Source organism: Phaeobacter sp. HS011 (assembly GCF_018101215.1).
GTDB lineage: Bacteria > Pseudomonadota > Alphaproteobacteria > Rhodobacterales > Rhodobacteraceae > Phaeobacter > Phaeobacter inhibens.
This window is the reverse complement of record NZ_JAGEUF010000004.1, coordinates 1-57,314: the sequence shown is the minus strand read 5'-3', so window position 1 is coordinate 57,314 and position 57,314 is coordinate 1. Positions and strand designations below refer to the sequence as shown.

Here is a 57,314-nt window from a genome sequence, read left to right as displayed (position 1 = left end):
CATCCAGCGCTGCGCCCACCACCTGCGGCTGGCAGCGGATGCAATAGGGATCCTGCACCCGGGTATCATCCTCGCGGTGGCTTTCGCGGATTTCAGACCCGTCCATGATGCCGCGCATCTCGCGCGCCACGTCAATCTGGCCGGCATGGCCGCGCAAGGCATGGATATCGGCAATCAACGGCGCGGTGGAGCCCATGATGGCATCCGTGGAAAGCGAAGCAATGGTCATCGAGGCCTCGGCCATGCGCCAGGCGTCAAACAGCCCGGCCAAGGCGCAGGCGGTGGAGAATTGCGTGCCGTTGATCAGCCCCAGGCCTTCCTTGGGACCCAGAACAATAGGCTCTAACCCGGCCTTTTTCAGCGCTTCTGCACTGGACATGCGGGTGCCGTCATACGTGGCCTCCCCTGCCCCGATCATCGCCGCCGCCATATGCGCCAGCGGTGCTAGGTCGCCCGAAGCGCCCACGGACCCCTGCGACGGGATCACCGGTACCACGCCATGCGCCAGCATCTGTTCGATCTGATCAATCACCAGCCAGCGCACACCCGACGCACCACGCCCCATCGACAGGAGCTTCAGCGTCATCATCAGCCGGGTCTTATCCTCCGGCAGCGCCTCCCCTACTCCGCAGCAATGGCTGAGGATCAGGTTGCGCTGCAGGGTGGCGGTGTCTTCCGGTGCGATCTTGGTCGAGGCCAGCTTGCCGAAGCCGGTGTTGATGCCATAGACCGCCTCTTGTCCGGCTGCCGCCTCTGCCACCATCTGCGCCGCAGCTTCCACCGGTTCACGGGCCGAAGACGCCAGCTTGGCCGGGGTCAGGTTGCGGTAGATATCTTCCAGCGTGGACAGGGTCACTGTGCCGGGGATCATCTCAATCATCGTTTGCCCTCATAGATACGGGAGTGAAGGGGGTTGAAGCCGATGCGGTAGGCCAGTTCGCCGGGCGTTTCCACGTCCCAAACCGCCAGATCGGCACGCATGCCGACGGCAATCTGGCCGCGGTCACTCAGCCCCAGCGCGCGGGCTGCGTGCCGTGTGACGCCTGCCAGCGCTTCCTCCGGCGTCATGCGGAACAGGGTGCAGCCCATGTTCATGGTCAGCAGCAAAGACGTCAGCGGCGAGGAGCCGGGGTTGCAGTCGGTCGCCAGCGCCATCGGCACGCCGTGGGCGCGGAAGTGTTCAATCGGCGGCGCCTGGGTTTCGCGGATAGTGTAAAACGCACCGGGCAGGATCACCGCGACAGAACCGGATGCGGCCATCGCCTTGGCGTCGTCTTCGGTGGCGTATTCCACGTGATCGACTGACAATGCGCCATACTGCGCCGCCAGCGCCGTGCCGCCCTGATGGCTCAGCTGTTCGGCGTGCAGTTTCACTGGCAGGGCCAGCTCCCGTGCCGCCTTGAACACCCGTTCGATCTGCGCGGGCGCAAAGGCGATGTTCTCGCAGAAGCCATCAACCGCATCGACCAGCCCTTCGGCATGGGCCGCACGTAAGGCAGGGATGCAGACCTGATCGATGTAGTCATCGTCACGGCCTTTGTATTCGCCGGGCGTGGCATGCGCACCAAGGAAGGTGGTTTTCGCCGTCACCGGACGCAGCTCTGACAGTCGCCGGGCGGCGCGCAGCATGTTCAGCTCGGTTTCGCGGTCCAGCCCATAGCCGGATTTCACCTCAACCACTGTCGCGCCCTCGGCGATCAGCGCATCGAGCCGCGGCAGCGCGCCCTGCACCAGATCCTCCAGCGATGCGGTGCGGGTTGCGGATACGGTCGAGACGATGCCGCCCCCTGCACGTGCGACGTCTTCGTATGATGCACCATTCAGGCGCATCTCGAACTCCATCGCCCGGTTGCCGCCAAAGACGATATGGGTGTGGCAGTCGATCAGGCCGGGTGTGACCAGACGCCCCGCCATCGAGATGCGCGGCCAATCGGAATAGTCCTTGGGCAGCTGCGCCTCAGACCCGCACCAACGGATCCAGCCGTCATGTACAACAATCAAACCGTCAGGAACCAACCCGTAGGCAGGATCACTTCCGGTCATCGTTGCCAGTGTCGCATCACAGATCAGATAGGAATCGGTGTCGCCCATGGCATCCTCGCAAAAACGCTTGATAGAGGGAATGTATGGATCTAATGTTGTTATGTCTATACATATGGGGATCTGATGCAGACAATTTTTGCCCAACACGCGCGGATGCCTCAGGGCTGGGTTACCGATATGCGGCTCACGATTGAGGCAGGGAAGATCGCAACGCTTGAGCCTGGTGCGGCTGTGCAGCCACAGGATCATCGGGTCGGGGCGTTGGTGCCGGCACTGGCCAACCTGCATTCTCATAGCTTTCAGCGGGCGATGGCAGGAATGACCGAAACCCGCGTGTCCGGGCGGGACAGCTTCTGGTCCTGGCGCAAGCTGATGTATCAATTCGTCGATCACCTGACGCCTGAGCAGTATGAGGCGATTGCCGCGCTTGTTTTCATGGAAATGCTGGAAGCAGGGTATGCGTCGGTGGGGGAATTCCACTATGTGCATCATCAGCCGGGCGGTCAGCCCTATGAGGTGCTGGGTGAGTTGAGCCATCGCGTGTTTGCCGCTGCGGATTTGACCGGAATCGGACTGACTCATCTGCCGGTGCTGTATACTTACGGCGGCGCGGGGCAGGCACCTTTGGGCGGTGGGCAGCAACGGTTCGGCAATGATGTGACGCGCTATGCAAACCTTCTGTCCGACTGTCGCACCACTGCGCGTGAGCTTTTGCCGATGGATGCGCGGGTTGGCATAGCGCCCCATTCACTGCGTGCGACCGCGCCGGATGAACTGGCCGAGGTGCTCACCTTGCGTGCAGAAAGCCCGGTTCACATCCATATCGCTGAACAGCCGCAGGAGGTCGCAGATATCGGCGGATGGCTGGGAGAGCGACCGGTGCAGTGGTTGCTGAACAACTGCGCGGTCGACAAGGATTGGTGCCTCATCCACGCGACTCATATGACGGAGCAGGAAACCCATGACCTGGCGCGCAGCGGGGCGGTGGCTGGGCTCTGTCCGATAACCGAGGCAAATCTGGGTGACGGGCCGTTTAATGGCGCATTGTTCCAGAACAACGGCGGTCGCTTTGGTGTGGGGTCGGATTCAAATATCAGAATTTCCCTCAGCGAAGAACTGCGGCTGCTGGAATACTCGCAACGGCTGCGTGATCTCGCCCGCAATGTAATGGTGCCGGAGGAAGGATCTGTCGGCGCGGCCCTCTATCTTGGTGCGGCTTGCGGGGGCGCTCAGGCTCTGGGGCGTGACGCCGGCCGACTTGAAGTTGGGGCACTGGCGGATCTGATGGCCTTTGACACCACCGATGTCACACTCTGCGCATTGCGCCCGGATCAGTTTCTGGATGGGCTGTGTTTTGCTGCCGACGATTCTGTGATCCGCGATGTCTGGTCGGCGGGGCGCCACGTAGTGACGGGCGGACGCCATGCGAACCGCGAACAGATTATCGCCCGCTATACCTCTGCAGTGGCTGCGCTTCTTAGCGCGCTTTGATGGCGCATGGGGTTGCGGCACAGGATGGCCTGTGGCAGCGGTTAAGCAGGATACCAGCGGGGGCAGACGCATGACAGAACGGACAAAGACCGGCTTTCAGGATGTCCGTGATGAGGTGCTGAAACGCATTCAGGACCGGGTCTGGGGGCAGGGTGATCTTCTGCCAACCGAACAGGATCTTGCAGAAGAATTTGGTTGCGCCCGCGCCACAGTAAATCGCGCGCTGCGGGAGTTGGCTGACCGCGGTATCATCGACCGCAAACGCAAAAGCGGCACACGGGTGGCAGTGTTACCCGTGAAACAAGCCAAGCTCGAGATCACCCTGACCCGCCAGCTGGTTGAGGATCGCAACGCCATCTACCGCTATGCGCTGGTGCATCGGGAGGAGATACCGGCTCCGGGATGGTTGGCCTCGCAGCTTCAGCTGGCTGCGGACACTCCTGTGCTACATATCCGTGCGATGCACTATGGAGACAATCAACCATTTCAGTTCGAAGATCGCTGGATCAACATTGCAGCAGTACCCAGCGTTGCAGAGGCCGATTTCAGTGTGGTCGGGCCCAATGAATGGCTATTGGCCGAGGTGCCGTTTTCGACGGCGGAACTCAGCTTCGGGGCGATCGCTGCTGATGCGGCGCTTGCCGAATACCTTGCTTGCCCGATTGCTGCGCCGTTGTTTCAGATGGAACGCACGACGTGGTTTCAGGCGCAGCCGGTGACCTTTGTCAGGATGAGTTTTCATCCGGGCTATCAGATGCGCAGCCGCTACTGAACGGGCGCGTTGCTGCGCTTAGCCGGTTGGCTTGTATTGACCAAGCCCCCGTCACGGGGATATGGCGAGCGCATGGAAAAAAAGAAAATCTCCCGTCAGCAGGTCTACACGCTTGTGGTGCAGATCGGGCGCAAGGAAGGCGATGGCCTTCCCGAAGGGGCAACTGGTGCGGCCCTTATGATCTACGCTTCTGGCGTTGATGAGGCTGAGGCCGTGCGTGAAACCGTTGCAATCCTGAAGCAGGCCGACACCGCGCCACTGGATGTCACCGGCTATGGGACTTTGGCTGAGCGTGAGGCCGAGGACCAAGACATCTCGGACGAGGAGCGCGAGCTTATGCAGCGGGCGCTGGACGAGAATTCGGTGATCGTCGCGCAGATGACGCCGTTTTTCGAGGATGGACCTGCAACCCTGCACTGACGGCGGGCGTGTCTCTGGCGTCAGTGGCTATAGTGGGATCGTGGACCAGACCACCTTGGTCAGATTTGGTCAGGGCGCCTTGCCGAACCACTTGCGATAAATGTCGCCATATTCCCCGTTTTCGCGCAGGGCCAGCAGGGCGCGGTTGATCTCTTCCAGATGCGGTGAGCTGTCCGGCAACAACAGGCCATAGTCCTCGCGCAGAAACACCTGGCCGACCGCACGTCCATGCAGGCGACCGTTGTCTTCCATATAGTGATCCAGCACGGGTGCATCGAACACCACGACCCGTGTGTTGCCGGTTTCGAAATCGTGCAGCAGTGAGGCCAGATCCGAGAACCCGCGATAGCTGATGTCGCGCCGCTCAAGGAAGCGCGCGGCTGTGGACTCCGCGAGGGTGCCGACGTCCTTGTCGTAGAGATCGTTGACAGAATTGATAGACCCGCTGATCGCCTCAACCGTCATGACGGCGGTGATCTTAGCCACGAAGAGGGACACCACGAATAGTGAGGAAACAACGAGAATCACGCCAAAGATCCGCCCAATCGGCGTGCGTGGTACCCGCTCCTCAAACCCGCCGTTGACGACCAGGTTCAGGGCCCACCAGAATGACGGGAACCAGGCCTCTTTTAGGGGCCGGTCGAAATAGGGCTGTGCGCGCCGCTCCAGCCCCCACATCAGCATGCCACCGCCCATCAGCAAGACGACCGCAATGGCGATGGCAATCATCAGATCGGCGGAGAACAGCACCCGGATCAGTGACGGGGCACGTACGTCAGCCGCCGCCACCATGATCCGCAGACCGCTTTCGAAAATTGGGTGACTGAAATCCATATCGGTTTCGCGCGCTGCGGTGATGGAGATATTGGCTGCCGCCATATCCACCTCGCCAGTGCGCACCATTTCCAGCATTTCGCCAAAGGTATCGGTGCGGACGAGCTGATAATCCCAACCCAACCGGTCGGTCAGGCTACGCACCAGATCAATAGAGAACCCGGTTTCACGGTCCCCTTCCATCATCGAAAATGGAGGTCGCGTTACGGTGCTGACGGTCAGGGTTTCGGCAGTCGCCGCGAGCCCCCACAACAGGTAGATCAGAACAAAAGGAGCAAAAAAACGGCGCAACGGAACGATAGAACCCCATGAGACATCATTCGTTTTGTCCTTAGAATGTCCCAAAGCCTCAGGCAAGTGTCGCGGTCAGGCGATGCGCCGTTCTGCCAGAACTGCGGCATCAAAGCTGCGCAGCAGGGGGGCCGGGTCCACAGCATGTTCGGGGATCATATTGCGATCCAGATGGGCCAGCGCGCTGGCCTCATAGGCGCCGCGCTTGCGGCGCAGGCGACCCAGATACAGGCTTTCGACGGCCGTGCCCGCCGCAATGAAGCGCTGATGACGTGGCAATATTAGCTGAGTCAGTTCAATCAGCGGACAAGGTCCGCTAGGTCTGCTGTACAGCTCACCCTTCGCTGGTGCGGCTACCGCAGTCCCCTGAAGCATCTCTGCCGTCAGGCGAACATCCGGGCGACCAAAGAGGTAATCCACATCCGTGCCGGAGATTACCAGCCGCTGTTGTGGCGCCAGCAGGAGATCCCCTGTCAGCCCAAAAAATGGCGCCCGCAGACGCATGGGAGCATCGTGACCAATGGCTGGGGCACGGCGGTCGAGACGATACAGAACAGGCACGGCATCGCCCTCTGGCGTCAGCACCAGATCTCCGCGCCGCAGCAGTCCCAGCGATTTCTCTCCATCTGGTGTGGCAATCTTTGTCTGCGGTATCAGCCCGGCAAGCGGCGTTAACGGTACAATGTCGGAGTTCAGCGAAACTGCCCGCAGCCCGCAGGCCTCCGCTGTGGTTGGCAGCACCGACAGAAGTGTTTTTGCATCCTGCGCCCGCAATGGTGGGGGCGATGAAATATCCACGGTCGCGATGTTTCCGCCCGAGCCGGTCATCAGGGCCAACCGCCCCCACCGCAACAGGCTGTCCCAGGAATAGATCAGCCGCGCCGCATCGCTTTCGGTGCTTTGGGTGGTATCGGCAACAATACGGTGCTCCAGTTCACAGCCCGACTGGCAAAGCGTCAGCGTGATGCCGCGGCCCAGATGTCGCCGAAGGCGCAGTAAAAGCGGCCAGCCCTCCGAATCCTCTATTGTCCGCTCCAGCAGGAGCAAATCACCGCTTGGGCGGGCCTCATCCAGGGACAAATCCAGACATAGGCTGCCCCTTGTCATCAGGGCGTTGTCTGGGCGGGCGGGGCCGCAGATGTTCTGGGGCACCGCCAGTGCGGTATCATTCCGATCGATGCTACGTGCCGCCATCCAGCCCATCAGATCAGCGTGTCAAGCGTGGCTGAGAGTAGGCGGGCTTCATAGCTGCGCAGGCTGGGGCGGACTGCCGGGCCGTAACCCTCGCCGGTGCAGGGGTCGAGGTCCGGGAACAGCGCTTGCAGTTCGTTCAGGACGTCATGGTCGAACTGCCGACTGGTTTGCGGACCGGGCAGGAAGCTCTCGGTCACCAATCCCTCGCTGGTGACAAGCTGGTGATCATCGAACAGCACATGGACATAGGTGACCTCACCGCCAGGCTTGCGTGTGATCGAATGATCATTGATCAGATCTTTGGCCGCGACCAGCACCTCATGCGCGCCAAACAGCATTTCCGCCATCCCGTTGCTCAGCAATACGCGGTGCTGTGGCGACACCCAGAGGTCGTTATGATTGCCAAGCGCGCCAGCCCTGATTCGAATCGGCGCAAAACGGCCCTGCGCCTGGACACGCCGCGAGCCGATCCAGCGCAGGGGTTGCAAGCCATCGTCACGGGTCATGACAAGATCACCGGGTTGCAGAGTTTCGACAGAGACCAGCCCCCTGTCGGTCAGCAGGCGGCTGCCGGCCACGAAACAGGGGATGCTTGTTGCCTCCACATAGCCGACATCGCTGTTGGTGCCATTGCTGGCCGTATAGGTGAAGGCGAAGTCTTCCACATCGCCGTCACCGATCAGGGTCAAGGTGCCATTTGCGTTGAGCTGGACCTGCTGGCCGGTGCCCAGTGTAATCACATCCCCTGCAACAACGGCGGTGCCGTTGATATGCGTGATGGTCAGTGCTGTTGCCGAGTTGTTGGTATCATTGGCCAGTACATTGACCACCCGCGATCCGTTGGCGTCAACGCGGACGGTATCGGTTTCTGCGATCACATCGGTCTGCGCGGAGTCTGCGGCGATCAGCAAGTTGCTGTCATAGCTGCCGTCCGACACATCGGCGATGCCGATCCGGATGGTGTTTTCCACACCGGGATCGACCTGCATGGTCAACGTCATGGTGACGGTCAGACCGTCCATCTCAGTATTGTAGTCGTCGTTGGCGTTGTCGAGGTAGATGTTGGAATTATTGCCGGAGTTCACATTGCCCGGATCCGCGTCGCCATTGCCGATCTCCAGGTTCACCATCTGGCCATTTACCCAAACGCCGACGAAATCCTGAAATACTGAGTCCTGGTATTCAGGGTACTCCTCAGAGGCAAAGACGAACTGCATCGTCATGACCGATCCATCGGGCACAAACGTGACATCCAGATAAGAGGCGTCGAACGTCCGTGTGCCCGCGGCCGCGTTGAAGGCGGGATCATCGTTGGGACCGTCGCTGGCGGTGGTCTGATTGTTGGACTGATTGGCCTCACCGGTCGAGTTGGTATAGGCGCTGGCCTGGCCTGTGGAGAGGATGATGCCGGTATCGGAGGGCGTCGCGCCGGGTGCGATTGTATCGCCGTCGGAATAAATCGCCGAGGCACGGGTATCGCCGGTGTAGCTGGCGTCTACCACCTGCACACTATCGCCAAAGATGGTCTCGGCCATCTGCTCCGCAGTCGCGTTGATGTTGTATGTCAGCTCGGATGCTGCAACCATGGCTCTGTCTCACCTTTGCACGATGAGGCACCGCATGGTTCCGGTACGTGGCTCCGCTGCGGCGGTTGCCGATTGCGTCCCGCTCCCCTCCAATAAAGATGAGATAACGCGCTGTCCGGTCTGCTCTGTGGCCCCGTTGTTACGGTGGTTTCACAGCATCTGATGCTCTGCCTCGAGTCGTAATTAAGGTTTCATTAACATTTTCACCGGCGGTTTGTCCGGCCCGCTCGGACGGTACGGCGGAATAACGCAGGTCTGCGCGGCATTTACGCCACAAACCGGTTGCCGGGGCTGAGGTAGTCGCGCGGTGGGCTTGTGGCATCGGCTTTCGTAGGGCGTGGAGGTTTGCACCATGGCCTGAACCGGGGTAGCCAGAGGTCGCAGACCAGGGCCAGAGACTCGCGGCCCATATCCGGAGGATCCAAATGACGCATTCGCCACTCGACCCGCAACAGTTGACCGCCGATCTGATCCGCTGTGCCTCTGTCACACCGGAGGAGGGCGGTGCGCTGGTCCTTCTGGACAAGGTGCTGAGTGCGGCTGGCTTTACCTGTACCCGTGTGGATCGTGGCGAGGTCAGCAATCTGATTGCCCGCTGGGGTGACAAGGGGCACCCGCGCACCATGGGCTTCAATGGTCATACCGATGTGGTGCCGGTAGGTGACACGAATGCCTGGACCGTTGACCCTTTTGGTGCCGAGGAGAAAGACGGTTTTCTCTATGGACGTGGGGCGACTGACATGAAATCGGGCGTCGCCGCCTTTGTGGCTGCGGCTATTGATCTGGTGCAGACCACACCGCCCGATGGGGCCATTCTCCTGACCATCACCGGAGACGAAGAAGGTGATGCCATCGATGGCACGACCGCGTTGCTGGACCACATGGACCGCGAGGGCGAACAAATGGCTGTCTGTCTGGTGGGAGAGCCGACCTGCCCCGATGAGATGGGTGAGATGATCAAGATCGGGCGTCGCGGGTCGCTGTCCGCCTGGTTCACGGTCACCGGCGTGCAAGGTCATTCGGCCTATCCTCACCGCGCCAAGAACCCGCTGAATGCTATGGTGCGCCTGATGGACCGCCTTGCCAGCCACGAGTTGGATCAGGGCACGGAGCATTTTGATGCCTCCACCCTTGCGGTGGTGACTATCGATACCGGCAACCCGGCTACCAATGTCATTCCCGCGCAGACGCGCTCCACGGTCAATATCCGTTTTAACGATGCCCATACCGGCGCGGAGCTCAGCGATTGGCTGCGCGCAGAAGCGGCGCGTGCGGCAAAGGATTTTGGTGTTGATATCGCGGTGGAAATCAAAGTCTCCGGCGAGAGTTTCATCACGCCGCCAGGGCCGCTGTCGGATCTTGTCAGCGCCGCAGTCGAGACCGAGACCGGTCGCAAACCTCAGCTGTCCACCACTGGCGGGACCTCGGATGCGCGGTTTGTCAAAAACCACTGCCCGGTGGTTGAAGTAGGTTTGGTCGGAAAAACGATGCATCAGGTCGATGAACGGGTGGAAATTGCCCAGATCCACCAGCTCAAATCGATTTATGGCCGCATCCTGCGCGATTATTTCGACCAAAACTGACCGAATATCAAAAGTGGTACCTGAACAGCGCGCGCCCGGGCAATGACGTCTGCGGCGCGCTTTTCACGATGACCTTGGGGGCTGGGCGTGGTAGCTCAGAAATATGACCCGTATTCCTTCCAAGGCCGAGATCCTCGACTGGATCGCAGCCCATCCGACCCATACCTCAAAACGTGACATTGCCAAAGCATTCGGCATCAAAGGCTCAGACAGAATCGATCTGAAACGGATCCTCAAAGAGCTTGAGGCCGAAGGCCATCTGGAAAAGCGTAAGAAAACCTATCGCGACCCTGAACGCTTGCCCCCGGTCAGCGTGCTGCAGATCAAAGCACCGGATGGAGATGGTGATCTCTTTGCGCGGCCACTGGAATGGCACGGGGAAGGCGTCGAGCCAATTGTACTGGTGATGCCGCGCGCATCAGACCCCGCGCTGGGTGAGGGGGACCGCATACTGGCCCGCCTGACCGTGGTTCAGGATGCCGATTATCACTACGAGGCGCGGTTGATCCGCCGCATCGGCACCAATCCGCGCCGGGTGATCGGCATCTTCCGCAAAGGTGATGAGGGCGGGCGTATCGTGCCCATCGACAAATCAGCCTCCACGGAGTGGGCCGTTGCGGAAAACGCCACGCATGGCGCGCGCGACGGCGAACTGGTGGAGGCGGAACAGGCCGGACCGAAATCGCGTCTCGGACTGCCGCGCGCCCGCGTTGTCGACCGTCTTGGTGATCCGTCAGCGCCCAAGGCCGTGTCGCTGATTGCGATTCATCAGCATGGTATCCCCGATCACTTCCCGGACGATGTCATCGCCGAGGCGGATGCCGCTAAACCCATGGGCCTGAAGGGACGCGAGGATCTGCGGGATCTGCCGTTGATCACCATCGACCCTGCGGATGCGCGGGATCATGACGACGCCTGCTATGCCCATGCCGATGATGATCCCAAGAACCCCGGCGGCCATGTCATCTGGGTCGCGATTGCCGATGTTGCTGCCTATGTGCAGCCGGGCTCGGTGCTGGACCGCGAGGCGCGCAAACGTGGCAATTCCAGTTATTTCCCGGATCGGGTTGTGCCCATGCTGCCGGACAGGTTGTCAGGCGATCTTTGCAGCCTGCACGAAGGGGTGCCGCGGGCCTGCGTTGCAGTGCGGATGCAGATTGATGCAGACGGCAACAAAATCGCCCATCGCTTTGTGCGGGGCTTGATGCGGTCGGCGGCATCCCTGCATTACGCTGAAGTGCAAGAGGCGATGGATGGCGCGCCAACTGATCGCACAGGTCCTTTCCTGGAGCCTGTTATCAAGCCGCTTTACGCCGCCTACGCTGCGCTGGTCAAAGCCCGGGCAGAGCGCCAGCCTCTGGATCTGGACCTGCCGGAACGCAAAATCGTTTTGGATGAGAAAGGTACTGTCGCATCGGTGAATTTCCGCGACCGTCTGGACGCTCATAAGCTGATTGAAGAATTCATGGTGCTGGCCAATGTGGCAGCGGCGGAAACCCTGATCAAGAAACGCACGCCGCTGTTGTTCCGCGTGCATGAGGAACCATCCCCAGAGAAGCTGGAAGCGCTGCGTGAGACCGCCCGTGCGGCGGGGCTTGCGTTGGCCAAGGGGCAGGTCTTGCAGACTCGCCACCTGAATGCGCTGCTGCACGGGGCAGCCGGGACCGATGATGCGGAACTGATCAATATCTCGACTCTGCGATCCATGCAGCAGGCTTATTATGGTCCGGAGAACTTCGGCCATTTCGGTCTGGCCTTGCGCAATTATGCACATTTCACGTCGCCCATCCGCCGTTATGCCGATCTGATCGTCCACCGCGCCCTGATCACCGCTCATGGTTGGGGCGATGACGGGCTGGACACCGCCGAGATCGAACGGCTGGAACAGACCGCGACCCATATCTCGGAGACCGAGCGCCGGTCTATGATGGCAGAACGGGACACCACAGATCGCTATCTTGCCGCCTATCTGGCGGAACGGGTCGGCAATGAATTCGAGGGTCGTATCAGCGGCATTGCCCGCTTTGGCGCCTTTGTGAAACTGGATGAAACCGGGGCCGATGGTCTGGTGCCTGTGCGTTCTATCGGGCGGGAGTTTTTCCATTTTGACGCCGAGGCTGGGACCCTGATGGGCGCCGATACCGGTCTGATCATCGCCATCGGTCAGCGGGTGAAGGTGCGGTTGGCACAGGCCACTCCGGTGACCGGAGGACTGGAGCTGGAGCTTCTGTCGATCGATGACAAACCGATGCCAGCGGGCGGCGGTGGCGGGCGACGCAGCCCGGCGGGTCGATCCGTGAAACGCAAATCCGCCAAGGCGAAGGCGAAGCGCAGCAAGATCAAGCGCAAGGTGGAACGCAAGCGCCGCAGCTGACCTGGCTGCGCTTCGCGGTCCTAGTTGAATCGGTCCGGGTCCCTGCGGGCCCGGTCCGTGGCAGCCTTGGATTTGTGATAGGTCAATGCGTGACGGATCAGCCAGCCGTGGCGAAGGGGCTCCACCTCCTCGACACGGTTGAACAGGACGCCACGGGTCCCGTCGAATCTGTCCCAGGCTGGAAAACGATTGGCAAAATTGTCGATCACTCGGCTCTGGCAGTGAACCAGCAACGCAAATCGCGCCTGATTGGACCGGCCCAGACGCAGCGGGGTGCCCAGCCCGGCGCGCGCGGCCACATAAGACGGCTGTCCCCATTTCAGGGTCTCCGTGACCGGCCCGACATCAGGATCGCTTTCAGCCACATCAAAGATCAGCTCGCGCAATCGCAACAGGCCTTCCTGTGTGCCCGGCGGCGCCTGATCAAAAACGGCGGATATTTCAGCACTGGCAAAGGGGCGGGTCATGTCAGTCTGGCTCCTTGGAAGATGAGTTACCCTGTTCTAGTGGTTACTAATGACAGAAACTGTCATCAGAGGTAGAGATGATGAACCATGTCCCGATCTCATCGTCTTTTTCAGGTTATGCAGCTGCTGCGTCAGGGGGCCGGTCCCGACACCGCCGCTAGATTGGCGCAGGATCTTGGTATTTCTGCCCGAAGTGTTCACCGTGATATCGCTACCCTGCGCGAGATGGGCGCGATTATCGACGGCGAGGCAGGCTATGGTTTCACCTTGATCGAAGACAATGCGCTGCCACCCATGGGCTTTCGCGACACTGAGCTGGAGGCGCTGGTTCTTGGCCTGCGCGAGGTGCAGCAGATTGGCGATCCCGAACTGGCCGATGCTGCCGCCGAGGCCTTGCGCAAGCTGCAGGCGCGCCTGCCGAATCGTCAGGCTCATCGGTTGCGACATGCGGTGTTGTCTGCCTATCGGCTTCAGCGTCCACAGCCGCCGGGGATTGCCTTGGCAGACCTGCGTCGCGCGACATGGGATGAGGTCGAGGTACGGCTGGATTATTGCGATGCAAAAGGCGCCGTCACCCAACGCCAGGTCAAGCCGCTCGGCCTGGTCTATTTTGATCGCTCCACAGTGCTGATTGCCTGGTGCGGGCTGCGAGACGACGTGCGGGTATTTCGCGTTGACCGGATTGCAGGGTTTGAGGCCACAGATGTCAGCTTTCGTCCCCACCGGGTGCGGATGCTGCGGGATGCCCTGGCACAGATGCGCGCCGACCTTGCAGGTTGTGCGCCGCAGGCCGACGCGGGGTCAGACGCTCCAGAGAGGTAGCGCCGCCTTCTGATAAGTCGGCAAGCCTCCGCACACCGGCACGCCGCTGCTTTGAGTGAGGCAGGGATGCGGATAGACTGAGACAGAGCAGAAAAAAATGAGGTGTAAGATGCAGTACGATCTTGGCGCCCGGAGGCACATAGCCCTGACAGCAGCGATGCTTGCGGCCCTGGCTATGACCGATGCCCGCGTTGCGGCCAGCCCCATGCCCACAGCCGATGGACCGCTTGTGGAGATTGCGGCATCCCAACCGCCGCAGGTGTCCTTGCGCCCAACGGCCCGCCCGGTGGCGCCATCGGGCGTGGCAGCTACCCCGTTGCGGCCGCGGATACGCCCGGAGCAACAGGCTCCTGCACCTGCGGAGCCCAGCGTCTCCCCAGCCAAGCAACGCGCCTTTGAGGGCTGGATCGCAGCGTTCCGCCCGCGCGCACGGGCCGAAGGTCTGTCGCAGGCCACTCTGGACCGGGCGCTCTCTGGTGTGGAATTCGATCCGAAGATCGTGCAGCGTGATGGCAATCAATCGGAGTTCGTAACCCCGATCTGGACTTATCTTGAGCGTGCGGTGTCCGACGCGCGCATTCAGAACGGGAAGGCTGCCCTGCGCGACCACGCGCAAACATTGGCCCGCATCGAAGCCAAATATGGCGTCGACAGAGAGGTTGTTGCTGCCGTCTGGGGCATGGAGAGCAACTACGGTACCTTCCGGGGGGAGCGCGATATCATTCGATCGCTGGCGACACTGGCCTTTGACGGGCGGCGCGGTGCGTTTTTCGAAAGCCAGCTGATTGCCGCCTTGCAGATCCTTCAGGCGGGTGATGTGACGCCGGAGGCCATGACCGGCAGCTGGGCCGGGGCAATGGGGCACACGCAATTCATGCCGACTTCCTACTTGGCCTATGCGGTGGACTTCACCGGGGATGGCAAACGCGATATCTGGTCCGATGATCCTGCTGATGCGCTCGCGTCAACCGCCGCCTATCTGAAACGTTTCGGCTGGGTGAAAGACCAACCCTGGGGGCTGGAGGTGCGCCTGCCAACAGGGTTCGACTATGCGCTGGCGGATCGCAAAATCATCAAATCTGCACAGGCCTGGCGGCAGCTGGGGGTGACCAGCGCCGATGGCGGATCCCTGCCAGATCACGGAAAGGGCGCACTGCTGCTGCCTGCCGGTGCGCAGGGGGTTGCCTTCATCGTCTATAGAAACTTCGCCGTGATTGAGCGGTATAATGCGGCGGATGCCTATGTGATTGGTGTGGGGCATCTGAGCGACCGGTTGCGTGGCACGGGACCGATCCGCGCCAGCTGGCCGCGGGACAGCCGTCCCCTGACGTATAAGGAACGGCGCGAGCTGCAGCAGCGGCTGACCGGAGCGGGCTATGGTACCGGCGGAGCGGACGGGCGGATTGGACCGAAGACCCGTGCCGCCCTGCGCGCTTATCAGCTGGCCATGGGGCTGACCCCGGACGGCTACCCGTCACTCTCGGTGCTCAACCGCCTGCGCTGATGGGGCTAGCTAAAGGCGGCTGCGGCAAAAGCAATGGCCAGACCCAACCCCAAACCGCAGAGAGCGGGCAGCACCCAGCCCGTCTTGCCGGACCGGCGGCTGCGGTCACCGGTTTCATGAGTCTGGGCGATCAACGCCTGTTCCACAAGCGCGGGCAGGCGGGGACCAAATCGGGCCATCACCTTGGCCGTGCTCATCAAATCATTGACGACCGCCCGAGGACCGATGGATTTCTTGATGTAATCTTCCACCACTGGGTGAGCTGAGTTCCAGATGTTGATATGCGGATCCAGTGACCGGGCCACGCCTTCGACAACAACCATGGTGCGTTGCAGCAGGATCAGTTCGGTCCGGGTTTCCATGCCAAAACGCTCGGTCACTTCAAACAGGTAGTTCAGCAGTCGCCCCATAGAGATATGGGTGGCATCCATGCCAAAGATCGGTTCCCCAACAGCGCGCAATGCACGGGCAAATTCATCGACATCGCGGTCGGCAGGCACATAGCCTGCCTCGAAATGCACCTCGGCGACGCGCTTGTAATCTCGTTTGATAAAGCCAAAGAGAATCTCGGCGTAGACCCGGCGAGTGTATTCGTCGATATGCCCCATGATGCCGAAATCATAGGCGATGATATCACCGTTGGCCGCGACCTTCAGGTTGCCCTGATGCATATCGGCATGGAAATAGCCATCACGCAGGGCATGGCGCAAAAACAGCGACAGTACCCGTTCAGCCAAAACGGTGCGGTCATGGCCGGCCGCATCCAATGCAGCATTGTCGCCGAGTGGCAGCCCGTCGGCCCAGCCGAGTGTCATCACGCGACGGGCGGAGTGATTCCACAGGATTTGGGGCAGCTGAAAACCCTCGTCATCCTTGGTATTGGCGGCAAATTCGGATGCAGCGGCGCTTTCCAATCGCAGGTCCAGTTCGCCCTGCACAACGCCGTCGAAATGCTTGATCACATCCATCGGCTTAAGCCGCCGCGCGCCAGGGGCAAAGAGATCGGCAATCCGTGCTGCGAAATAGAAGGCATCCACATCCTTGCGGAAGGCGCGTTCAATGCCGGGGCGCAGCACTTTTACGGCAACCTCTTGGTCGGTGTCCCTCAGCCGTGCGCGATGCACCTGCGCAATAGACGCGGCGGCAATGGGTTCGCTGAACTCAGAATAGATCTGATCAACCGACTGTCCGAGTTCCTGTTCGACCTGTGCCATCGCCTCGGCGCGGGAAAATGGGGGCAGTTTGTCCTGTAGCACCCGCAACTGCACCGCGAGATCATCGCCAACCACATCGGGCCGGGTGGACAGAACCTGCCCAAATTTGATGTAGGCAGGCCCCAGCGCGGTCAGCGCGCGGGTGGCCGGTGGCATTGTCGGATCGCCCTTGTACCCCAGCCATTTGAATGGCCAGCCAAGAGTGCGGGCCAGAATGCGCAGGGGTTTGGGCGCCTCAAAGGCATCCAGCACCACGTTCATGGCGCCCGTGCGCTCGAATGTGGCGCCTGTGCGGATCAGGCGGATAATATTGTGGGGGCCACGCATGGTTCAGATCTTCCAGCCAGAGTGCAGCGCGGCAATGCCCAGCGACAGGTTGCGGTATTTGGCATTGGCAAAACCGGCCTCTCGCACCATTGACAGGAATGTGTCCTGATCCGGAAAATTACGTATTGATTCAACTAGATACTGATAGCTGTCATAATCATTCGCAATCATCTGCCCCATGCGGGGAATCACGTTGAAGGAATAGAGGTCATATGCTTTCTGCATGGCCGCGTTAGGCAGCTGGCTGAATTCCAAAACCATCAGGCGCCCTCCGGGTTTCAGAACACGGTAGGCCTCGTTCAGGGCTTCCTGAGGGCGGGTAACATTCCGAATGCCAAAGGAGATGGTGTAGACATCAAAGGTGTTGTCTTTGAACGGCAGCGCCATCGCGTCACCAGTGACCCAGTCCAGACTGTCGGCCATCTGTGCGGCCTCAGCCCGCTTGCGGCCCTCTTCCAGCATCGGGGCTGTCAAATCCAATACGGTGGAATGGCCATAGCCAGCACGCTTCAGGAACCGGAACGAGATATCGCCGGTACCACCGGCCACATCCAGAAGGCATTGACCGGGCCGCGGCGACAGCCAGTCCATCATCGCGTCTTTCCAGATCCGGTGGATGCCCATGCTCATGACGTCATTCATCACGTCGTATTTTGACGCAACTGAGTTGAATACGCCCTGCACGCGCCCTGCCTTTTCCGACTCGGGCACGGTTTCAAACCCGAAATGGGTGGTATCTTGAGATCTCTGGGTCATGCGGCTTGCCGTTTGTTATGAGTCGCCCCAGTTATAGGGCGCTGAGAGGGCGGTACAATGCGGCCCTTCGGCCCCATGTAGATGCAACGTGTCAGGAGGGATGTAATGCCAGAATTGCCCGAGGTCGAGACGGTGCGCCGCGGATTATCCCCCGCGATGGAGGGAGCGGTAATCAAAAAGGCTGCCGTTAACCGGCCCGATCTGCGCTGGCCCTTTCCCGAACGTATGGCCGAACGGCTGACCGGGCGTTGTGTCACCGCGCTCCGGCGGCGCTCCAAGTACATCTTGGCCGATCTGGACAGCGGCGAAACGCTGCTGGTGCATCTTGGCATGTCGGGGCGCATGACCGTCTCTGGTGACCCTCTGGGCCGGTTCGTTCATGACCATCCGAAGGCGCAGAAACACGATCATGTGGTGTTCGATATGGACAATGGCGCGCGCATCACCTTCAACGATCCGCGCCGGTTTGGCGCTATGGACCTGCTGGAGACGGCGACTGCTGATCAACATAAGCTTCTGGCGGTTCTCGGGCCGGAACCGCTGGGCAACAGCTTCCACGAAGAGCACCTGATCGCCGCCTTCAGCGGGCGCAACACTCCAGTGAAATCGGCGTTGCTGGATCAGGGAATCATCGCGGGCCTTGGCAATATCTATGTCTGCGAGGCGTTGTTTCGTGCGGGAATATCGCCCAAGCGCAAGGCCGGACAGATCGCCGCGTCACGGGTTGGCGCCTTGGTTCCGATCATCAAGGACGTGCTGACGGACGCCATCAAGGCGGGTGGCTCATCACTGAAGGATTTCCGCCAAGCCGATGGAGAACTTGGATATTTCCAGCACAGCTTCGATGTCTATGGCCGTGAGGGAGAGCCCTGCCGACGGGCGGGCTGTGGTGGCACCGTGGGTCGGATCACCCAATCGGGGCGCTCTTCCTTCTACTGTGGCAAATGCCAAAGATAGCTTGAATGCGATGTGTCGCGTGATAATGACTCTTCCCTGAACGGAACAACCGAAAGCGACTATCATGGCCTATGAGACGATCAACGTCGAAGTGCAGGACCACGTTTGCCAAATTAAACTGAACCGGCCCGAAGCGTTGAACGCGCTCAATTCCGAGCTTTTGAGTGAGCTTTGCACCGCCTTGGAAGAGGCGGATGCCAGCGACAAGGTGCGCTGCATCATCCTGACCGGGTCGGAAAAGGCCTTCGCTGCAGGGGCCGATATCAAGGAGATGTCGGAAAAGAGCTTTACAGAAGTGTTTTCGACCAATCTGTTTGCGGGTGTGAATGACCGCGTCAGCGCGATCCGTAAGCCGATCATTGCAGCCGTGGCAGGCTACGCGCTGGGCGGCGGATGTGAGCTGGCGATGCTTTGTGATTTCATCATTGCCGCAGATACTGCCAAATTTGGCCAGCCTGAGATCAATCTTGGCGTGATTGCCGGCATCGGCGGTACCCAGCGCCTGACCCGCTTTGTCGGGAAGTCCAAATCCATGGACATGAACCTGACCGGGCGCTTTATGACGGCCGAAGAGGCCGAGCGCGCTGGTTTGGTGTCTCGCGTGGTGCCCGCCAAGAAATTGTTGGATGAAGCCACCGCAGCGGCGCATAAAATTGCCGAGAAGTCCTTGCTGACAGCGATGGCGGTGAAGGAAACCGTGAATCGCAGCTATGAGTTGCCGCTGAGCGAAGGCCTGCTGTTCGAACGCCGCGTATTCCACTCGATGTTTGCCACCGAAGATCAGAAAGAGGGCATGGCCGCTTTCCTGGAAAAACGCGAAGCTCAATTCCGCGACAAGTGAGTCTATTCACAGGCTGCGGTGACGCAATCTGTGGCACCTCTTTTCGAGATATGAAACGGGCAGGCGCTGGCGTCTGCCCGTTTCCAGTTGGGGCTGTGGCAGCGCGCTGGGACCGGAAAGGGCGGGCAATCCCGACATGGCTTGCATTCCTCGGGGTTTGACGTTACTACCCGCCGCCATACATGCGCGTGCAGCCCGCTTGGCTAGAATCACACCGGTGGATAGGATCCGGGTTCGGCTGGCATTGCGCCTATAGAAAACACGAAACCAAAGTTAGGTCCTACACCATGGCAAATTCGCCTCAGGCAAAAAAGCGCGCCCGTCAGAACGAGAAACGCTTTGCTGTCAACAAAGCCCGTCGTTCGCGCATCCGTACCTTCCTGCGTAAAGCTGAAGAAGCTATCGCTTCCGGCGACAAAGAAGCAGCAGCAGAAGCTGTGCGCGCTGCTCAGCCCGAACTGATGCGTGGCGTGACCAAAGGCGTCTACCACAAGAACACCGCATCGCGGAAAATCTCCCGTCTGACCGCCCGCGTCAAAGCGCTGGGCTAAAACGGGACGTTCCAGGGGGCCTGCTGATTCCATTGCACCCGCGCTGAGCGCTCCCCCGACAAGCCGTAAAAAACAGAAAGGCGTCGCGTTCAGCGGCGCCTTTTGCATTTTGGTCACAGCGAGTGGGGCCTCGGTGGGCGCAGGGGATTCTTTGTGACCAATCCCTGAGTCAACATCATAGTTTCGTTGCTGCGACCCCCTCCGAATTGCTACCACTGTTACAGCGATTCACTCGCTGGGGGGACAGGCTGCTCAAGGCATCCTTGATGGGACTCAAGGACGCTGATTGCGCTGGTACACAGGCATTTCAATGCTCCGTGCACCACGCTCCTGCTGTGTTTCTGGATCAATCCAGACGGCAGGCCTGTTCCAATTGTGTATGTATTTGGTTCGTCTATTCGACCGTCGCAAATTTGCTCGCCGGTTGATGTAAAAGCGATCCCAATTTTTGCCTTCTGCGAGGCAGTGCTGCTCCGGTTGCGGGTCAGTACACACATCCGCTGTGCGTGAACGTCGTCTGGGCTTTGGGCCAGGCTGGGGATGAAACAAGAGGCCAAATAAGGGCCGATGCTATTGGGACGCGTGAGGCGCAGAATGACGGAAGATAACTGGGGCCGGTTGAGACAGCGTTTGTTGAAAACCGTGGGGCAAAATAACTTTACAACTTGGATCGAACCTCTGGAGTTTACCTGCGTGGAGAATGGCGTTGCCATTTTCAACGTGCCGACAAACTTCATGGGGAATTATGTCAGCCAGAACTTCGCTGACCTGATCCTGCACGAATTGAACATGTCGGGTGAACCGGTACAGCGGCTGGCCTTTAGGGTCGCAGCCAATACAGCTGCACGTCCGACCGCTGTTGACGCCGCAGGTGCTGCTGATGACCTGCCGCTTGATCTGGATGATGAGGCGCTGACCGATCTGCCACGCGCCCGCACTGCCACAGGTCACGCTGCCGCGCCGAAGGATCAGGGCGAGACATTGCAGGCGGCACCGCTGGATCCGCGTTTCACCTTCGATAGCTTTGTTGTGGGCAAGCCCAACGAGCTTGCGCATGCTGCCGCGCGCCGTGTAGCTGAGGGTGGTCCGGTGACCTTTAACCCGCTGGTGCTATATGGGGGCGTGGGTCTGGGTAAAACCCACCTGATGCACGCGATTGCCTGGGAACTGACCGCCCGTAATCCGGAGTTGAATGTGCTCTACCTGTCGGCAGAGCAGTTCATGTATCGCTTCGTGCAGGCGCTGCGCGAACGTAAGATGATGGACTTCAAACACCTGTTCCGTTCGGTCGATGTGCTGATGGTGGACGATGTGCAGTTCATCGCCGGCAAGGACAGCACACAGGAAGAGTTCTTCCACACCTTCAATGCGCTGGTGGACCAGAACAAGCAGATCATCATTTCCGCCGACCGCGCTCCGGGGGAGATCAAGGATCTGGAAGACCGTGTTCGTTCACGTCTGCAATGTGGTCTGGTGGTCGATCTGCACCCGACGGATTATGAACTGCGTCTGGGCATCCTGCAGTCCAAAGTGGCACAGCAGATGCAGACCTACCCGGATCTGCGGATTGCTGATGGCGTGCTGGAATTCCTGGCGCACCGCATTTCAACCAACGTTCGCGTTCTCGAAGGTGCGCTGACACGCCTGTTTGCTTTCGCATCGCTTGTGGGTCGTGAGATCGACATGGAACTGACCCAGGATTGTCTGGCGGATGTTCTGCGCGCGTCTGAGCGTAAGATCACCGTTGAAGAGATCCAGCGCAAGGTGTCCGAGTATTACAACATTCGTATGTCAGATATCATTGGCCCCAAGCGGCTGCGGTCTTATGCGCGTCCGCGTCAGGTGGCTATGTATCTGTGCAAGCAACTGACCAGCCGGAGCCTGCCGGAAATCGGCCGCCGCTTTGGCGGGCGTGACCACACCACCGTGATGCACGGTGTGCGTCGCATCGAAGAGCTGAAGACAATCGACGGCCAGATCGCCGAAGATGTCGAAATGCTGCGCCGCTCTCTGGAGGCCTGACATCTTTCGGCGTTTGCCGCAGATTTTGCGCTGACGCCCCGTCGGCTTGCGTCCCCAAAAGTCCCGCATGACCCCGGCCAGTCCGGGGTCTTTTGCCCTCTGGGCGCAGGAGATCGCGGGATGACGCAAATCGGGTGGCTGCGGGCAAACCATGCCGGAGAGCCACGTTTACCGGGGATAAATCGGGCAAGGGGGCATCCGCCCTTGACGCTGCGGACAATCCCTTGGACAAATCCATAAAAAGCCTTGTGCCGAAGGGGTAAAGCGTTACGTTGCTTCTCCCGGCCAGACGTTAGAGGACTTAGGGACATGAAGATCAGCATCGAACGCGGCACCCTGTTGAAAGCTGTGGCTCAGGCCCAGTCAGTGGTTGAACGCCGCAACACCATTCCGATCCTGGCAAATGTGCTGATTGAGGCCGAAGGGGACATCGTTCAGTTCCGCGCCACCGATCTGGATATCGAGGTGGTCGACAAGGCCCCGGCTCAGGTCGAACGCGCTGGCGCCACCACCGTCGCCGCCACCACGTTGCATGAGATTGTGCGTAAACTGCCGGATGGTGCCCTGGTTACCCTGACTGCAGATGCCGCCAGCGGCCGTCTGACGGTTGAGGCAGGTCGCTCTAACTTCTCGCTGGCCACCCTGCCGCGTGAAGATTTCCCGGTGATGGCCTCATCCGAATATCACTCCAACTTCACCGCCAATGCAGCCGTCCTGCAGCGGTTGTTCGACAAGTCGAAGTTCGCCATTTCCACCGAGGAGACACGCTACTATTTGAACGGTGTCTATATGCACGTCGCTGATGGTGTCGAAGGCGGCAAGGCGCTGCGCTGTGTGGCCACCGATGGCCACCGGCTGGCGCGAATTGATGCCAACCTGCCGATGGGCGCCGAGGATATGCCCGGTGTGATCGTGCCGCGCAAAACCGTCGGCGAGTTGCGTAAGCTGTTGGATGACGATGAGATGGACATTGCTGTTTCGGTTTCGGAGACCAAAGTGCGCTTTGCGACACCGAATATCACGCTGACCTCCAAGGTCATTGATGGCACCTTCCCTGATTACACGCGGGTCATCCCGGCGGGTAATACCCGCCGTCTGGAAGTGGACGCCTCTGAATTTGCCCGCGCTGTGGACCGGGTCGCAACCGTGTCCTCAGAACGCTCTCGTGCGGTGAAACTGCAATTGGATGAGGACCGGCTGATCCTTTCTGTCAACGCGCCTGACAGCGGTGCGGCTGAGGAGGAACTGGCGGTGGCTTATCGTGACGAGCGGCTGGAGATCGGTTTCAACGCAAAATATCTGCTCGAGATCGCCAATCAGGTTGATCGTGAAAACGCGGTGTTCATGTTCAATTCATCCGGTGATCCAACCCTGATGCGGGAAGGCAGTGACGAAAGCGCGGTTTATGTCGTCATGCCCATGCGGGTGTGATCTGCTGGGCGGCGCGGTTGCCCCTCTTGGCGGTTGAGCTGTCCGCCGGGCGGGGGAATTTGAGTATTTTTGGAAAGATGACACTGGATCCCGCCTCATGCTGGCGTTGACCACGCTGACATTGTCGCATTTCCGCTCGCATTTGCGGGCGGATTTGCATTTGGATGGGCGTCCTGTCGCCATCCATGGCGCCAATGGTGCGGGTAAGACCAATATTCTTGAGGCGGTCTCGCTGTTTTCACCAGGGCGCGGTCTGCGTCGTGCCAGCGCTGCTGATATGGCGCGCCGCCCCGAGGCTCTTGGTTGGAAGCTGAAGGGACAGCTGACCGTCGCGCGGCAAAGCTATGAAGTGGAAACCTGGTCGGAAGCGGGCAAGGCACGGCAGGTCAAGATCGACAACAAAGCCGCCAGCCAGATTGATCTGGGGCAGATTTGCCGCGTGGTCTGGTTGATCCCTGCGATGGATCGACTGTGGATTGAAGCGGCCGAGGGGCGGCGGCGGTTTCTCGACCGCATCGTGTTGAGTTTTGATCCCGGTCATGCCGAAGCGACATTGCTCTATGAGAAGGCCATGCGGGAGCGCAATCGCCTGCTGAAGGAACAGATTCGCGATGCTGGTTGGTACCGGGTGCTGGAAACGCAGATGGCTGAAAGCGGCCATCGCATCCACGCGGCGCGCACTGCTGCGGTGGATCGCCTGCGCATGGCGCAGGAGGCTGCCGAAACGGCCTTTCCCGCTGCTGAGCTGGAACTGATCCAATCCGACGGCGGGCTTCCGGACACTGCAGCAGATCTACAGGAAGCCTTTGAGGAGGGCCGGTTTCGTGATTTGGCGGCTGGGCGTACCCTGCTGGGTCCGCATCGTACAGATCTGCTGGGCACCTATGCGGCCAAAGGTGTGTCCGCGCGCGATTGTTCCACCGGTGAACAGAAGGCGCTATTGGTTTCGCTGATCCTGGCCAATGCGCGAGCGTTGATCGCAGAAGGCGGCGCGCCGCCGATTCTGCTGCTGGACGAAGTTTCGGCGCATCTGGATGTGATCCGCAGAGCTGCGCTCTACCAGGAGATTGTGACGCTGGGGGCGCAGGCCTGGATGACGGGCACCGGCCCCGAACTGTTCGATGAATTTGAAGGCAGGGCGCAGATGTTCACCGTTGAGGACGGGGCCACAGGTTCCGAGGTGGTGGCGGGATGAGCGTGTCTGTCTGGGATCTGACCCTTTATGCAGGTGGGCTGTTTGTGTTGTTCCTGACGCCGGGGCCAGTCTGGCTTGCGGTGATGGCGCGGGCGATGTCGGGTGGCTTTCCTGCGGCATGGCCGCTGGCCTTGGGCGTGGCTTGTGGCGATATCCTCTGGCCGCTGGTTGCAGTGGGGGGCGTGTCCTGGATCGTATCGGAGATCGCCGGCCTGATGGAGGTGCTGCGCTGGGTCGCCAGCGCGATGTTCCTGTTCATGGGTGGCATGTTGCTGCGTCACGCCGATGCCCGGATTGAGGCCAATAGCGCGCTGACCCGTCCGGGACTATGGGCCGGGTTTGTCGCCGGTATCGCGGTCATTCTGGGCAATCCGAAGGCGATTCTGTTCTACATGGGGGTACTACCGGGTTTTTTTGATCTGACGGCTGTCACCCATCTCGATATCTTCGCTATTGTGGTGTTGTCCTTCTTGGTGCCTCTGGTGGGGAATCTGTGCATGGCCGGTCTGGTCCACCGGGTGCGCTGGCACATCACGTCCCCGGCCACATTGCGCCGGATCAATATCGTGTCGGGGTGTTTGCTGATCGGGGTTGGGTGTCTGATCCCCTTCGTTTGAGGTCTGCACTGGTCCTATGCCCCAGACGATAGTACCAGCCACGGGCTGAGATACGTCAGAAGATCCTCGCGGAAGCTGCCGGAGGTATCATGTGCAGCGCAGAATGACAGGGCCAATATATGGTTCAGGAATGCCTGAATGCCCTCGGCCAGCACGTCCGCCGGCTGATCCTGACGCAGCGTGCCGGTGTTCTGCAGCTGTGTGACCCAACCGGACCAGAGAGAGATCTGGCGGAAAAAGCTCTGTGTGATGACCACATCAGTTTCGGTACCTGTGGTGCCTGAATAGCGCAGCAACAGATCGAAAATCACCCGATCCTGCGCCACGAACTGCACTACGGGCAGCAGTCGATCAATCAGCTCATCCAGTGTCTGAGGTGCGGGCAAGGCCTCGGTATCATCCAAAATCGCCATGATGCGGGGACCGATCACCGCAGCAAGAAGGCCGTTTTTATCGCCAAAATGCGAAAACAACGTGCCCTTTGCCACGCCGGCTTCTGCAACCACATCTTCCACTCTCAAACCGCTGTAGCCGGATGCGGCGATCTGCGCGGCAGCCACTTCCAGAAGGCGGGCACGGGTTTCCAGTCGACGTTGCTGAGGAGCGCGGGACATGATGACCTCTCACATATGTGACCGTGGTCAATTTAATTATTGACCACGGTCATTTTCTAAATAAATTGACCTCAGTCAGTTTTAAGATTCGGAGGTCCCCATGTCCACGCGAAAAATCATCATCCTCAATGGTCACCCAGCACCCAGCTCGCTGTCCCAGTCGCTTTGCCAAACGTATCAAACAGCAGCCGAGGCGGGGGGGCATCAGGTGCGCTACCATGATCTGTCGACCATGCAATTTGATATCGACTACGGGCAGGCAGGGTATCAGAACGTAAAACCGCTGGAGCCGGATCTTGCGGATTTTCTAACCGATCTGGAGTGGGCTGATCACGTTGTGATGGCAACGCCCATGTGGTGGGGCGCGATACCGGCCAAGCTGAAAGGTGTCTTTGATCGCGCGCTCTTGCCGGGCCGCGCATTTGACACGCGGACCACCAATGTCATGGGGTTGCCCGCGCCGATGCTCACCGGAAAGACGGCACGAGTACTGCTGACTTCTGACACGCCCGCGCTCTGGCTGCGGCTGATCTACGGCAATGCGATCAAGCGGATTATCAGCAGCCAGATCCTGGGATTTGTCGGGATAAAACCGACGCGATTCTCGTCTTTTGCACCGGCGACAGATGCTGCGGAGAAGACTGTCCTTTCCTGGCAGCGCAAGGTTGCTGACCTGGGGGCGAGAGCGGCCTGATTCCACCAAGAAAAAAAGGGGCTTGCGCGTGACATTCCCGGCCAGACTTCGTATAAAATCCTGAAGCAAAGACAGGAAGATGTGAATGTCCGGAAACGAGCAGGCCCCCGCAGAATATGGCGCGGATTCCATCAAAGTTCTCAAAGGCTTGGAGGCGGTTCGCAAACGCCCTGGCATGTATATCGGGGACACCGACGATGGGTCGGGGCTGCACCATATGGTGTATGAGGTTGTCGACAATGGCATCGACGAGGCCCTGGCCGGTCACGCGGACCGGGTGGTCGTGAAAATTCACGCTGATTCCAGCGTCTCGGTGAACGACAACGGACGCGGGATTCCGGTTGGAATTCATGAAGAAGAAGGTGTCTCAGCAGCTGAGGTCATCATGACCCAGCTGCATGCGGGCGGTAAGTTTGATAGCAACTCTTACAAGGTTTCCGGTGGTCTGCACGGCGTGGGTGTGTCCGTTGTGAATGCGCTGTCAGATTGGCTGGAACTGCGCATCTGGCGTGATGGCAAGGAGCATGTCGCGCGATTTGAACGTGGCGATACGGCCGAACACCTGAAGGTTGTTGGCGACTGTGGCGATCAGACCGGCACCGAAGTGCGCTTTCTCGCGTCAACCGATACGTTCTCCAACCTCGAATATTTATTCGAGACGCTGGAAAAGCGCCTGCGTGAGCTGGCGTTCCTGAACTCAGGCGTGCGGATTATCCTGATTGACGAGCGCCCGGCCGAACGGCTGGAGGTGGAGCTGTTCTACGAAGGCGGCGTCAAGGAATTCGTCAAATATCTTGATCGGTCGAAGTCGCCCGTGATGGAGGCGCCGATCTATATCACCGGTGACAGGGATGAGATCGGGGTTGAGGTGGCGATGTGGTGGAACGACAGCTATCATGAAACCGTGCTGCCCTTTACCAATAATATCCCGCAGCGGGATGGTGGCACCCATGTTGCTGGCTTTCGTGGTGCGCTGACCCGTACCATCAACAATTATGCGCAATCTTCCGGCATCGCCAAGAAGGAGAAGGTTTCCTTTACCGGGGATGACGCCCGTGAGGGGCTGACCTGCGTATTGTCGGTCAAGGTGCCTGATCCGAAATTCTCCAGCCAAACCAAGGACAAACTGGTCTCCTCCGAGGTGCGACCGGTGGTCGAAAGCCTGGTCAACGAAAAGCTGGCAGAATGGTTTGAGGAAAACCCAAACCAGGCCAAGCAGATCGTCGGCAAGATTATCGAAGCCGCTCTCGCGCGGGAGGCTGCCCGCAAGGCGCGCGAGCTGACCCGCCGCAAGACGGCGATGGATGTGAACTATCTGGCAGGCAAACTGAAAGACTGCTCGGAGAAAGATCCATCCAAGACCGAAGTCTTCCTGGTGGAGGGGGACTCCGCCGGCGGATCCGCCCAGACGGGCCGCGACCGGATGACCCAAGCGATCCTGCCTCTGCGTGGTAAGATTCTGAACGTGGAGCGTGCGCGGTTTGACCGGATGCTCGGCAGTCAGGAAATCGGCAACCTAGTGATGGCACTTGGCACCGGCATTGGTCGGGATGAGTTCAACATCGATAAGCTGCGCTACCACAAGATTGTCATCATGACTGATGCTGACGTCGACGGCGCGCATATCCGAACCCTCTTGCTCACGTTCTTCTATCGCCAGATGCCGGAGCTGATCGAAGGCGGGTATCTCTATATCGCACAGCCGCCCCTGTATAAGGTGTCGCGCGGCAAATCGGAGGTTTACCTCAAGGATCAGGCCGCTCTTGATGAATATCTGATCAACCAGGGCGTTGACGGAGCGGTGCTGAAACTGGGCAGCGGCGAGGAGCTGGTCGGCCAGGATCTTGCCCGTGTTGTTGATGAGGCGCGTCAGCTCAAGCGTGTTCTGGACGCCTTCCCCACCCATTACCCGCGCCATATTCTGGAGCAGGCCGCAGTAGCGGGTGCCTTTGTGCCCGGCGCCGTCGATGCCGATCTGCAGGGCGTTGCTGATAAGGTGGCGCAGCGTCTGGATCTGATTGCGTTGGAATATGAACGCGGTTGGCGTGGGCGCATCACTCAGGATCACGGCATTCGCCTGTCGCGGATCCTGCGTGGGGTGGAGGAGCTGCGCACCTTGGACGGTCCGATGCTGCGCTCCGGAGAGGCCCGGAAAACTGGCAGCTTTACCAACAGCTTACAGGAAACCTATGGGGCTACCGCAACCTTGGTGCGGCGCGACCGCAGCCAGGCGATTCACGGCCCTCTTGGCCTGTTGAAAGCCATCCTCGAAGAGGGTGAAAAAGGTCTGGCGCTCCAGCGTTACAAAGGTCTGGGCGAGATGAACCCCGACCAGCTGTGGGAGACCACGCTGGACCCTGATGCGCGTACCCTTTTGCAGGTCCGTGTTGAAGACATGGTCGAGGCGGATGATTTGTTCACCAAACTGATGGGCGATGTTGTCGAGCCTCGCCGTGAGTTCATCCAGAAAAACGCACTGAGCGTCGAGAACCTGGATTTCTGATAGCATGTGGGCGTCCCCAGAGCACTGCGGATGCTCCATAGTTTTGCGGGTTGGGTGGTTGGTTTTGAACGGGCGGCTCGGCGTTGGCGTGTCTTCATCGCATCGGCCATACTGCCTCGCAGGCGGGCCCGTTCAAATCGAAAAGTGGCTACAGGGAAGCCAGCCGACATCTACCTGCTGGCATATCGCCCGCCGTTCTTCATGGGAAGCAAGCTCGGCGTGAAGCTGGAACGGCGCTTGAGGAAAACAAAGAACTCGCCCACTGGCGTCTAAGAGAGCTCAATCGGCCAGCATTCGCTCGCTGCTTGCGACAAGGGGCGCTATGACAAGATCGTCGTGGACTCGAAATGATTGCTCTCCGATTTCGATCCGATCAGCCCTAGGCACATCAAACCAGGTATCTGCATCAAGGTCTGACATAGTTGCATCGTCCCGAAAGCCGTTGAAGAGAATACTGTAAGCGTTGCTCTGCGGGTCAAGGACACGGTGTGGCCACCATTGATGGCCTATGCTCTTAGACGAAATATGCCAAACACACCCAGACTTTCTGTAGGCGGCGAGAATGCAGGGTCCCTTCACCATCTCAACGAGCCGATAGGCCATGGCGGTCTTGCTGGTATTGAAGGTTCTGGCGAGCTGTCGAACAGCATGCATGTTGAACTTTCTGTAGTCCCGGAGGATCAGCTTGAGCATGACTTCAGTCATCAAGAGCTCCGCAGCGAATTGGGTGGCGGCCCTTTCTCGTGAAACCCCGTTCCTTCGGCCGCCAGAACCGCCGATGTCCTCCTTGCTGCAAACCAGCAGCTGACCTCTGTGTTGCTCCCAGTGACCGATTTCGTGCGCCAGGGAGAACCGTTGCCGAAGACGGTTTGCGCGTTTATCGATTGAGATGATCGCGCGGCCGAGCGTTGCGTCGGCCAAGAGGTAGCCCGCAAGCCCGGTCTCGAGGTGTCGTCAATCTGCGAAGCAGCGCTCGAGCAAGCAATTGCAGCAGCGTAAGAATGAACTGAAGATCACTTCGAAGCCATAGTAGAAGGGCGCAGATGGTTTCAGGAACATGGGGCACCTCTTGCAGGTTTCTCAGTACTGCGAACTCACTGATCCCTCTATTCCTGATTTTCGTTTGCAGTGATCTTCCGCTTGGCGGAGAACTTCGCCTGGTGGCGTCTCAGTAATTGTTCTCAGCCGATCTACTGAAGTTCTGTCGGCCAACCCCACGTCGGGCAGGTTTGGCGCACCTTAAACGTTTAGAGCAGGTTTTTGTGCTCCAATGACTTGCGGCAAGCCGCGTTTACATTGGAAGGAGGGCGGGGTTTGGCTCAACACCTGATACGAGCCAGACCGAGATGCAGACTGAGGCTGCTACAAAGGCACAGAATGCCCAGAAAAGCAGTTTGGCAACCGTGGGGTTGAGGGGAGACAGTCTTAACTTCAGCGGTGGTCTTTGTTCCATACCTGCTTCACCTCGCGCGTGCCTTCGGCTTGTCGGAAGAGGAGGCCGTCGATCCGGTGTGAACCACGATCCCGCCTACAGTGATGAAAGCAATCGCGACGAAGACTTCCCAGCCTGGCTGGCCCAACCCGAGCGTGAGCATGAGCATGGTGGAGAATACCGGAGCTGAGTATCCCAGGACACCAAGCAGAGCAGCGTGACCTTGGCGCATTCCCAGATCCCAGAGAAAGAACGCACCTCCGGCAGGGCCCAAACCCAGCGCGGCGATGACCCAAACATTCGAGGCGGTCAGCGCCGGCAGGTTCGCACCCTTTGTCATCCACCAAAGCCCGCAAATCAGAGACGACGCAAAGCAGATTGTCGTCATGGCAGAGATAGCGTCTGACGGATCATGACGGCGCAGGTTTGAGAACAGCGCCCAGAGAATTGCTCCAACAAAGGCAAGACCGTAGCCGAATATCTCAGATAGCTTGAGTGCAAATCCATCGTTGCCGATCAGGATTAACACCCCGGCAAAACCAAGCGCGGCTCCAAGGTAACCCGGGAACCCGCTGCGCAGCTGGAAGAACAAATTGCCAAGAATGATCAGGCAAGCAGGCCAGAGGTAATTGATCAGCGACACCGGGATCGGCGCCGCATGATGGAAGGCTTCCAGATATGACAAGTGGTAAGCTGTCAAAAGCCCGGCAAACAGGATGGTGCGCCGGTCCAGCAGACGCACTGGCTTCCGGCCTGTTGCGGCACAAATTGCAAGCCCCATGCCCGCAGCGATCGCAAAGCAGAACGTCAGGACCAGATAGGGCGGCAGGGAGGCTGAAAAGGCTCCAAGAACCCCCAATGTGCCCCAGGACAGAATGGCCAAAGCGCCCAATCCTGTGTGCCGGGCTGACATCAGAAGACTTCGCTTCCCAGAACCGCATCATGCGAGGATTGCAGCAGGATAGTCTCGCCAGCCTCGTTCGGGACTCCCATGACCAGGACTTCAGATTTGAAACCGGCAATGTTGCGTGGCGGCATGTTCACCACGCAAACGACGTGCCGCCCAAGCAGCTCTTCCTCGGAGTAGTTCTTGATCTGAGCGCTGGACCAGCGCTGACCTAGCGCACCAAAATCAACGCAGACCTTATAGGAGGGGTTGCGCGCGCGGGTGAAATCCTTGACCTCGACGATCTTGCCCAGGCGCATTTCCACCTTGGCGAAGTCATCATAGACGATCTCTGCTTTGTTCATGTCATTGTTCCTTACGACAGTGCGGCCAGAATGGCGGCTTCCGACCCTGCAGTATCGGCGGTACCGCCGAGGTCGCGGGTTTTAGTGTCGGCGCGCTCCAGCGAGGTTTCGATTGCGCGTTCGATTTCTGCGGCAGCCCCGGGCTCGCCCAGATGCTCCAGCATCATGGCAGCGGTCCAGACAGCAGCAACCGGGTTGGCGACGCCTTTGCCTGCGATATCAGGCGCCGAGCCATGGACCGGTTCAAACATTGAGGGGTACTTGCCCTCCGGGTTGATGTTGGCCGAGGGCGCGATACCGATTGAGCCAGCGACAGCCGGACCCAGGTCGGACAGGATGTCGCCAAAGAGGTTCGAGGCCACAACCACGTCGAACCAATCCGGATGCAGGACAAAATTCGCGGTCATGATGTCGATATGGAACTGGGCCGTACCGATCCCCGGATGACGCTCGGCGGCGGCGGCAAAACGCTCGTCCCAGAACGGCATTGTATGAATGATGCCGTTGGATTTGGTGGCCGAAGACACATGTTTGCGCTTGCGGGTTTTGGCCACGTTGAACGCATAATCCATGATCCGGTCCGTGCCGCGCCGCGTCAGGATGCTTTCCTGAATGGCGGCCTCGTGTTCCGTGCCTTGATAGACGCGCCCGCCGATCTCGGAGTATTCCCCTTCGACGTTTTCGCGTACGATTATCATGTCGATGTCATCCGCACCACGTCCTGCCAGGGGCGAGTTAATGCCCTTCAACAGGCGCACGGGGCGGACATTGGCATATTGATCCAATTCGCGGCGCAGCGGGATCAGCAGACCCCAAAGCGACACGTGATCCGGAACACCGGGGAAGCCGACAGCCCCCAGATAGATGCTGTCAAACGCCTTCATCTGCTCGATGCCATCTTCGGGCATCATACGGCCCGTGTCGTGATAGCGTTCGCAGGACCAGTCAAATTCGGTCCAGTCCACAGTGAAGTTGTGCTTTTGCGCCACAAGGTCAATGACGCGCTGACCGACCGGCAGAACCTCTTTGCCGATCCCGTCTCCGGGGATGGCTGCGATACGATATGTTTTTGTCATAGCCGGGATTCCTTACGCGATGCCGCCGATATGCAGGGTTTTGACTTCCAGGTATTCATCGATACCCTGACGCGCACCTTCACGGCCCAGACCGCTTTCCTTGATGCCGCCGAAGGGCGCGACCTCAGTGGCGAAGCCGCCCACATTGATACCGATCATGCCGGTTTCCAGCTCTTCGCTGACACGGAATGTACGGGTCAGATCGTTGGTGTAGAAATAGGCTGCCAGCCCGTAAGGCGTGGCATTGGCTGCGGCCAGCGCTTCTTCCTCGGTGTCGAACTTGAAGAGCGGCGCGACGGGGCCAAAGGTCTCTTCGTCCGCCACGATCATATCGGTGGTCACACCTGTGACAACCGCCGGGCTGATGAAGCGCTTGCTGCTGTCATCCTGGGTGCCGCCAACAATGACGGTTCCACCCTTGGCAGTGGCATCGTCCAGATGTGATTTGATCTTGGCAATGGCAGCGTCGTTGATCATGGGACCAATTTCCACACCGTCCTCAAACCCGTCGCCCAACTTCATGTTTCCAACAACGGCTGCCAGCTTCTCAGCGAAGGCGTCGTAAACACCGGCCTGAACAAAGATGCGGTTGGCGCAGACGCAAGTTTGCCCCGCATTGCGGAATTTCGAGGCCATGACACCTTCGACAGCTAGATCCAGATCGGCATCGTCGAAGATAATGAAAGGAGCGTTGCCGCCCAGCTCCAGGCTGAGGCGTTTCATGGTGCCCGCGCATTGCTCCATGAGCAGTTTGCCTACACGGGTGGAGCCGGTGAAAGACAGCTTGCGCACCGCAGGGCTGCCGGTCAGTGCTCCACCGACACCTGCAGGGTCCCCTGTGACGATGTTGACCGCCCCGGACGGAAAGCCCGCGCGTTCCGCCAGCACGCCGAGTGCGAGGGCAGTGAATGGCGTGAACTCCGAAGGTTTGATGACCACCGGGCAGCCTGCAGCCAGCGCCGGAGCGATTTTCCGGGTGATCATCGCCGCCGGGAAATTCCAGGGTGTGATGATGGCGCAGACGCCGACGGGCTGTTTCTGCACAATGATGCGGCGGTCCTGAACCGGGCTGGGGATGGTTTCGCCATAGACGCGCTTGCCCTCTTCGGCGAACCATTTCACGAAAGACGCGGCATAGGCGATTTCGCCTTTGGCTTCCGCGAAAGGTTTGCCCTGCTCCAGGGTCATGAGCGTAGCCAGGTCATCCTGAGATTCCATGATCAGGTCGAACCACTTCTCCAGCAGCGCGCCACGATGTGCTGCAGTGGTTTTGCGGAAGGTCGCAAAGCAAGCCTCGGCGGCGGCAATTGCGCGACCCGTTTCGTCGGAACCGCAGTTCGGCACAGTGCCGACAACAGAAAGTGTTGAGGGGTTGTCAACTTCGATCGTCGCGCGGTTGTCGGCGTTGATCCATTCGCCCGCGACCAGGTTTTGCTGACGAAACAGAGAGATATCTTGAAGGTTCATAATTTCCAACTCCAGCAGTTAGGAAAATCCTATCGGGTTTGCGCGAGGGGAAATCTTGAATTTTCCGGTCCGGTAGCATCCTGTGCCGCAATTGGCCCGGTTTTAACATTTTGTGCCGCAGCTTAGTTGCGGTCGACCAGATCCTGGATCGGTACACTGTGCTTTTCTACAACCGGCTTAATCACGATGTATGAGAAGTACTTATCGATGCCGAGGTTCCGCTCCAGAAGATCCTCCATGATCTCCTGATACTGTGACACACCGCGCGCGACAAACTTCAACAGGTAGTCATATCCGCCACTCAGCAAGTAGCAATCCACTACGTTGTCATGCTTGCGGATTTCGTTCTCGAACCGCACGAAGTCCTTGCGGCGGTGGTCTGCAAGTGTGACTTCGGTGAAAACCGTTACGTGCTCAGCCAGTTTCTTGAGGTTGATAACGGCCCGGTAATTCTGGATGTAGCCCGCTTTCTCAAGCCGCTTTACCCTTTGCAGGCAGGGGCTGGGAGACAAGCCCACAGCCTCTGCCAAATTCACATTGGTAATGTTGCCCTGCGTCTGCAGAGTGGAAAGAATATTGATGTCGATCCGGTCGAGTTTCGGCGTCCCCACCATATTCTTTCCTCCCGTTGCTTAGCTCGCCAACTCTGCCTGATGGGCCTTTGCCATGTCCATCATGCTGTTGAATTGGAAGTCATATTTCGGCATTTCGCCAGGGTTCATGGTGGCGCCAAAGCCCGACTTGTCGTGGCGGCGGTAGATCCAGCAATTTGACAGCCCGTATTTGTTGGCCGGTGCGTGGTCGTGGAACATGCTTTCAGCGGTGTGCAGAATTTCATGCTTCTGAATGCCCTGACGCGCGAGCATTTCAAGCATGTAGTCGAAATTGCGGTCGAACGGCTTATAGCTGCCAACGTCCTCGGCGGTGTAGACGCCGTCGAAATGCACACCAAGGCGGGTATTGGCCCCCGAGAAGGTAAGGTTATCGGTGTTGGTCAGAACCACCAGTTTGAAGTGTTTCTTCAGGTAGGTCAGAGCCTCGATTGTGTCGTCGAACGCGGGCCAGTGACGTGCGGAACGGCCATAGGCTTCGCATTCCTCCCAGGTGACCTCAACGTTCCATTCCTCAGCCAGGCGGCGGTACACTACGGGCAGCAGCTCGTAGTATTTCTTCGACGGCGTATAGCGCTGCGTTGTGCTTTCGTAAAAGGCATGCGCCTCAAGAATGTCGTCGCGCGACAGGCTGCGGCTCACCCGGTCTGTCAGGGGTTTCAAGCCGGTGACCATTCCGGTTTCCCAGTCGAGCAAGGTGCCATAGACGTCAAAGGTCAGTGCTTTGAAATCGCTCAGTTTCATGTCTTATCCTTTCAGATCCAGAAGGGTGTTCAGGGTCACACGGAGACGGGTTATCAGCAGATCCACCTCAGTCTCAGTGATGCAGATGGGCGGGGCAAGGCCGATCACGTCATCCGCAAAAGCGCGGAAAATAACGCCGTTCTCGTAACCTGCTTTGGCAAGGCGGGCGGCAACGTTCATTTCCTTGGCTGGTTTCGCCTTGGTGGATTTGTCAGTGACGATTTCCACAGCTGCCAGCAGTCCCTTGGCCCGGACATCACCGACCAGCGGATGATCCAGCAGGGTTTTCAGCTGTGCCTCGAAGTAGGCGCCAACCGTCTTCGAATTTTCGATCATACCGCCCTCGTAGAGCTTGATGACCTCGAGAGCGACAGCTGCGCTGACAGGATGCCCCGAATAGGTGAAACCATGCCCAAACGGCACGCCTTCCGGCGCGGCATCGGCAATGGTCTGATAGACGCCATCCGAAACAAACACCGCACCCATAGGCGCATAGCCCGAGGTCAGGCCTTTGGCGGTTGTCAGGAAGTCAGGCGTCAGCCCTTCGTGCTCGCAGCCAAACATCGGCCCGGTCCGGCCAAAGCCCGTGATGACTTCATCCACAATGAACAGGATGCCCAGTTCGCGGCAGGTGTCCTGCATAGCCTTGGCATAACCCTCCGGCGGTACGATCACACCACCTGAGCCCTGGACCAGTTCCATGATGAACGCAGCAGTGTTTTCAGCACCAAGCTCCGCAACTTTGGCCTTCAGGTTGGCGACGCCCTGCGCGATGATTTCTTCATCTGAGATTGCTTCGTTGCGATACGGATAGGGCGATGCAATGTGGTGCTGCCATTGCATCGGCAGGTCGAACTTGTCGTGAAACACCGGCAGCGCGGTCAGCCCGGCACCGTTTGAACTGGAGCCGTGGTAGCCCTTTTCCAGCGCGATGAAGTGCTTCTTGGAGCTTTCGCCACGGGCATTGAAGTAGTAGCGCACCATACGGATCACAGTGTCCACCGCATCCGAACCGCCCAGAGTGAAGAACACGTGGTCCAGATCGCCAGGAGACAACTCGGCGAGCTTGGCCGCCAATTCAATTGCCGGCTCGCTGCCAAAGTGGAAATACCCGGTTGCATAGGGCAAGCGCTGCATTTGCTCAGTGGCAGCGGCAACAACATTCTCGTGGCCGTATCCTGCGTTGACGCACCACAGACCTGCAAAGCCGTCGAGCAGTTCATTGCCCTCGGAGTCAGTCAGGAAGACACCCTGCCCCGATTGCATAACAGTTACACCCCGTTTTTCGTGGGCGCGGATTGGAACCACAGGATGGAAATAGTGGGCCCGGTCTTTTTCGATAAGAGAGTTGGATCGCATCGGTTTCTTTCCCGTATGAGCTTTCAATCGAGGGTAAGGGAAACTGCCGGAAGGAAAGTGCGTTTTGCAGCCGGGAACGGCATTTTCGGCCGTCGTTTTTCCTTTGACAGCATTTTATGCTGCACCTACCTGACTGACTTTGCCGGAATTAAAGTGGATCGTGCTCTGAGAAGCCAGTTTTGCAGCATATTCTGAAAGTATGGCGGGTCATCGCGCCATTGGCTTTGGAATGCCATGCCGCGAACGAGGCACATGAATTCATTCATCATGGCTTGCCGTATGTCTGCGCTACAGCCGAACGCCGCGAGCTCGACGTGCCAGACGTCATTGAGCGCCTCGTTGAATTTTTGGGATTCTGCAGCGACATAGGCCAGTTCTGTCTCATTCACGCGGGCTTCGGACAGGTAATCCATGGACACCTGAAAGATTCCGCTTTGGTATCTTTCCCAGATGTATTCGGTCAGGGCTTTCAGGCGGTTCTGGCCAGGTTGCAGTGTCCGGGTGAAACTGCGCAGCAGATCCGCCTCGCGGCAAAGCATCTCAGCATAGGCCGCCTGAATGAGGTCCTTGCGTGATGGGAAATGGTGCAGCATCGCTCCCCGCGACACGTTGGCCTGGCGGGCGATGTCTTGTGTTGACGTATGCGCCAGTCCCCGATCAACGATCAGGAACTGTGCTGCTTCCAATATCCGGGCCTGGGTCGCCGCGGATCTTTCGGCCTGTGTGCGCCGTGGCTTGCTGGATGCCGTCATGTCTTAGCCTGCCAGATAGGCTGGAAGCCAAAGCGCAATTTGCGGAAAGACGACCATCAGCAGCACGGCGAAACACATCAAAAGGAAGAAAGGTATCGCATAGACCGCCACCTTGTGGATCGGCACACCGGAGAAGCCCTGAATGACAAACAGATTAAATCCAACAGGCGGTGTCATCTGGCCCAGCTCGATCATTATCACCAGAAAAATACCGTACCAGATCGGGTCGAACCCAGCGGCGACGACGACAGGCAAAGTGATCGGCAGGCTCATCACGATGATCGAAATGCCATCCAGGAAAAACCCGAGCAGAATGTAGAAGATCGCCAGAGAAGCAATCAGCACATAAGGGGACAGGTCGAGAGCATCGATCGCTACGGCGATATTGCGCGGGATGTGCATGTAGCCGATGGCGGACGACAGAAAGGCTGCGCACATCAGGATTGAACAAACCATGCAGGAGGTTTTGAGCGCATTGATCAGCGACTCCGCCAGCATGGCGCGCGACAATTGCCGGCTGAATGCCGCGAAACAGAGCGCGGCAAAGACACCGATGGCTGCTGCTTCGGACGGCGTGGCCCATCCGGTGTAGATTGACCCAATAACCACAAGGATAAGGCTAAAAACCGGAGCAAGGTTGCCCAGAATAGCACTTGGCCGGGCGTCTTCCTTGCTGATTGCGTCCTTGGGTGCAAGTGCTGGTGTAATTGCGCATCTTGCGGCCAGATAGGCCGCATAAAATGCTGCGATCATGAGGCCGGGAACCACACCTGCGATGAACAGCTTTGCAATCGAGACCTCGGCCAGAACTCCGTAGATGATCAGGACAATAGAGGGGGGAATGAGAAGTCCAAGGCTGCCGGCACCAGCGAGGGAGCCAAGCGCAAGGCTTTGGGAATACCCGCGTTGGTTCAGTTCATTTGTGGTGATCCTGCCGACAGTGGCAGTTGTCGCGGCGCTGGACCCGGAAACGGCGGCAAAGAGAGCGGATCCCAAAACATTGGTATGCAGCAACCCTCCAGGAATTTTTGATACGAGCGGAGAGAGACCTTTGTAGAGCCGTTCGGAAATATCCGTCCGGAACATGATTTCTCCCATCCAGATGAACATTGGAACAGCGGCAAGTTCCCAGGAGGAGGCGCTTCGCACAATGATCCGGCTGGCAATCGCTCCGATCTTGTCAGGCGGGAAACCCATGAAGGCGAACAGCGAAACTGCCGCAGCGGTGGCGAGAGCAAGAAATACCCACATACCAGTCGCCAAAACAGCGAGCATCAGAATGAAAACGGCGAGTGCTGTTGTAACGGGGTCCATGATTAGCCCTCCTGTGTCTTTGGAATGAATGGGCGGATGGCAAGGGCCGATAACTGCAGCACCAGCAGGCAAGCGCCCGCAAAGACAATGGCATCCGGTATCCACAATGGGACTTCGGCTACGCTTTCGCTGACTGCGCCGCGCTTCCAGTTCTTGATCAAGTTGCGCCACAGGAATGTGCAGAAGTAGGCCCCCAGACCAGTTGCGCAGGCAGCCACGATGAATTCGGTCGCTTGCTTAATTCTGCGCGGGAGCCTGAGAGTAAGCAAGTTTACCTGGATCATGCCTCCGTCCCGCAGTGTCCAGGACAGCGATAAGAAGGTGATCGACAGAACCGCAAAGCCAATGAACTCATCCAGGACGTGGGTCGAGGTATCGAACAAAGTCCTCATGACGGTTTCCAGCAGGATGTGGGAAACGGCGTATATGAGAATGGCAGCCGCGCAAATCAGGGCACAATAGGACACAGCATCAATCGCACGCAGAAGAAGTCGCATGGTATTCTCCGGGATCGTCGGTGGCTTCAGGAGACGCCACCGACTTGTGGGGTGTTATTGAGCTTTCGCTGCATTGAAGGCGTCAATCAGGGCTTGCCCCCGGGCGCCAGTGGTCTCCAGCCAGTCCTTCAGAGCAGCTTCGCCGGCGGATTGCAGGGCGGTCCGGTAGGTGTCGTCGTCCGATGTGACCACCGTTACCTTGTTCTCGGCCAGCTGACCGTAGGTAGCGGCAAGACGATCCGGGATCGCAGCCCAGTTCTGGTCGCGGGTTTCGGCGGCTGCCTCGAGGACAGCAGCCTGCTGCTCTGCGCTGAGACTGTCGAAGGTGCTTTTCGAAATGTGGACGAAATTCAGAGGGATCGCATAGTTGTAGATCTCGGTGAACGTGGTGAAGTGTTCCCAGAAGCTGCCTGAAACCCCGCCCTCGGCAGATGTCAGGACCGCATCAATTGCGCCGGTCGAAATCGAAGGGACAACGTCGGCCCAGGACAAGCGAACCGCGGCTGCGCCGAGTTCGTTCAGAGCAGTGGTGCCGTTTTTGTCATAGGTGCGGATTTTCAGTCCCGCCAATGCATCGGTCGAGTTCTTCGCATCAGTGGCCCAGATGCCTGACGGTGGCCAGGGAGAGGCGTAGAGCAGGATCTGGTCGTTTTCTTCAAAGACCTTTTTGAACTCGGGTTCAGCCACCTTGTAGAGCAATTCGGCCTCTTCCACTGTGGTCACGAAGAAAGGCAGCGAAGAGATCAGGAACAGCGGATCAATGCCGCCAAGCGCGCCGCCGTAGGTGTCGGCGATTTCCAGGGCTCCCTCGCCGACGGCGTCAAAGTGATCAGCCGACTTGTAGCCCAAGGCACCGCCGTAATGGACCACGACCTCGACGGACCCGCCGGTCTTTTCGGCGACCAATGAGGCAAAGCGCGCATCGCCAACCCCATGGATGGACGTGGCCGAATACTCGTTGGAAAGGTTCAGGGTGACATCAGCCGCATTTACTGCGGCGCCGGTGACAGCGAACGAAAGTGCCGCCACGCTTGCGAGAAGCATGTGTTTCATTTTGGATTCTCCTTGTTGGTTTGGTTTTGATTTGGACGTCAGCTGCCCAGTGTCATTGACGCAATGTCATGAGGCATGTCGGTCAGCATCTCGTAACCGTCATTGGTGATCAGAACGGTGTCCGAGTGGCGGAACCCGCCCTGGCCGCGCCAGTAGATGCCTGGCTCGATGCTGATCACCATGTTCTCCTGCAGGACGTCGTCACTGCCTTCGGCAACCCAGGGGCCTTCGTGACCTCCCATGCCGATCCCATGGCCAGTGCGATGCAGGAGATTGTTCCCAAAGCCCTCGGCGCGAAGGAACTCCATCACCTTGTGGTCGACTTCGTGGCAGCTGACGCCTGGGCGCAAAGCTGCGAAGCCAATCTTTCCGGCTTCGACCATGGTGTTGAAAACTTCGGCATCTTCTTTGCGGGGAGAGGTCACAAAGAAGGTGCGTTCAGTTTCCGCGGAATAGCCATTCACACGCAGGAAAGAGAGACCGACATTCGGCCCTTCTATCAGGGTGTCCGAGGGCTCTGGAAAGCGGTGCGGCTGGGCACTGTAGGGTGCGGCCCAAATGCCCTGCCAGATGTTTGAAATATAGGGGTCTAGATAGCCTTCCTGTTGCGCGATCTCTTCGCGCAACAGGCTGTTTGCCTTGTCCGTGTCCGCGATGCGGCTACCGTGGCGGGCCAAATCCATTGCTAGCTTCAGGCCACGGTCGGAATATTTCGCGGCCTTGCGGATCGCCGCAATTTCATGCGGGCTTTTGACCATGCGGAGCTGTTCGACATAAGGCAGGACCCGGGGCGACCAGCTGGACAGCGCCACCATCAACTCACCGGTGATCGACATTTCGACGCCAATGTTTGCATCAGCGGACAGCACCGTTTGCAGCGCTTCGATATAGCTGCCCCCGGCCGGTGCGGGGTAGTCGATGTATTCGACGATCAGATGCGGCACGGCGATGGTCGCCATGTTCTCGGCTTCGATCCGGGGCGTCAGAAAGACCGGTTTTTGCCCGGGGCGGACAACAATGAAGAACGGGCGTTCAAAGGGTTCGTAGCGGAAACCAGTGAAGTAAAAGATGCTGTCTTTCGTCGAAATCAGAAAGGCGTCCAGGCCAGCATTTTTGACTTTTTCTTCGAGCGCAGAGAGGCGGTTTTGATGTTCGGGCATGGTCTTCCTCAACTAACAATCAGGATTGACTGTTTCTTAATTGAGGCCTTTTCCGCCCGGCGTTTTCTGCTTTTTTCGGCGGGTTTTCGGCAGGGAATGCCTTGGAGATGGGGGTTTGCGGCACGATCTGTTTTTGGCGTGGCAGGCAGGTAGAATCTGGCAATCACGCTGTGAAGTCAGTTCCCGAAAAACGATGAAAGCCGGCGGTTAAGCCGGCTCTCAAATAGTCTGTTCTGATGGTTCAGTGCCCGTACACTGTGCGGAAGAACTCATGCCAGCGATGCGACAACCATTGCTCCGATGACGGCGAGGCCAGCTGCAACAAACCCGAAAAGTTCCACCGTGTTCTTGAGGTCTTTGGTCATTTTCGTCTCCAGTGAATGATGTTGGCAAGCTCTGTTGTTGAGCTTGAGATAACTTTTAAGACACTGCTTTTGCTCAATAAACCACCAAGTCATCATCCCCGGTATGCCAGCTGCGCATGCCTTGAGAGAGTGAATTTCGCACCACTCTCCTTTGGCGGAATTTTGTGCTGCTGCGGCGTTGGCAGGAAGCAAATTCTGCTGCAGCTCTCCGTCAGGGGCGAATTCAAGTACTCCTGAACTCAAAAAAGCGTTTCCGGGAATCGCTGCCGTCAATGGCAGAGGTTTAAGGCGGAGAAGACAAACAGGCCGCACCTGCGAAGGTGCGGCCTGTTCTTTCTTCAAAACTCAGTTCGAGCTGCGGAAGAACCGGATTTTGGGATCACCCCAAAAGCAGCTCGGGCAACCAAAGAGCGATCTCCGGAACAAATGTCGTCAATGCCAGTGTCGGAAGCCAGGCAAAGATGATGAAGATCAGCGTCGGCAGCAGCATGCTGGAAACTGGTGTCTTGGTGATTTTCGCGCCGAGGTACAGCAAGGGGGCAGTAGGCGGTGTAATGTTCGCCATTCCAAGGTTGACCCCCAGCACAGCGGCAAAATGGATCGGGTCCATTCCGACACCCTGCACAATCGGCAGCAGGATCGGTGTCGACAGCAGCAGGCCGGAAATGTCGTCCATCAGCATACCGATCAGGATCATGACCAGGTTGACCATCAGCAGGATCACAATCGGGTTGTCTGACACAGAGTAGACCAGATCCTTTGCGATGTTCGGGATATCTTCAAAGATCAGGAACTTGCTGACAATCAGCACCATGAAGATCATCACCATGACGACGCCGATGATCACGCCTGAATCCGTCAGAGCCTCGACCAGCGTGCGCCAAGTCAGGCCGCGATAGACATAGATCGCCACCGGAACAGCATAGACCACGGCGACGCCAGCCGCTTCGGTTGGCGTCATGATCCCACCGTAGATCCCGCCAAGGATGATGAGCGGCATCAGCAAGGCCGGAAAGGCCAGGGTCGCCTTTTGCCGGAACGCCAGGCCAAAATCCTGCGGGCGCTCCAGCAGTTCAATGTCATCATATTTGCGCAGCATGAACTGGTTCACGACAATCAGCAGCGTGATCAGGATGAGCGCCGGAACAACGGTCGACAGAAAGCACTTGAGCACCGATTGCTGCGCCACCCAGCCATAGAGAATATGGTTTCCGCTGGGCGGGATCAGAAGGCCCAAGGGGCTTGCGCATACGATCAGCGCGGCCGATTGCCCTTCGGGGTAATTCGCGCGGCGAAGATGCGGCATCATGATGCTGCCGATACAGGTCAGCGTCGCATTGGCGGCACCGGAAATGGATCCGAAAATCCCGCAAGCCAGAACGGTTGCTGCGCTCAACCCGCCTTTCAGGTGGCCGATGAACAGTTCGGCAAGGCTGACAAGCGGAGCCGCGATTTTGCCGCGCTCCATGATTGTCCCGGCAATCATAAAGAGAGGGATCGCCAGCAGAACCAGGGAGCGCAGTTTCGTCGAACCCGACGGCAGGTAGCCCGAAACTTCGTGCCCTCCCATGGCCGCAAGGAAAAGAAGAACCGCACCAAATGCCACATAAACGCTAACACCCAGCAGCAGCATGCCGCAGATAATGACCAGACTGCCTGCAATGATCATTGATCAGCCTCCTCTTTCTTGTTCATGTCTTCGGCGTCCGTGTCGTCCCCGTAGTCAATTTCGATGCCTCTGATGTGCGCGTAGAGATACACTGCGGCAAAAATCGTCATGAAGAAGAAGCCAAGGAAGATTGAGACCCGCCAAGCGAAGTATGGGATCTTCAGGGCTGGGGTGGTTTTCCAGATCGGGTATTTGGCCAGTTCCTCGGCCAGCATCAGATACCCCCAGTAGAGAATGGCTGCGGTCACCACCAATTCAATTGTCAGCACGATCAGTCGGCGCCACCATCGCAGTCTGGGGTTTGTGATAATGATCCCTAGGATGTCTGCATTGATGTGGTGTCCGCGTTCGGAGGCCAAAGCTGATCCAGCAAAGAACCCCCAGAAACAGGCTGTCAGCAGCCATTCCTCATAGGCGAACAGATCACCGTTGAAGCCATATCTGATGATCACGACCAGAAAAAACGTGACTGACATCAGAAATCCGCTGAGGATCACGATCCAGCGCATCATCCTCAGGGAGCCCTGAAGAGGCGTTGCGATACCCTTTGGTAATATCTCGGCTATATGCGCCATAGATTTCCCCCTGTATGCATACACTTGGGCCGACCTGTGACGGCCGGCCCTTCTTGTGTTTTCAGTGTGTTAGTTCAGGCTGGACAGAAGGCGATCGATGTTATCCTTACCGACACTGTCTTCAAGCATGGGCCAGATTTCAGCACGAACCTTGCTGGCCATGGCCTCCTGCTCTTCCGGGGACAACTTCAGAATGGTGTAGCCGCTTTCGACCAGCTTCTGCTCGAAGACCGCATCGTTTTCACGGTTGTAAGCGAAGAAGTCATCCGAAGCCTTGGTGAAGGCCGCTTGCACGACTTCACGCTGCGCTTCGTTCAGCTCTTCCCAGGTCTTTTCCGAAACGTAGTAGGAAGTGTTCTCGGGGATCGAATTGTACTGGACGAAATGCGAACCCACGTCGCTCTTTGCAAAGATCGAGTAAGTTGCTGTCTTCGTGCAGCAGATTGCGCCATCAACAATGCCAGACTGGATTGCAGGGAAGATATCGCCCCAGGACATGGTGGTTGCCTGATAACCCAGCGTTTCGACCATCGACTTCACCACATTTGAGGACCAGACACGAATGTTCATGTTCTTGGCGTCGAAGTTGTTCCAGTTGGCCGGCTCTTCAGTGGCCACGATGCCGACAAAACCTTCGGGGTTCTGACCGAGCAGGCGGATGCCATGGTCAGAAAGGGTTTCCTGAATGATGGTGTTGAATTCGGAATCCAGGTCGCGCATGACAGAATTCATCTCGTCCCAGTCGCTCACGAGAAACGGCATGGATAGGATTTCAAGACGCGGGTCGGTGTCTGCATAAAGAAATGCAGCGGCAAAATCGATGTTCCCGCGGGCAACATCTTCCAGCAGTGCTTCGCCGGACCCAAGCTGGTTGGCCGGGAACACCGAAATCTTCAGGCCTACATCTGCGGCCTCAATGTCTGCTTTGACCTGTTCCATCATTTTGGAACCCTGGTGATCTACCGGGAAAACCCCGGCGAACTTCAGCCGCATATCGGCGGCAAATGCGGGCGCGGCAAGCTGCAATGCAACAGATCCAGCTGCCAGATATTTTAGGAATGTTCTCATCTTCAGTATCTCTCCTCATGACCGAAGGATGTCGTGGTCGAGGGTGCTCCCGCACGCGGCTTTCTTGTGCTCCGCTGTGAGAGCGTCAGCAGAGCGAACAAGGTCTGCAGCGGTTTGCGGGCGAGCTTGCCGAGACCACCGCCAACCAATCGCCTGTGTCAGCAGGGTCATAAAACTGTGCTGTTTCCGGCATCACCAAAGGTTCCCCTCCTCCTCTTTGGTTCAATCAGAGTAGGAGCACGGCAAATCCTGATTATGCTGAAGGCTGCAGTGAAACGGCAGAATCTGTGGGCTTAATCAGGTCCTTCAGTGCCATCTTTTGCGCTGCACCGCTTGCCGTCAGTTTGTCGATTCTAACGCTCATTTTTTACTTACGGCCTGCCTTTGGCGGGTTGCGGCTTGGTGCCTGCATCTCGTGATCTTGGCGGGACGTTCGTTCAGAGATCTATGAGACGGCAAACAGTTTGATGGCCCAAACTTCTGCCAAGGCGGCACAGAATGCCTTTTCCGGACAGGAAAACAAAATTTCATGAAGCGAGCGCCCATTACCATGCCGATCAAACACAAGAGGGTGCGTGATGACTCCATATGAACAAGTGCTGGCGGAGCTGCCGGCAGAGATCGTGGTGAACGACAAAGACATAATCAACGGTTACACAACTGACTTCCGGAAGAAGTATACCGGCGAAAGCCCCGCACTGCTGCGACCCCGTTCGACAGAGGAAGTGGCCTCAATTGTCAAACTTTGCAATCTGCACAGCGTCGCCCTTGTCCCGGTCGGCGGCAACACAGGATATTGCGGCGGCGCGACCCCGGACGAAAGCGGCCAGCAACTGCTGATCAGCTTGCAGCGCATGAACAAGATCCGGGAGATGGATGCCGACAACCTCTCGATCACTGTTGATGCGGGATGCATTCTCTCTGAGATCCATGAAGCGGCGGAACAGGAGAATTTGATGTTCCCCTTGTCGCTTGGCTCTCAGCAATCGTGCCAAATTGGCGGGAACATTTCGACAAATGCCGGAGGGGTTTCGGCAGTTCGCTACGGGATTACCCGGGACCTGGTTCTGGGCCTCGAGGTCGTGCTGCCGGATGGCCAAGTGCTCAGCAACCTGTCCCCGCTGCGGAAGGACAATCGAGGGTATGCGTTGCACCAGCTACTGATTGGCGCTGAAGGCTCGCTCGGTATCGTTACAGGAGCCTCTTTGCGTCTGTTTTTGCCCGCGGCGAGTCGCGTCACTGCCTTTCTGGCGATCAATGAGATCAGTGATTTGATGCCGCTCTTGGCAAAAGCTCAGCGGTATACAGGTGAGGCAGTCACGTCGTTTGAATACATCTCTGGTGCATCTCTCGACCTTCTCTTTGCCGGCAAACCTGAACTGCGCCGCCCCATTCAAACTTCTTCCGAACATTTTGTGCTGATCGAGGCCGCATCGTCCTCCCCGGTTCTGGGCCTCGACCAGGCCATTGAAGCGTTTTTTGAGGATGGAATGTCCGGCGAAACAATCGTGGACGGTGTCATTGCAACAAGCGAACAGCAAAGACAGGACTTTTGGAACCTGCGTGAACACATCCCCGAAGGTGAAGTGCTCAACGGCGGCTCAGTGAAGCATGATGTTTCTGTTCGTATCTCTGATATGGCCAGGTTCATTGAACTTGGCTCCGATCTCGTCCATCGGTACGGGCAAGGAGCCCGTCTTTCTGTTTACGGCCATGTTGGGGATGGCAATGTACACTTCAACGTGCTTGCCCCGGAAGGTGCCGAGTCTCCAGCCTACCTCGATGAAGTGAGTGCAGAGGTTTCTCCCTGCATTTATGACCTCGTCGCAAAACTCGACGGCTCATTCAGCGCTGAATACGGACTTGGGCAGGACAAGCTGTCGCTCGATCAAAGTTATGGAGATCCGCTCAAACGCCATCTCATGGATAAAATTAAGGACGTTCTTGATCCCAACAAGGTTATGAATCCCGGGAAAGTGGTGGGCAGCCAGATTTGCGACCTAAGTTGAAACCGCAGGGATGGTGCGAAGTATGCGCACCTTGGGTGCAGCTGGATTCGCAGATGGCACACGTGTTTGCATCAAGGCGATATTGCTGGATTGGGACCAGTTGTGAGTTGAGCCGAATGCGGTTCGATCAAGAGGTACCCAACTGAAAAGGAAATGCGTCCGCTATCCTTTCCCACCCTGCATCTCACCGTCTTCGTCAGAGTTCTGCCGACAAATCTGGAAGTCGGTATTCTTGACTGATGGTTGGCTGTAGAGAAGAAAAACTCTAGAAGGTTGGCCAAATCGCTATTTTCCAATGGAAAAACCGTGGCTTGACTCAGATGTAGGGGCTGAACAGCTAACGACCAGGAATTATTTCAAAATAATGTGTGGGACAAAGCGTGAAAGATCTTGAGTGATTTCGCTGGTATCTTCACGGATACACAGTCCGCAAGCAGTATCGCCAATGACCCAGGACCCGAGCATTGCATTGTCATCTCCAAAGCGGGCGGGCGGGCAGTAGGTCTGGAGAATGCTGCCTTCGCAGCCGTACCCACCTGGCGTGCTTAGGACATCTTGCCCTGGTCGGCGTAGCGTGACATTGGCACCTTCCCGGCTGAACAGTGGTTTGACCACATGGGGAGCATCTATCGCGTCCCGCGGCGCCTCGTCCTGAAACCAAGCAGGCAGCAGGTTCGGGTGGTCCGGGAACATTTCCCAAAGCAATGGCAAGATCGCCTTGTTCGACAGCAGCGCCTTCCAAGGCGGCTCTATCCAGCGGGTTGCCGCTGCGGGCAGGGCCGAGCCGTAGTCCTCGCGGAACATGTCCTCCCAAGGGTATAGCTTGAAGATCGCCTCGATGACTGTGTCCTTGCTGTCGGCAAACCGCCCCTGGCTATCCAGGCCGATATCCTGAATCGCCACGAATTCAGGAATCAGCCCAGCCTGGCGCGCGCAGTCCTCCAGATAGCTTACGGTTGCCCTGTCTTCTTCACTGCCGCGCACGCTGGCAAAATGCAGGTGATAGCCGGGCGCAAACATACAGCTCAGGCGGTCAATCAACTGGTCCTGAACAGAGTTGAACTGGTCAGAGTCTGCCGGCAGCGCTCCGGTCTCGATCTGCTGTTCCAGCCAGACCCATTGGAAAAAGCCCGTTTCATAAAGCGCGGTGGGCGTATCGGCGTTGAATTCCAGCATTTTTGCTGGACCTCTGCCATCATAGTGAAAATCGAACCTGCCGTAGAGTGACGGGTCGCCGCGTTGCCAGCTTTCGGAGATCCAACCGTGATAGGCTTCGGGGATCGCCATGCGGCGCATCAGGGCGGGGTCGGCCACAACTTCGGCAACCAGCGTCAAGCACATCCGCCATAGCCCTTCCGTCGGCTCCTCGATGTCCTCTTCGATCTGGCGGAGCGTGAAGACATAAGCCCGGCTTTCGTCCCAGTAGGGGACGCCATACATGGAATGAAAACCAAAGCCTAGAGATTCAGCCAGAGCACGCCAGCCTGGGCGCTCTGGCAACAGACGTCTTTCCATTCGAACTACAGCTTGGCCAGAATGGCCTGAACGTCATTCTTGGCCGGGTTCTCCAGCGCCTTGATCCGATCCTCAAGAGCTTCTCCGGAGATCTGCTGCGCGTCTTCCTCGGCTGCACTAAGTACTGCCTGCTGATGCGCCTGGCGTTGCTCCAGCCGTTCAAGACTGGCCATGGCATTGGACAGCCGCGCATTGGAGGAGCTGGCATTGACCGACGTTGCCTTCTGCGCCTCAAGCAGTGCCTCATTTGCCCTGGCGGCTTCGATCTTGCGCTGCAGCGTTTCGACACGGGACTGCGACTGCTTCAAGGCGTTGTCCATGCCTTCTTCGGTCTTTTGGTACTGGTCGGCCAGTGCCTGATCTGCCTCGACCTTGTCGCGCAGTTTCAGGACGCTTTCGATGATTTCCACCGCCAGCGCCTCGTCGCCCTGTTGTTTTGCGGTGCGGGCGGCTTCGGTACGCCGTTCGATCTCCGTCATCATCTCAGCGACGGATTTTTCTTTCATAATCTTGCTGGCCGTCATTCGGGCCTTCTCGTCGCGGGCCTTGCCAATGGCGTCTTTTGCCTCGCGCATTTCCTGGTCGAGGATCTTCAGAAGATTGGCGTCGACCACGGCTTCTGCCGCTTCGTTTGCTGAGCCCTTGATAGCGGTGACCAGTTTTCTCCAGACGCTCATGCCACATCCTCCTGGTTGATTGCGCGCGGGCCGATATCGCGGGCCAGCTCAAGTGCGCTGTCAGCGATGGCGTGGAATTCGGCAAGAATTTCCTTCAGCGGCGCTTGGCGGGAGATAGCGCCGAAAATCTCATAATATTCGCGTCCGCCGATTGAATCGATTGAAAGAGCACATAGCGGCAACAGCGACTTGTGGCTGCGCAGCATCATGGCTTCGAAACCGGCTGGGTCTTCCTGGGCGTCGCGCGGCCACAAGATGGCCGATGACAGGATCTGCTCTTCTCCGACGGAAACGTGCAGCAGGAAATCACCTGAATCCTCCAGCACCACCTCCAAGACATCCGCTCCATCGGCTGCGGCGCAGCGGATGCCGCTGCCTTGCCCGTTTTCCTCCAGCGCCGCCTTCAGCGATGCGACAGTCCAGTTTCTGCCCGTATCCGGCATAATATTCTCCACAAGGATAAAAAGCTGCAACTATTCGTAGTCCTTGGTCATGGCTGTTTCAAGCAGATGGAGTGCAAGATTTTGAATCCTTTATGGGAATTGACAACCTGATGGAGAGTCACCATGCTTTTCGCCACGATAATTGACGGCAAAGGCAATTTCAGGTGCCCATTCTTTACCGGCTTCTGGTCAAATTTTACCGGGAATTCCTTGAACTTAAGTGGTGGCTGCTTTGCCTGGCTGGGCTGGCTTTCTTTGCTATCTCGTGGTTGTTGTTCCACGTTGCAGGCGAGGAGGAATTAACCAGCAATTTCTCTGTATATGTATACTTTGCTGCCACAACGGCCTCGACAGTCGGCTACGGGGATTACTCGCCGCAAACAGAGGCTGGGCGGTTGGTTGCGGCCCTGTGGTTTTTCCCGGGCTCGCTGCTCATTTTCTCGGCTGCCTTAGGTTGGCTGGCGGGATCGATGGTGGAAAGGATCAGGCGGATGGCCGACGGCTATGGCAACTACGAAAACATGAAGGGCGCGACGGTGATTGTCGGCTACAACCGTGATCACACGCATCTCATGATTGAAAACCTGATTGCCGGGCAGGATGGCGATGACAAAATTGTTCTGCTGACCAAAAGTAGCGAAGCAGAGCTGGCGGAGGGAGTTTACCTAGTCAAGGCAGAGCGACTGGATGCGCTGGCGTCACTCAAACGTGCTGCCATTCGCCAGGCCAACAAAGTTCTGGTCTACGCAGGCTCTGACGCCGAAACTTTCAATACCTGTCTGGCGATCAGGGAGTTGAATGAAACCCTGCATATAGCCGCATTTTTTGATGATCGCGACACGGCCCGGCGGGCAGCTCAGATCGCCGGTCTGGAAGCCATCGTCTCCAATGCCTCCGAGGCATTGGTGCGCGCCGCCCAGGATCCCGGAGCGGGTAACATCCTTATGGCGTTGTCAGCTGCAAATGTCGGTGCCACAATCTATTCGGCAGCTGTGGGTGGCACCGTTTCCATCACAGCGCTGACCGCAGCTTTGGCAAACAATGACGCAAGTCTGATTGCCTTGTCGGGGCCAGGCGATTCCGATTACAGGTTCCTGCCGTTTCCGGAGCATTTGCATGTCGGTGGATCCTTTTATTATCTCTGTTCAGCGCGTTTGACAGCAAAGCAAATTTCCAAAGGGCTTGGTGATGTTCCGGTCATTGTTTAACCGCAAGAAAGCCAACAGCGTGCCGGAGGTGGCTGGGCTGACCATCGGCCGCAGCGTGACCATTGATCCGATCGAGCTGAAGCTGTTGGGCGTCGATACGCTGCTGGAGCCGCCTCAGACCGGATTTATGATTTGTGCGCAGGGGCACTGCGACCTCGGCGAGCAGTCGCATCTGCATCGTTTCTACACCGATGACGACCGATACCTGCTGCAGATCCAAGGCGGCGACGGGTATGAGGACGATCGGGTGGACGAGATCATGCTTTGGTATGCCTACGATGTGCAGTATCCGTCCCGCGACGCAGATTGGAATGATCTCACAACCCGACAGCGGCAGAGCCGGTTTGACTTGCAGGCCGAGACCAGCAGCGTGGCTTTCAAACGCGCCTGGTTCAGTCACTCCGACATGGTTGAAGACCCGATGACGTATTGGGAAGACGTGCGCGAAACCCGAGACAGTGCAGCGCCTTCCCGAATTTTCCAGACTGCGATGCTGTTCGGGCGCGGACTGAGCGACGGGCGCGACGAAATGCTTCTCGTCAATCTGGAGGAGCCGGAAGACGGCGAACGTTCGGCTTCGTTTCTCATTGGCCGGGTTCTGCCCCGGCATGCATTGATCACGTGATCCACAAAAGGACCTCACTATGACACTTCTGACAGCCACACTGGCTGGGCTCATTCCCTTCCTAATGTATTTTGCAACAGCCTTGATCTTGCTGATGCTCTTCATGGCGCTGTACATGCGTATGACCCCCAATGATGAGGTCGCACTGATCAAAGAAAATAACGCCGCTGCATCGGTAGTGTTGAGCGCGGCATTCATCGGTTTTTCGCTACCGTTGGCCAGCGCTGCTGCGAATTCGATCAACCTGATTGATTTCTTGATCTGGGGTGTCATCGCCGGGATTGCGCAGCTTGCCGTCTATCAGGTTTTCAAGCGTTTCTACCCCCTGATTTCCGAGCGCATTTCCCGCGGTGAGATTGCCGTCAGCATCAAGCTTGCAGGCATTTCGGTCACCGTTGGGCTGCTTAATGCAGCTTGCATCACCTACTGAAACGACAGGACAACGGGAGATCCCGCATGAAACGTTCAAGATCTGTGAAGCTCTTGACTATGGCGTCAGCTTCGCTCGCATTGACTGCCTGTCAGGAAGATTTCGATACTGAAGGGGAGCTGTACCGGACGGTGTCGGAGTGTTTTTCTTCAGAACATGTTCCTGATGGGGATTGCGCACCTTTGATCGACGAGGGAAAGCGGATTCATGAAACCACAGCACCCCGGTACAACAGTCGGCCCCTTTGTGAGGAACAAGGCACAGATTGTTCTTATGAGAAATCCGGAAACCAGGCATATTATTCGCCTGTTCCGATGGGATATTTGGTGACCGGAGCAATCGCCGGGGGCGTTGTTTCCGACTTTGTCCGTCCTGTTTACCGCGACAGGACCCGCAGGGGTTACTACTATTCCACAGGTGGTGGTTACGTTGGTTACTTGGGTGGCGGCCGGTATGGCACCACAAAAAAGAACATCCGGGCTTATAATCCCAAGGTGCAGCGGGCCGCCCCCAAGATCCAGACACGCACGACAGTGGCTTCCAGAGGCGGTTTCGGCTCCCGCAGCGGCTTTTCCTTTGGAAGCTGATTTGCTTGGATCGACGAGTTCGGTTGTTGTTATGTAAATCGCGTTTACGTTCGGCGGCACCCGTAGTTTGTAGCAGTTACTACACCGTTAGGCGTGTTTCGCAGCCAACCAATTGACATCAGAGGCATTGTCAGATGATGCCTGAAGCAATTGAGTGATTTTGTGAATTCAATTAGAAGCACGAGATGACGAAAATGTCTGGATGTAGATAACCCAGAACTAAAGCGGATGAATTCGTCCATGCGCTAAATCGTGATATGCTGGTCTGGCTTGCTGCCGACGCTTGGAAGCTGCAAGTGACAGATTTTCCCTTGTGAATGAATAAGGGCGCCGCAGCGCTTCGGGCTGCCCTACATTTCAATCGCGGGCAGCAAGTTCCGGCTGCCCGCGATGGTTCACTCGGGCTGGTGATGGCGCTGAGGCACAGGACGACGCTATCCTTTGTCGGCTTATGCCGCTCTGCGATTTGATCTGCATGAAACTCGCCTCATGATTGCACTTCGTGCAAATGGTGACCCGCGCGGCGGGCCTGTGTACAGCCGAGATGATCGACATGCGTACGCCGAATTCCTTGGTTCTGTATATTGAGGGAATCCCCGGTTGGCCTCTCAACATGGGCTTTCCCACAGCAAATCCTGTAGCGATTTACCATTCTGCCGCAGAATGTTGACGCAGAATCGCTCAAACGTTAAGAATCGGTTAATAAAACGCGGCTCGACCGCGATTTTCGGAGCAGCCGGGGGGTAATGTGGGCCGATGTTGAGCGTTAAAAAAGACAGTGAAACCCGAACAGAGGTCGCTGGTACCGGTGACCGTCCGGTGCGCTCGGTCCAGATTGATGGTGTTATTTCCTCGAGCAACAGTACGCTGCGCTCGCCTCAGGCGGGAAAATCCCGCGCCAAGGCAAATATTGCGGCGGTGGCCTCCGTTGCGCAGGATCGGACTGACATCAATCCGGATATCGATAAGGGGGCTGCCGGGTCCTTCAAAGCCGCAGACGGGAAGACTGGCGGGCGTAAGCCTGCTCTCGGCCGTCCCTTGGCCCGGGTGTCGCCGATCATGAAACTGGGGGCTGCGGCTGCGGTCCTGGGGTTCTTTGCCGTGGGTCTTGCAGTGCTACAGTTCGGACCTGATGAGACCGCCGATACAGCTGGTGATCAGCCGCGTGTAGCACGGTTGCTGACGCCTCAGGCGCTGGCAGGGTTGGATCCAAGTGCCACCCCCAGCGAGCGGGCCGCGGCTGAGGAACTGCTAACGGCTGCGGTCGAAACCGCCGCCCCGCTCAGCGCCGAAGATGCCATGGTCGCGCAGATGACCGCAGGAACGCTGGCGGCGCTGCGGCGTGGCAGCGCTGCGACACCATCTGCGGAAGCAGTCCAGCCCGCCACCCCGGCGTCGCAGGCCCATACCGCGCTGTATAGTCTGGTGTTGCGGGCCGTGGGGCAGGGACAATCGCCTGCCTATATCGATCAAATGGTAAATGATGCCTATCGCAGCGAGACCATCACCGTACCTGGGGCGCTGATCGGAGCGGATGGGCGCGTCGATACCGCAACCATTCTGGCGCTGTTCGTCGGTCAGTAACACCAGCTCCGGGCCGTTTCTGCTGCGCGCGCCCATGCTCTCGGTCGATGCGTGGTAGGCCGCCAAGAGACAAGTCTTCCAACCTTCCTAAGACAGAAGAGGCGGCGCCGATGATCGGCGCGAGGCGCCCGAGTTAAACCCAAGAGGGACATTATGAGAAAACACCTGATCGCGGCGCTTTGTTGCGTTACCGGCCTATTGGCCACACCCTTGGCCGCAGAGACCTGCGGCGGCACATATAAGGTGCGCCCCGGGGACAGCCTGTCGCTGATTGCTGACCGGCTCTACAAGGATGTGGGCATGTGGAGTGCCATCCACAGCCGCAACATCGACGCGATTGGCCCGCGCCCGGATGCGATCCGCGTCGGCATGGAACTGACCATGGCCTGCCTGAATGGCCTGCCGACAGGGCTGCCCGGCGGTAAGGCCGTTGCGGATGCGCAACCTGTGGTCGCGGCACCGGTCAAGGTGCAGCCGGGTACCGCCGCCGTACGCAGCAAGATCAACCTGCTGACCGGTGATGACTATGCGCCCTTCACCTCCAAGACCGCCCATAATGGCGGGCTGATCACCGAGGTGGTGAATGCAGCGATGACCGATGCCGCCCCGGCGCAGGGCTTTGCCATCCACTGGGTGGACGACTGGGCCTCCCATTTCGATCCGCTGCTGTCGAACGCGCTGCTGGATCTTGGCTTCCCCTGGTATCGCCCGGATTGCGACACCATGCCTGAGAGCTATCGCTGCGTGAACTTTCTGTTCTCGGACCCGATGTTTGAGACGCTGATGCTGCTGTTCGTGGATAAGTCACGCCCCTTCACCTTTGAGAGTGACGCCGACATCGAGGGTAAGACCCTCTGCCGTCCGGCTGGCTATCTGACCTTCGATCTGGATGGTTACGGTCGCCGCTGGATGGAGGAGAAAAAGATCACCCTGAAGCAGCCGCATAAGGTTGCCGATTGTTTCGAGATGGTCGCCAAAGGCGAGGCGGATGCCGTCGCGATCAATGAATTCACCGGGCGCAGCGTGATGAAAGAAAACGATCTGCTTGATCAGTTTGAGGTGCTGCCGTTGCCGCTTTCGGTGCTGGGTATCCATGTCGTGGTGCATAAAACCCATCCACAGGCCGATGAAATGCTGGCCATGATCAATACGGGTCTGCGCAACATCCGTGAGAATGGTCGTTATCAGGCCATTATCGAGGATCACATGGCCAGGATCTGGGCCGGCTTCTGAGGGAGGGCGCCATGCTGAAACATCTCGCAACGGCAGCCATTGCGTTGCTGCTGGCCATCGGCGTCGCACCACGCGCGGCGCAAGCCATCTGCAATGTCGATTACCGGGTTCAACCCGGCGACACACTCTTCTCGATCGCCGAAACCCATTATGGTGACCGTAGCCGCTGGACACTGATCTACTATAGCAACCAGCATGTGCTGGAGGGGCCGAGCGTTATTCCCGGTAAAACGCTGCACATCCCCTGCGCACAGCAGGCCACTGCCCCCGATGCCACGCCGCTCCGCAAGGATGATGCGGAGATGAAGTTGCTGACCGGCGGTGGCTTTGCCCCATTTACCGATCAGGCGCTGCCCGGTCAGGGGATGGTGACCGAACTGGTCAATGCCGCGCTGGAGCTGACTCCCGCGCCTGTATCCTATTCGATCACCTGGGAGCAGGATTGGTCGAAACATCTGTTCCCGATGCTGGATGAGAAGCAGTTCGACATGGGGTTTCCCTGGATGAAGCCGGATTGTGCGGCAAACCCAACAGATGAACGCTGCGTGAACTTCCATTTCTCGGAGCCGCTGATGACCATCCCGATCATGGTCTTCGTGCGGGCAGATGCGGCCTTCGCCTTTAACAGCGACACCGATATGTTGGGCAAGACTCTGTGCCGCCCTGAAGGGTACTACACCCATGACCTTGATCGCGGAGATCGCCGCTGGTTGAGCGAGGGCAAGCTGACGCTGGTTCAGGCAGCCGACCCCGGCGCCTGCTTCCGCAAGCTGATGGCGCGGGAGGTGGATGCGGTCTCACTGAACCTCTTTCTCGGCGCGAATACACTTATCTCCGAAGGGTTGCGTGATCAGGTGCTTCCTCTTGAACGCCCGCTCTCCGAAGAGGGCCTTCACGTGGTGATTTCCAAACGCCACTGGCGCGGCACCTCGCATCTCTATCGCATCAACGCAGGCCTGAAGGCGCTCAAGGCCGATGGCCGGTTTCAGGAAATCGTGTCGCGTCATCTGGAATTGTTCTGGGCCCAGCTCCAGTAATACCGGAAGATCCGCGCCTTGACGGGCAGGGTCTCCCGCCAGAACCGAACCTTTGGTCCTATTCTGTTGGGCCAGACGCCGCGCCCCTTCCCGGGGCGCGGCGTTTGCAGTCCGACGGCACGGCGCATTCTAATACAGCGGGGGTGGCAGTCTTTGTTGCGCGCCTTTCGCCGCTCTCGCCCATCTTCTTATATGTAGAGAGAGTTGGCTAAGACATATCTGGGGGCCATGGCCATTGGCTTCACCACGCAGACTAACCGGTGTTTTGCACTTTTTTTGGATTGTGACTCGTTTTGGATTTGGGTTGGTCTGTGGATATGTGGGTCGAGTCTGTGGGTAAGTGTGATTTGGATGTCTTTGCGGGGGAGTTCTGGCGGTGATGGGGTTGATTTCGGGTCAGGGGTGCTGACTTTGTTGTGGTTTAAGTCATTGATTTAATTGGATCACATGTTTTTCTCTCGGGAAACTTC

The 57,314-nt window shown here is 58.2% G+C and carries 53 protein-coding genes (1 of these 53 running past the window's edge); 24 read left to right on the top strand and 29 right to left on the bottom strand.

Annotation, left to right across the window (positions count from 1 at the left end):
• Nucleotides 1-880: the 5' portion of a histidine ammonia-lyase gene (hutH, locus tag J4721_RS08575; RefSeq protein WP_211002610.1), read on the bottom strand. 644 nt of this gene lie to the left of the window's left edge; only the first 880 of its 1,524 coding nucleotides appear in the window; the start codon lies at nt 878-880; the stop codon falls past the left edge of the window.
• Entirely contained in the window at nt 877-2,091 is a 1,215-nt protein-coding gene (gene hutI, locus J4721_RS08570) for an imidazolonepropionase (protein WP_211002611.1), read from the bottom strand. The genes hutH and hutI overlap by 4 nt, the downstream gene beginning before the upstream one ends.
• A gap of 75 nt (nt 2,092-2,166) precedes the next feature.
• Here hutI and J4721_RS08565 point away from each other — a divergent pair, with 75 nt between their 5' ends.
• The 3 genes from J4721_RS08565 to J4721_RS08555 all read left to right on the top strand — a co-directional run bounded on the left by J4721_RS08565 (nt 2,167) and on the right by J4721_RS08555 (nt 4,726).
• The gene (locus J4721_RS08565) at nt 2,167-3,534 is read left to right on the top strand and encodes a formimidoylglutamate deiminase (protein ID WP_102884269.1); all 1,368 of its coding nucleotides are present in this window, start codon (nt 2,167-2,169) and stop codon (nt 3,532-3,534) included.
• Between the two features lie 70 nt (nt 3,535-3,604).
• The gene (locus J4721_RS08560) at nt 3,605-4,306 is read left to right on the top strand and encodes a GntR family transcriptional regulator (RefSeq protein WP_199535906.1); all 702 of its coding nucleotides are present in this window, start codon (nt 3,605-3,607) and stop codon (nt 4,304-4,306) included.
• A 72-nt stretch (nt 4,307-4,378) separates the two neighbouring features.
• Nucleotides 4,379-4,726, top strand: coding sequence for a hypothetical protein (locus J4721_RS08555; protein ID WP_014881620.1), 348 nt, complete (start codon nt 4,379-4,381; stop codon nt 4,724-4,726).
• Nucleotides 4,727-4,795: 69 nt separating this feature from the next.
• Here the strand turns inward: J4721_RS08555 and J4721_RS08550 are convergent, their stop codons facing one another.
• From J4721_RS08550 to J4721_RS08540, 3 genes are all read right to left on the bottom strand, one after another.
• Nucleotides 4,796-5,851, bottom strand: a complete 1,056-nt coding sequence (locus J4721_RS08550) for a transporter substrate-binding domain-containing protein (RefSeq protein ID WP_211002612.1) — start codon at nt 5,849-5,851, stop codon at nt 4,796-4,798.
• 75 nt (nt 5,852-5,926) lie between these two features.
• The gene (locus J4721_RS08545) at nt 5,927-7,045 is read right to left on the bottom strand and encodes a Hint domain-containing protein (protein WP_247656007.1); all 1,119 of its coding nucleotides are present in this window, start codon (nt 7,043-7,045) and stop codon (nt 5,927-5,929) included.
• An 8-nt stretch (nt 7,046-7,053) separates the two neighbouring features.
• A complete protein-coding gene (locus J4721_RS08540) occupies nt 7,054-8,631 on the bottom strand; it encodes a Hint domain-containing protein (protein ID WP_211002614.1) in 1,578 nt (525 codons plus the stop codon).
• A gap of 425 nt (nt 8,632-9,056) precedes the next feature.
• On the opposite strand from J4721_RS08540, the gene dapE reads away from it, so the two are divergent.
• Together dapE and rnr are read left to right on the top strand one after the other, a co-directional pair.
• Nucleotides 9,057-10,214, top strand: a complete 1,158-nt coding sequence (gene dapE, locus J4721_RS08535; protein WP_014876521.1) for a succinyl-diaminopimelate desuccinylase — start codon at nt 9,057-9,059, stop codon at nt 10,212-10,214.
• 103 nt (nt 10,215-10,317) lie between these two features.
• A complete protein-coding gene (gene rnr / locus J4721_RS08530; RefSeq protein WP_211002615.1) occupies nt 10,318-12,588 on the top strand; it encodes a ribonuclease R in 2,271 nt (756 codons plus the stop codon).
• A 20-nt stretch (nt 12,589-12,608) separates the two neighbouring features.
• Here the strand turns inward: rnr and J4721_RS08525 are convergent, their stop codons facing one another.
• Complete coding sequence (locus J4721_RS08525) at nt 12,609-13,055, bottom strand: DUF1801 domain-containing protein (RefSeq protein WP_014876523.1); 447 nt, start codon at nt 13,053-13,055, stop codon at nt 12,609-12,611.
• A gap of 87 nt (nt 13,056-13,142) precedes the next feature.
• Here J4721_RS08525 and J4721_RS08520 point away from each other — a divergent pair, with 87 nt between their 5' ends.
• A complete protein-coding gene (locus J4721_RS08520; protein ID WP_211002616.1) occupies nt 13,143-13,877 on the top strand; it encodes a YafY family protein in 735 nt (244 codons plus the stop codon).
• 109 nt (nt 13,878-13,986) lie between these two features.
• On the top strand, nt 13,987-15,381 hold the full coding sequence (locus J4721_RS08515) for a lytic murein transglycosylase (protein ID WP_102875268.1): 1,395 nt from the start codon (nt 13,987-13,989) through the stop codon (nt 15,379-15,381).
• 5 nt (nt 15,382-15,386) lie between these two features.
• Here J4721_RS08515 and ubiB read toward each other — a convergent pair whose 3' ends face one another.
• Both ubiB and ubiE read right to left on the bottom strand, forming a co-directional pair.
• Nucleotides 15,387-16,922, bottom strand: coding sequence for a 2-polyprenylphenol 6-hydroxylase (gene ubiB / locus J4721_RS08510; RefSeq protein ID WP_211002617.1), 1,536 nt, complete (start codon nt 16,920-16,922; stop codon nt 15,387-15,389).
• Nucleotides 16,923-16,925: 3 nt separating this feature from the next.
• Nucleotides 16,926-17,678: a bifunctional demethylmenaquinone methyltransferase/2-methoxy-6-polyprenyl-1,4-benzoquinol methylase UbiE gene (gene ubiE / locus J4721_RS08505; RefSeq protein WP_102875270.1), complete on the bottom strand. Its 753-nt coding sequence runs from the start codon at nt 17,676-17,678 to the stop codon at nt 16,926-16,928.
• 105 nt (nt 17,679-17,783) lie between these two features.
• On the opposite strand from ubiE, the gene mutM reads away from it, so the two are divergent.
• The 7 genes from mutM to J4721_RS08470 all read left to right on the top strand — a co-directional run bounded on the left by mutM (nt 17,784) and on the right by J4721_RS08470 (nt 25,292).
• Nucleotides 17,784-18,635, top strand: coding sequence for a bifunctional DNA-formamidopyrimidine glycosylase/DNA-(apurinic or apyrimidinic site) lyase (gene mutM / locus J4721_RS08500; RefSeq protein WP_102855768.1), 852 nt, complete (start codon nt 17,784-17,786; stop codon nt 18,633-18,635).
• A gap of 64 nt (nt 18,636-18,699) precedes the next feature.
• A complete protein-coding gene (locus tag J4721_RS08495; protein WP_014876529.1) occupies nt 18,700-19,476 on the top strand; it encodes an enoyl-CoA hydratase in 777 nt (258 codons plus the stop codon).
• A gap of 287 nt (nt 19,477-19,763) precedes the next feature.
• Nucleotides 19,764-20,027 (top strand): 30S ribosomal protein S20, encoded by a 264-nt coding sequence (gene rpsT, locus J4721_RS08490; protein ID WP_014876530.1) that lies wholly within the window; start codon nt 19,764-19,766, stop codon nt 20,025-20,027.
• Between the two features lie 594 nt (nt 20,028-20,621).
• On the top strand, nt 20,622-22,049 hold the full coding sequence (dnaA, locus tag J4721_RS08485; protein WP_014873159.1) for a chromosomal replication initiator protein DnaA: 1,428 nt from the start codon (nt 20,622-20,624) through the stop codon (nt 22,047-22,049).
• Nucleotides 22,050-22,358: 309 nt separating this feature from the next.
• A complete protein-coding gene (dnaN, locus tag J4721_RS08480; RefSeq protein ID WP_014873160.1) occupies nt 22,359-23,480 on the top strand; it encodes a DNA polymerase III subunit beta in 1,122 nt (373 codons plus the stop codon).
• A gap of 97 nt (nt 23,481-23,577) precedes the next feature.
• Nucleotides 23,578-24,675, top strand: a complete 1,098-nt coding sequence (gene recF / locus J4721_RS08475; RefSeq protein ID WP_102882822.1) for a DNA replication/repair protein RecF — start codon at nt 23,578-23,580, stop codon at nt 24,673-24,675.
• A complete protein-coding gene (locus J4721_RS08470; protein ID WP_211002618.1) occupies nt 24,672-25,292 on the top strand; it encodes a LysE family translocator in 621 nt (206 codons plus the stop codon). The genes recF and J4721_RS08470 overlap by 4 nt, the downstream gene beginning before the upstream one ends.
• A 14-nt stretch (nt 25,293-25,306) precedes the next feature.
• Here J4721_RS08470 and J4721_RS08465 read toward each other — a convergent pair whose 3' ends face one another.
• Nucleotides 25,307-25,906: a TetR/AcrR family transcriptional regulator gene (locus tag J4721_RS08465; RefSeq protein ID WP_211002619.1), complete on the bottom strand. Its 600-nt coding sequence runs from the start codon at nt 25,904-25,906 to the stop codon at nt 25,307-25,309.
• 100 nt (nt 25,907-26,006) lie between these two features.
• Between J4721_RS08465 and J4721_RS08460 the strand changes: the two genes are divergently transcribed.
• Both J4721_RS08460 and gyrB read left to right on the top strand, forming a co-directional pair.
• Entirely contained in the window at nt 26,007-26,600 is a 594-nt protein-coding gene (locus tag J4721_RS08460) for an NAD(P)H-dependent oxidoreductase (protein ID WP_102873398.1), read from the top strand.
• Between the two features lie 85 nt (nt 26,601-26,685).
• Nucleotides 26,686-29,103, top strand: coding sequence for a DNA topoisomerase (ATP-hydrolyzing) subunit B (gene gyrB / locus J4721_RS08455; protein WP_014873165.1), 2,418 nt, complete (start codon nt 26,686-26,688; stop codon nt 29,101-29,103).
• Between the two features lie 279 nt (nt 29,104-29,382).
• On the opposite strand, the gene J4721_RS08450 is transcribed toward gyrB, so the two are convergent.
• The 17 genes from J4721_RS08450 to dctP form a co-directional block, all read right to left on the bottom strand.
• Nucleotides 29,383-30,024, bottom strand: a complete 642-nt coding sequence (locus tag J4721_RS08450) for an ImmA/IrrE family metallo-endopeptidase (protein ID WP_211002620.1) — start codon at nt 30,022-30,024, stop codon at nt 29,383-29,385.
• 539 nt (nt 30,025-30,563) lie between these two features.
• Nucleotides 30,564-31,448 (bottom strand): DMT family transporter, encoded by an 885-nt coding sequence (locus J4721_RS08445; RefSeq protein ID WP_211002621.1) that lies wholly within the window; start codon nt 31,446-31,448, stop codon nt 30,564-30,566.
• Nucleotides 31,448-31,786 (bottom strand): tRNA-binding protein, encoded by a 339-nt coding sequence (locus J4721_RS08440; RefSeq protein ID WP_211002622.1) that lies wholly within the window; start codon nt 31,784-31,786, stop codon nt 31,448-31,450. Before J4721_RS08440 ends, J4721_RS08445 begins: the two co-directional genes overlap by 1 nt.
• Before the next feature lie 11 nt (nt 31,787-31,797).
• Nucleotides 31,798-32,862 carry a tartrate dehydrogenase gene (locus J4721_RS08435; RefSeq protein ID WP_102873401.1) on the bottom strand — a complete coding sequence of 355 codons (1,065 nt, stop codon included), beginning with the start codon at nt 32,860-32,862 and terminating at the stop codon, nt 31,798-31,800.
• A 12-nt stretch (nt 32,863-32,874) separates the two neighbouring features.
• Nucleotides 32,875-34,329, bottom strand: a complete 1,455-nt coding sequence (locus J4721_RS08430; RefSeq protein WP_211002623.1) for an NAD-dependent succinate-semialdehyde dehydrogenase — start codon at nt 34,327-34,329, stop codon at nt 32,875-32,877.
• Between the two features lie 122 nt (nt 34,330-34,451).
• On the bottom strand, nt 34,452-34,943 hold the full coding sequence (locus J4721_RS08425) for an Lrp/AsnC family transcriptional regulator (RefSeq protein WP_102873403.1): 492 nt from the start codon (nt 34,941-34,943) through the stop codon (nt 34,452-34,454).
• A gap of 18 nt (nt 34,944-34,961) precedes the next feature.
• The gene (locus J4721_RS08420) at nt 34,962-35,684 is read right to left on the bottom strand and encodes a haloacid dehalogenase type II (protein WP_211002624.1); all 723 of its coding nucleotides are present in this window, start codon (nt 35,682-35,684) and stop codon (nt 34,962-34,964) included.
• Between the two features lie 3 nt (nt 35,685-35,687).
• Nucleotides 35,688-37,043, bottom strand: a complete 1,356-nt coding sequence (locus tag J4721_RS08415; protein WP_211002625.1) for an aminotransferase class III-fold pyridoxal phosphate-dependent enzyme — start codon at nt 37,041-37,043, stop codon at nt 35,688-35,690.
• 125 nt (nt 37,044-37,168) lie between these two features.
• Nucleotides 37,169-37,795: a TetR/AcrR family transcriptional regulator gene (locus J4721_RS08410; protein ID WP_076618343.1), complete on the bottom strand. Its 627-nt coding sequence runs from the start codon at nt 37,793-37,795 to the stop codon at nt 37,169-37,171.
• Nucleotides 37,796-37,798: 3 nt separating this feature from the next.
• Nucleotides 37,799-39,109: a TRAP transporter large permease gene (locus tag J4721_RS08405; RefSeq protein WP_102914975.1), complete on the bottom strand. Its 1,311-nt coding sequence runs from the start codon at nt 39,107-39,109 to the stop codon at nt 37,799-37,801.
• A 2-nt stretch (nt 39,110-39,111) separates the two neighbouring features.
• Complete coding sequence (locus J4721_RS08400) at nt 39,112-39,606, bottom strand: TRAP transporter small permease (RefSeq protein ID WP_102875950.1); 495 nt, start codon at nt 39,604-39,606, stop codon at nt 39,112-39,114.
• A 54-nt stretch (nt 39,607-39,660) separates the two neighbouring features.
• Entirely contained in the window at nt 39,661-40,659 is a 999-nt protein-coding gene (locus J4721_RS08395; RefSeq protein WP_014873176.1) for a TRAP transporter substrate-binding protein, read from the bottom strand.
• Nucleotides 40,660-40,697: 38 nt separating this feature from the next.
• Entirely contained in the window at nt 40,698-41,819 is a 1,122-nt protein-coding gene (locus J4721_RS08390; protein WP_211002626.1) for a Xaa-Pro peptidase family protein, read from the bottom strand.
• Between the two features lie 269 nt (nt 41,820-42,088).
• The gene (locus tag J4721_RS08385) at nt 42,089-42,526 is read right to left on the bottom strand and encodes a hypothetical protein (protein WP_211002627.1); all 438 of its coding nucleotides are present in this window, start codon (nt 42,524-42,526) and stop codon (nt 42,089-42,091) included.
• A 37-nt stretch (nt 42,527-42,563) separates the two neighbouring features.
• Nucleotides 42,564-43,853, bottom strand: coding sequence for a TRAP transporter large permease (locus J4721_RS08380; protein WP_102914971.1), 1,290 nt, complete (start codon nt 43,851-43,853; stop codon nt 42,564-42,566).
• Nucleotides 43,850-44,428: a TRAP transporter small permease gene (locus J4721_RS08375; RefSeq protein ID WP_211002628.1), complete on the bottom strand. Its 579-nt coding sequence runs from the start codon at nt 44,426-44,428 to the stop codon at nt 43,850-43,852. Before J4721_RS08375 ends, J4721_RS08380 begins: the two co-directional genes overlap by 4 nt.
• Before the next feature lie 69 nt (nt 44,429-44,497).
• Complete coding sequence (gene dctP / locus J4721_RS08370) at nt 44,498-45,496, bottom strand: TRAP transporter substrate-binding protein DctP (protein WP_211002629.1); 999 nt, start codon at nt 45,494-45,496, stop codon at nt 44,498-44,500.
• A gap of 578 nt (nt 45,497-46,074) precedes the next feature.
• Here dctP and J4721_RS08365 point away from each other — a divergent pair.
• On the top strand, nt 46,075-47,505 hold the full coding sequence (locus J4721_RS08365; RefSeq protein WP_211002630.1) for an FAD-binding oxidoreductase: 1,431 nt from the start codon (nt 46,075-46,077) through the stop codon (nt 47,503-47,505).
• 351 nt (nt 47,506-47,856) lie between these two features.
• On the opposite strand, the gene J4721_RS08360 is transcribed toward J4721_RS08365, so the two are convergent.
• The 3 genes from J4721_RS08360 to J4721_RS08350 are packed head-to-tail and all read right to left on the bottom strand — an operon-like array spanning nt 47,857 to nt 50,140.
• Nucleotides 47,857-49,020 carry a glutathionylspermidine synthase family protein gene (locus tag J4721_RS08360; RefSeq protein WP_102853813.1) on the bottom strand — a complete coding sequence of 388 codons (1,164 nt, stop codon included), beginning with the start codon at nt 49,018-49,020 and terminating at the stop codon, nt 47,857-47,859.
• A 5-nt stretch (nt 49,021-49,025) separates the two neighbouring features.
• On the bottom strand, nt 49,026-49,697 hold the full coding sequence (locus J4721_RS08355; protein ID WP_076618371.1) for a PspA/IM30 family protein: 672 nt from the start codon (nt 49,695-49,697) through the stop codon (nt 49,026-49,028).
• Nucleotides 49,694-50,140 carry a DUF2170 family protein gene (locus J4721_RS08350; protein ID WP_102857706.1) on the bottom strand — a complete coding sequence of 149 codons (447 nt, stop codon included), beginning with the start codon at nt 50,138-50,140 and terminating at the stop codon, nt 49,694-49,696. Before J4721_RS08350 ends, J4721_RS08355 begins: the two co-directional genes overlap by 4 nt.
• Nucleotides 50,141-50,304: 164 nt before the next feature.
• Here J4721_RS08350 and J4721_RS08345 point away from each other — a divergent pair, with 164 nt between their 5' ends.
• From J4721_RS08345 to J4721_RS08315, 7 genes are all read left to right on the top strand, one after another.
• Nucleotides 50,305-51,348 (top strand): ion channel, encoded by a 1,044-nt coding sequence (locus J4721_RS08345; RefSeq protein WP_014873185.1) that lies wholly within the window; start codon nt 50,305-50,307, stop codon nt 51,346-51,348.
• Nucleotides 51,329-51,973, top strand: a complete 645-nt coding sequence (locus J4721_RS08340) for a DUF2491 family protein (protein ID WP_211002631.1) — start codon at nt 51,329-51,331, stop codon at nt 51,971-51,973. The genes J4721_RS08345 and J4721_RS08340 overlap by 20 nt, the downstream gene beginning before the upstream one ends.
• Nucleotides 51,974-51,992: 19 nt before the next feature.
• Nucleotides 51,993-52,403, top strand: a complete 411-nt coding sequence (locus tag J4721_RS08335; RefSeq protein WP_076618379.1) for a DUF350 domain-containing protein — start codon at nt 51,993-51,995, stop codon at nt 52,401-52,403.
• A gap of 26 nt (nt 52,404-52,429) precedes the next feature.
• Complete coding sequence (locus tag J4721_RS08330) at nt 52,430-52,990, top strand: DUF1190 domain-containing protein (protein ID WP_014873188.1); 561 nt, start codon at nt 52,430-52,432, stop codon at nt 52,988-52,990.
• 756 nt (nt 52,991-53,746) lie between these two features.
• The gene (locus J4721_RS08325; protein ID WP_014878815.1) at nt 53,747-54,574 is read left to right on the top strand and encodes a hypothetical protein; all 828 of its coding nucleotides are present in this window, start codon (nt 53,747-53,749) and stop codon (nt 54,572-54,574) included.
• A 153-nt stretch (nt 54,575-54,727) separates the two neighbouring features.
• The gene (locus J4721_RS08320) at nt 54,728-55,807 is read left to right on the top strand and encodes a transporter substrate-binding domain-containing protein (protein WP_014878816.1); all 1,080 of its coding nucleotides are present in this window, start codon (nt 54,728-54,730) and stop codon (nt 55,805-55,807) included.
• A gap of 11 nt (nt 55,808-55,818) precedes the next feature.
• The gene (locus J4721_RS08315; protein WP_076618387.1) at nt 55,819-56,844 is read left to right on the top strand and encodes a transporter substrate-binding domain-containing protein; all 1,026 of its coding nucleotides are present in this window, start codon (nt 55,819-55,821) and stop codon (nt 56,842-56,844) included.
• Nucleotides 56,845-57,314 lie beyond the last annotated feature (470 nt).

Bases quoted from the DNA above. Each gene is read 5' to 3' on its own strand.
- hutI (WP_211002611.1), bottom strand. From the start codon at position 2,091: ATGGGCGACACCGATTCCTATCTGATCTGTGATGCGACACTGGCAACG.
- J4721_RS08565 (WP_102884269.1), top strand. From the start codon at position 2,167: ATGCAGACAATTTTTGCCCAACACGCGCGGATGCCTCAGGGCTGGGTT.
- J4721_RS08560 (WP_199535906.1), top strand. From the start codon at position 3,605: ATGACAGAACGGACAAAGACCGGCTTTCAGGATGTCCGTGATGAGGTG.
- J4721_RS08555 (WP_014881620.1), top strand. From the start codon at position 4,379: ATGGAAAAAAAGAAAATCTCCCGTCAGCAGGTCTACACGCTTGTGGTG.
- J4721_RS08545 (WP_247656007.1), bottom strand. From the start codon at position 7,045: ATGGCGGCACGTAGCATCGATCGGAATGATACCGCACTGGCGGTGCCC.
- J4721_RS08540 (WP_211002614.1), bottom strand. From the start codon at position 8,631: ATGGTTGCAGCATCCGAGCTGACATACAACATCAACGCGACTGCGGAG.
- dapE (WP_014876521.1), top strand. From the start codon at position 9,057: ATGACGCATTCGCCACTCGACCCGCAACAGTTGACCGCCGATCTGATC.
- rnr (WP_211002615.1), top strand. From the start codon at position 10,318: ATGACCCGTATTCCTTCCAAGGCCGAGATCCTCGACTGGATCGCAGCC.
- J4721_RS08525 (WP_014876523.1), bottom strand. From the start codon at position 13,055: ATGACCCGCCCCTTTGCCAGTGCTGAAATATCCGCCGTTTTTGATCAG.
- J4721_RS08520 (WP_211002616.1), top strand. From the start codon at position 13,143: ATGTCCCGATCTCATCGTCTTTTTCAGGTTATGCAGCTGCTGCGTCAG.
- J4721_RS08515 (WP_102875268.1), top strand. From the start codon at position 13,987: ATGCAGTACGATCTTGGCGCCCGGAGGCACATAGCCCTGACAGCAGCG.
- ubiB (WP_211002617.1), bottom strand. From the start codon at position 16,922: ATGCGTGGCCCCCACAATATTATCCGCCTGATCCGCACAGGCGCCACA.
- ubiE (WP_102875270.1), bottom strand. From the start codon at position 17,678: ATGACCCAGAGATCTCAAGATACCACCCATTTCGGGTTTGAAACCGTG.
- mutM (WP_102855768.1), top strand. From the start codon at position 17,784: ATGCCAGAATTGCCCGAGGTCGAGACGGTGCGCCGCGGATTATCCCCC.
- J4721_RS08495 (WP_014876529.1), top strand. From the start codon at position 18,700: ATGGCCTATGAGACGATCAACGTCGAAGTGCAGGACCACGTTTGCCAA.
- rpsT (WP_014876530.1), top strand. From the start codon at position 19,764: ATGGCAAATTCGCCTCAGGCAAAAAAGCGCGCCCGTCAGAACGAGAAA.
- dnaA (WP_014873159.1), top strand. From the start codon at position 20,622: ATGACGGAAGATAACTGGGGCCGGTTGAGACAGCGTTTGTTGAAAACC.
- dnaN (WP_014873160.1), top strand. From the start codon at position 22,359: ATGAAGATCAGCATCGAACGCGGCACCCTGTTGAAAGCTGTGGCTCAG.
- recF (WP_102882822.1), top strand. From the start codon at position 23,578: ATGCTGGCGTTGACCACGCTGACATTGTCGCATTTCCGCTCGCATTTG.
- J4721_RS08470 (WP_211002618.1), top strand. From the start codon at position 24,672: ATGAGCGTGTCTGTCTGGGATCTGACCCTTTATGCAGGTGGGCTGTTT.
- J4721_RS08465 (WP_211002619.1), bottom strand. From the start codon at position 25,906: ATGTCCCGCGCTCCTCAGCAACGTCGACTGGAAACCCGTGCCCGCCTT.
- J4721_RS08460 (WP_102873398.1), top strand. From the start codon at position 26,007: ATGTCCACGCGAAAAATCATCATCCTCAATGGTCACCCAGCACCCAGC.
- gyrB (WP_014873165.1), top strand. From the start codon at position 26,686: ATGTCCGGAAACGAGCAGGCCCCCGCAGAATATGGCGCGGATTCCATC.
- J4721_RS08445 (WP_211002621.1), bottom strand. From the start codon at position 31,448: ATGTCAGCCCGGCACACAGGATTGGGCGCTTTGGCCATTCTGTCCTGG.
- J4721_RS08440 (WP_211002622.1), bottom strand. From the start codon at position 31,786: ATGAACAAAGCAGAGATCGTCTATGATGACTTCGCCAAGGTGGAAATG.
- J4721_RS08435 (WP_102873401.1), bottom strand. From the start codon at position 32,862: ATGACAAAAACATATCGTATCGCAGCCATCCCCGGAGACGGGATCGGC.
- J4721_RS08430 (WP_211002623.1), bottom strand. From the start codon at position 34,329: ATGAACCTTCAAGATATCTCTCTGTTTCGTCAGCAAAACCTGGTCGCG.
- J4721_RS08425 (WP_102873403.1), bottom strand. From the start codon at position 34,943: ATGGTGGGGACGCCGAAACTCGACCGGATCGACATCAATATTCTTTCC.
- J4721_RS08420 (WP_211002624.1), bottom strand. From the start codon at position 35,684: ATGAAACTGAGCGATTTCAAAGCACTGACCTTTGACGTCTATGGCACC.
- J4721_RS08415 (WP_211002625.1), bottom strand. From the start codon at position 37,043: ATGCGATCCAACTCTCTTATCGAAAAAGACCGGGCCCACTATTTCCAT.
- J4721_RS08410 (WP_076618343.1), bottom strand. From the start codon at position 37,795: ATGACGGCATCCAGCAAGCCACGGCGCACACAGGCCGAAAGATCCGCG.
- J4721_RS08405 (WP_102914975.1), bottom strand. From the start codon at position 39,109: ATGGACCCCGTTACAACAGCACTCGCCGTTTTCATTCTGATGCTCGCT.
- J4721_RS08400 (WP_102875950.1), bottom strand. From the start codon at position 39,606: ATGCGACTTCTTCTGCGTGCGATTGATGCTGTGTCCTATTGTGCCCTG.
- J4721_RS08395 (WP_014873176.1), bottom strand. From the start codon at position 40,659: ATGAAACACATGCTTCTCGCAAGCGTGGCGGCACTTTCGTTCGCTGTC.
- J4721_RS08390 (WP_211002626.1), bottom strand. From the start codon at position 41,819: ATGCCCGAACATCAAAACCGCCTCTCTGCGCTCGAAGAAAAAGTCAAA.
- J4721_RS08380 (WP_102914971.1), bottom strand. From the start codon at position 43,853: ATGATCATTGCAGGCAGTCTGGTCATTATCTGCGGCATGCTGCTGCTG.
- J4721_RS08375 (WP_211002628.1), bottom strand. From the start codon at position 44,428: ATGGCGCATATAGCCGAGATATTACCAAAGGGTATCGCAACGCCTCTT.
- dctP (WP_211002629.1), bottom strand. From the start codon at position 45,496: ATGAGAACATTCCTAAAATATCTGGCAGCTGGATCTGTTGCATTGCAG.
- J4721_RS08365 (WP_211002630.1), top strand. From the start codon at position 46,075: ATGACTCCATATGAACAAGTGCTGGCGGAGCTGCCGGCAGAGATCGTG.
- J4721_RS08360 (WP_102853813.1), bottom strand. From the start codon at position 49,020: ATGGAAAGACGTCTGTTGCCAGAGCGCCCAGGCTGGCGTGCTCTGGCT.
- J4721_RS08355 (WP_076618371.1), bottom strand. From the start codon at position 49,697: ATGAGCGTCTGGAGAAAACTGGTCACCGCTATCAAGGGCTCAGCAAAC.
- J4721_RS08350 (WP_102857706.1), bottom strand. From the start codon at position 50,140: ATGCCGGATACGGGCAGAAACTGGACTGTCGCATCGCTGAAGGCGGCG.
- J4721_RS08340 (WP_211002631.1), top strand. From the start codon at position 51,329: ATGTTCCGGTCATTGTTTAACCGCAAGAAAGCCAACAGCGTGCCGGAG.
- J4721_RS08335 (WP_076618379.1), top strand. From the start codon at position 51,993: ATGACACTTCTGACAGCCACACTGGCTGGGCTCATTCCCTTCCTAATG.
- J4721_RS08330 (WP_014873188.1), top strand. From the start codon at position 52,430: ATGAAACGTTCAAGATCTGTGAAGCTCTTGACTATGGCGTCAGCTTCG.
- J4721_RS08325 (WP_014878815.1), top strand. From the start codon at position 53,747: ATGTTGAGCGTTAAAAAAGACAGTGAAACCCGAACAGAGGTCGCTGGT.
- J4721_RS08320 (WP_014878816.1), top strand. From the start codon at position 54,728: ATGAGAAAACACCTGATCGCGGCGCTTTGTTGCGTTACCGGCCTATTG.
- J4721_RS08315 (WP_076618387.1), top strand. From the start codon at position 55,819: ATGCTGAAACATCTCGCAACGGCAGCCATTGCGTTGCTGCTGGCCATC.